Source organism: Microcoleus sp. PH2017_09_SFU_O_A (assembly GCF_020738625.1).
Taxonomy (GTDB): Bacteria; Cyanobacteriota; Cyanobacteriia; order Cyanobacteriales; family Microcoleaceae; genus Microcoleus.
The window spans coordinates 1-41233 of record NZ_JAEQCF010000078.1; the positions used below are offsets into that span (position 1 = coordinate 1).

The 41233-nt window shown below is 44.7% G+C and carries 27 protein-coding genes; 5 read left to right on the forward strand and 22 right to left on the reverse strand.

The features are described from left to right. Positions 1-421: 421 nt before the first annotated feature. Positions 422-1909 carry a serine/threonine-protein kinase gene (locus JGK16_RS24930; protein ID WP_293179797.1) on the reverse strand — a complete coding sequence of 496 codons (1488 nt, stop codon included), beginning with the start codon at positions 1907-1909 and terminating at the stop codon, positions 422-424. A gap of 337 nt (positions 1910-2246) precedes the next feature. Between JGK16_RS24930 and JGK16_RS24935 the strand changes: the two genes are divergently transcribed. Continuing rightward, entirely contained in the window at positions 2247-4640 is a 2394-nt protein-coding gene (locus JGK16_RS24935; protein WP_293193055.1) for an ATP-binding cassette domain-containing protein, read from the forward strand. Positions 4641-4751: 111 nt separating this feature from the next. Here the strand turns inward: JGK16_RS24935 and JGK16_RS24940 are convergent, their stop codons facing one another. The 11 genes from JGK16_RS24940 to JGK16_RS24990 all read right to left on the reverse strand — a co-directional run bounded on the left by JGK16_RS24940 (position 4752) and on the right by JGK16_RS24990 (position 19172). Continuing rightward, positions 4752-6632, reverse strand: a complete 1881-nt coding sequence (locus tag JGK16_RS24940; protein ID WP_293179791.1) for an SUMF1/EgtB/PvdO family nonheme iron enzyme — start codon at positions 6630-6632, stop codon at positions 4752-4754. 4 nt (positions 6633-6636) lie between these two features. Beyond that, entirely contained in the window at positions 6637-7119 is a 483-nt protein-coding gene (locus JGK16_RS24945) for a hypothetical protein (protein ID WP_293179788.1), read from the reverse strand. Positions 7120-7484: 365 nt separating this feature from the next. Continuing rightward, positions 7485-9551 (reverse strand): ribonucleoside-triphosphate reductase, adenosylcobalamin-dependent, encoded by a 2067-nt coding sequence (nrdJ, locus tag JGK16_RS24950; protein WP_366517179.1) that lies wholly within the window; start codon positions 9549-9551, stop codon positions 7485-7487. Between the two features lie 235 nt (positions 9552-9786). Continuing rightward, positions 9787-11031: a ribonucleoside-triphosphate reductase, adenosylcobalamin-dependent gene (nrdJ, locus tag JGK16_RS24955; RefSeq protein WP_293193053.1), complete on the reverse strand. Its 1245-nt coding sequence runs from the start codon at positions 11029-11031 to the stop codon at positions 9787-9789. Positions 11032-11239: 208 nt separating this feature from the next. Further along, the gene (locus JGK16_RS24960; protein WP_293179815.1) at positions 11240-11527 is read right to left on the reverse strand and encodes a hypothetical protein; all 288 of its coding nucleotides are present in this window, start codon (positions 11525-11527) and stop codon (positions 11240-11242) included. A 232-nt stretch (positions 11528-11759) separates the two neighbouring features. Beyond that, a complete protein-coding gene (locus tag JGK16_RS24965; RefSeq protein WP_293193051.1) occupies positions 11760-13949 on the reverse strand; it encodes a DUF4394 domain-containing protein in 2190 nt (729 codons plus the stop codon). A gap of 451 nt (positions 13950-14400) precedes the next feature. Next, entirely contained in the window at positions 14401-16176 is a 1776-nt protein-coding gene (locus tag JGK16_RS24970) for a leucine-rich repeat domain-containing protein (protein ID WP_293193049.1), read from the reverse strand. A 114-nt stretch (positions 16177-16290) separates the two neighbouring features. After that, entirely contained in the window at positions 16291-16863 is a 573-nt protein-coding gene (locus JGK16_RS24975) for a hypothetical protein (RefSeq protein ID WP_293179776.1), read from the reverse strand. A gap of 7 nt (positions 16864-16870) precedes the next feature. Then, the gene (locus JGK16_RS24980) at positions 16871-17305 is read right to left on the reverse strand and encodes a hypothetical protein (protein ID WP_293193047.1); all 435 of its coding nucleotides are present in this window, start codon (positions 17303-17305) and stop codon (positions 16871-16873) included. A gap of 45 nt (positions 17306-17350) precedes the next feature. Further along, on the reverse strand, positions 17351-18391 hold the full coding sequence (locus JGK16_RS24985) for an ABC transporter permease (RefSeq protein ID WP_293193045.1): 1041 nt from the start codon (positions 18389-18391) through the stop codon (positions 17351-17353). A gap of 268 nt (positions 18392-18659) precedes the next feature. After that, positions 18660-19172 carry an adenine phosphoribosyltransferase gene (locus JGK16_RS24990; protein ID WP_293179770.1) on the reverse strand — a complete coding sequence of 171 codons (513 nt, stop codon included), beginning with the start codon at positions 19170-19172 and terminating at the stop codon, positions 18660-18662. Positions 19173-19368: 196 nt separating this feature from the next. Between JGK16_RS24990 and JGK16_RS24995 the strand changes: the two genes are divergently transcribed. Further along, a complete protein-coding gene (locus JGK16_RS24995) occupies positions 19369-20535 on the forward strand; it encodes a pyridoxal phosphate-dependent aminotransferase (protein ID WP_293179767.1) in 1167 nt (388 codons plus the stop codon). A 171-nt stretch (positions 20536-20706) separates the two neighbouring features. Here JGK16_RS24995 and JGK16_RS25000 read toward each other — a convergent pair whose 3' ends face one another. After that, a complete protein-coding gene (locus JGK16_RS25000) occupies positions 20707-21480 on the reverse strand; it encodes an RNA polymerase sigma factor SigF (RefSeq protein WP_293179764.1) in 774 nt (257 codons plus the stop codon). Between the two features lie 725 nt (positions 21481-22205). After that, positions 22206-23051 (reverse strand): photosystem II manganese-stabilizing polypeptide, encoded by an 846-nt coding sequence (locus tag JGK16_RS25005; protein ID WP_293179762.1) that lies wholly within the window; start codon positions 23049-23051, stop codon positions 22206-22208. Positions 23052-23450: 399 nt separating this feature from the next. On the opposite strand from JGK16_RS25005, the gene JGK16_RS25010 reads away from it, so the two are divergent. After that, entirely contained in the window at positions 23451-23813 is a 363-nt protein-coding gene (locus JGK16_RS25010; protein WP_293179759.1) for a hypothetical protein, read from the forward strand. Between the two features lie 44 nt (positions 23814-23857). Here JGK16_RS25010 and JGK16_RS25015 read toward each other — a convergent pair whose 3' ends face one another. The 4 genes from JGK16_RS25015 to JGK16_RS25030 are packed head-to-tail and all read right to left on the reverse strand — an operon-like array spanning position 23858 to position 29926. Next, positions 23858-25513 (reverse strand): calcium-binding protein, encoded by a 1656-nt coding sequence (locus JGK16_RS25015; RefSeq protein ID WP_293203464.1) that lies wholly within the window; start codon positions 25511-25513, stop codon positions 23858-23860. 34 nt (positions 25514-25547) lie between these two features. After that, a complete protein-coding gene (locus tag JGK16_RS25020; protein WP_293179753.1) occupies positions 25548-25772 on the reverse strand; it encodes a hypothetical protein in 225 nt (74 codons plus the stop codon). Between the two features lie 20 nt (positions 25773-25792). Further along, positions 25793-27154, reverse strand: a complete 1362-nt coding sequence (locus JGK16_RS25025) for a response regulator (protein ID WP_293179750.1) — start codon at positions 27152-27154, stop codon at positions 25793-25795. 12 nt (positions 27155-27166) lie between these two features. After that, positions 27167-29926 (reverse strand): hybrid sensor histidine kinase/response regulator, encoded by a 2760-nt coding sequence (locus JGK16_RS25030; protein WP_293179747.1) that lies wholly within the window; start codon positions 29924-29926, stop codon positions 27167-27169. A gap of 412 nt (positions 29927-30338) precedes the next feature. On the opposite strand from JGK16_RS25030, the gene JGK16_RS25035 reads away from it, so the two are divergent. Further along, positions 30339-30557 (forward strand): hypothetical protein, encoded by a 219-nt coding sequence (locus JGK16_RS25035; RefSeq protein ID WP_293179744.1) that lies wholly within the window; start codon positions 30339-30341, stop codon positions 30555-30557. Positions 30558-30737: 180 nt separating this feature from the next. On the opposite strand, the gene JGK16_RS25040 is transcribed toward JGK16_RS25035, so the two are convergent. The 4 genes from JGK16_RS25040 to JGK16_RS25055 form a co-directional block, all read right to left on the reverse strand. After that, complete coding sequence (locus JGK16_RS25040) at positions 30738-36182, reverse strand: ATP-binding sensor histidine kinase (protein ID WP_293179741.1); 5445 nt, start codon at positions 36180-36182, stop codon at positions 30738-30740. A gap of 165 nt (positions 36183-36347) precedes the next feature. Then, positions 36348-36743 (reverse strand): AEC family transporter, encoded by a 396-nt coding sequence (locus JGK16_RS25045; protein ID WP_293193454.1) that lies wholly within the window; start codon positions 36741-36743, stop codon positions 36348-36350. A gap of 301 nt (positions 36744-37044) precedes the next feature. Then, a complete protein-coding gene (locus tag JGK16_RS25050) occupies positions 37045-37644 on the reverse strand; it encodes a hypothetical protein (RefSeq protein ID WP_293193455.1) in 600 nt (199 codons plus the stop codon). Between the two features lie 66 nt (positions 37645-37710). Beyond that, positions 37711-38169: a MarR family winged helix-turn-helix transcriptional regulator gene (locus tag JGK16_RS25055; RefSeq protein ID WP_293203465.1), complete on the reverse strand. Its 459-nt coding sequence runs from the start codon at positions 38167-38169 to the stop codon at positions 37711-37713. Between the two features lie 403 nt (positions 38170-38572). On the opposite strand from JGK16_RS25055, the gene JGK16_RS25060 reads away from it, so the two are divergent. Then, positions 38573-41116 carry a VWA domain-containing protein gene (locus JGK16_RS25060; RefSeq protein ID WP_293203466.1) on the forward strand — a complete coding sequence of 848 codons (2544 nt, stop codon included), beginning with the start codon at positions 38573-38575 and terminating at the stop codon, positions 41114-41116. Positions 41117-41233: the final 117 nt, after the last annotated feature.

The following is a 41233-nucleotide window of genomic DNA, read 5'->3' on the forward strand; positions in this document are numbered from 1 at the left end:
TCGGATTCGACCTGTTCTGTCAGCCATGACGGAATTGCGATCGTTACATCTCCAGCATTGCACAGCTATGTTGAGAAATGTTCAGCGTAAAAGAATCAGTATTTCATATTAATTCTGGTTTTACCGGAATGATTAAACCGCAGAGGCCGCAGAGGACACAGAGGGAGAGGATAGAGAGATGAATCATTCTGATGAAGAGTGGATTTGATATGAAGGAGTGCAAAAAGTATTTTTTTTAACAGTGCGATCGTCTCCGGTCGCGATTGTTATACCATTTATCTGAAGTTGTACAATACTCGAAGACCCCCCCTAGCCCCCCCTTGTTAAAGGGGGGAACAAGAATATTGTTATTTCGTTGAAAATTGGTATTAGACTCGCGATCCTAGAATCAGGACTAAAGTCCTTACTACAAACAACTGAATTAGTTAATCTCAAAGGAATTCATCATATTTTCAGCCGTTTTCAAATAGTCCGAATACTCTGATTTCTCCGCAGTGTAAGTAATCACGTAAGCTTTATTATTCATCAACGTCCAAGTTTGCATTTTTTTGGTATTGGTTTGTCCGTCTTTATCATCAAAAACAACTGTATAACCTCGATGATTAGCAATCGTTTTAGGATTTTCTTCTAAAATTTTAACATCAGTAAAATTTGTTTTAATTTGCTTGAGAGACGATTGATTGTATTCATCGAGAGACATCGGTTTTGGCAAATCTTCTATGCTGACAGTAATTTGTTCTTGATAAGCATCAGCGGTGTTCTTTTTGGGGGCTATGAATACAACCACATCGTTAATTACTGGATTTTGTAACTCTTGTTTTTCCCACTTTTCAGGGTATTTGATTTTAAACTGATGGGTCGAACTTTGATAACTTAATAAATTTTCAACTTGAGTTTTAGAGAAATGTTGGATTGCGAAGGCGGAAATGGCGATCGCCCCAGCAACTCCGAGTCCCATTAAAGCCGGCTTCCATCCCAAAGCAAATCTACGAGTTCTGCGATCGGGAGATGGCGATGGCGGGCGATCGCTCAGTTTACCAAGTCGCTGCAAAAGAACTTGAGTATCTTTTGGCCTGTCTTTCGGAAAATAAGCCATCAAATCATCAATCAAATCTGCTAGCGGCTTCGATGTTTGAGTCGCCACATTCCGCCAAATCAATTTACCCGATCGCGGATCTTCCTGCAAATTTCTCGGTTCTTGAGCCGTCAGCAAATACACAAAATTCCGGCCCAAAGCAAAAAAATCAGAACGTGGCTCAGCCTTGCCCTTTTTTTGTTCTTCGGGAGTGTAACCCATCGAAGAAATGCGAGTTACTTCTCCAGTTGCTCTCTGAATAGTTTCTGTAACTTCCCGCACCGCCCCAAAATCAATTAATACTAATTTTCCGTTCGACCGGCACATGACATTTTGCGGCTTAATATCTCGGTGAAAATAATTTTGATTGTGAACGAGATTCAATATTTCCGTCAGTTGTGTCAACCAGTCAATAGCTAGTTCCGAAGAAATAGGTTGGTAATTATGAGCTTCCAACCACTGCTGCAAATTTTTACCTTCAATTTTCTCCATCACCAGACAGTGCAAAGATTTATCAGTACCCTTAACTCTGAAAGTAAAATAGCCTTCAGATTCAACTGTCGGGAGTCCCGGATGCTTCAGCCGCTGCAAAACGTGAGCTTCTCTCTGAAAAAGTTCCACACCTAGAGTATCGTTGTTCATCAGAACTTTCAACACTTTCTGAGTACCGTCTCTGTCTCTGACTGCAAAAGTTTTACCAAATCCTCCTTGTCCCAAAACAGCAATTACCCGATAGCGTGCGTTGATTAGCAACTCAGATCCGCAAGTTTGGCAAAAATTGATAGTGTCAAGATTTTCTGGATGGCGGCAGTTGGGATTAATGCAGTAGCTCATGGTATGGAGGAATTAGCTTGGTAGAAATAGTATCTCGTGCCAAAGCAGCTTCCTGAAAGCTATCCGAATTGGGGATAGCTTGGAATTAGTGCGGTGCTTGTCAGCATTGATTATTAAACATGATATAACATTACTCATGTTTTGAATACTGAATGAGAGAATCTCATTTTTGTAAAAAGCATTTTTTTGTTGGAGTGCGAGCTGGGACGCTCGGGAGTCTTATATCACCTGTGCGATCGGGGACGATCGCACTAAAAAAGCTGGCACGCTGGATGCTGGGTACTAAATTCTCGCACAATCTAAAATCTAAAATCTAAAATCTAAAATCTAAAATCATATGACAGGTCAAACCCATAAGAAAACAAACTTAATCGCCAGCCCCTATTTAGAAATCGACTATCAAGGCGAAGTGGTACGCTTGGAACTGACCAAGACTGAACACGTACTGGGACGAAATCCCCAACAAGCTGACTTGCTGGTTCCCAAAGATTGGGAGAAGCTGTCGAGATGTCAAGCGATTTTGCGCCAAGAAGGGGACGACTATCGCATCTATGACGGCGACGGCCTCAAACCCAGCAGTAGCGGGTTATTTGTGCTTCCGACTGAAACTCCTGTAACTCCGACTCAAGGCTGCGTTTTGCGACACGGAATCGAGTTGCGGATTGGTACGGATTTGAGAAATCCGGTGCGGGTGAGTTATTTCAATCCCGGAAGTCCGGCGCTGGCCGTTTTGGGTTCGCGGGAGTCTGTGTCTCTGCGAAATCGATCGGTCGTCTTGGGGCGCGATCGCACTTCTACGCTAGAGTTAAATTCGCCGATCGTCTCCCGCAGCCATTGTGCGATCGACGCCAACAAACGCGGAGAATACATTCTCACAGACACCAGCGCTAACGGCGTATTTATTAACGGCCAACGCATCCAAAAAACAGCCGTTTTAACCGAAGGCGCCAAAATTCGCATCGGCCCTTTTCTGCTAATTTATCAAAATGAAGAATTAACAGTTATCGATCCGGGAAACGCGATCGGCTTAGAAGCAATTAACTTAAACCGACCTTTTGTCAACGATATTTCCCTAGTAATTGAACCCGGACAGTTAGTGGCGTTAGTCGGAGGAAGCGGCGCGGGGAAATCCACATTAATGCGAACCTTGCTGGGAATTGAAACCACAAATCGTGGCGCCGTTTACGTCAACGGCGACGAATTGCGGAAAAACTTTGAATGCTACAGTTCTTTAATCGGTTACGTGCCTCAGGATGATATAGTCCACGGCGAATTAACAGTTACAGAAGCCCTAACTTACGCAATTAAATTGCGCTTGCCGCCGGATGTCGATGTCGAGCAAGTTTTGACAAAAACTCTGACCGATATTGAGATGTTGGACAAGCGAAAAACCCTTGTAAAAGACCTTAGTGGCGGACAGAGAAAGCGGGTTAGCATCGGCGTCGAATTGCTTGCAGATCCGAAGTTGTTTTTCTTGGACGAACCAACTTCTGGACTAGATCCGGGGCTGGATAAAAAGATGATGGAACTGCTGCGGAATTTGGCAGATAAAGGTCGGACGGTGGTTTTGGTGACGCACGCTACGGCAAATGTCAATTTGTGCGATCGCCTAGTTTTTCTCGGCCGCAACGGCTACCTTTGCTACTTCGGCCCGCCCGCAGATGCTGCAAATTTCTTTGGAGTTCATCAAGCAGACTTTGCCAATATTTATAACGAGTTAGAAATCGGCGAAAAGGTCATCAAAGAATGGGCGAATACCTATCGGAATTCCGCCTATTACCAGCGGTACATAACCGCGCCCTTAAGTCCAAAAGCACCGCAAAAACAAGCACCTCCAGTCAAACTTCCCCAACCCGCCAAAGTTTCCCCAATCAAACAACTGTTTATCCTCGCCGATCGCTATTTCAAGCTAACTTTACGCGACCCAGTTAACGTTGGTTTAGGACTGTTAACTGCTGCTGTTTGCCCGATTTTGCTAGCCGGAATCAAAGATATAGAACCGCTAGTTACCGGAACAGCAGACGATCCAGCGCTGGCTTTTTTAGCTTTGCGAATTTTGTTTGTATTTACATCGGCAGCTATTTGGGTAGGTTTGTCCAGTTCTCTGCAAGAAATTGTCAAAGAATCAGCCGTTTACCAGCGAGAAAGATTGGTGAATTTAGGTTTACTGCCCTATGTCGGTTCCAAGTTTCTGGTGCTGGGAGGATTGGCCTTGTTGCAAACAGTGCTAATGACCGCAGTAATTTTAATTGGTTTTAAACAGCCGTCACCGGATATAATCGCTTGGCCGCTGGGTTTGGGAATTACAGTATTTTTAACGCTGTTGGCTAGCATGAGTTTGGGATTGATGGTATCGGCATTTGTGAAGAATGGCAGTCAGGCCAACAGTGCTTTGCCTTTGCTGTTAGTGCCGCAAATTATTTTTTCGGGAGTCTTGTTCAGTCTGGGAAGTTTGTTTAAAATCGAGAAAATCGGTCAGTATATCTCGTGGTTGACGGTAAGCCGCTGGTCTGTGGGTGCTTACGGTAGCTTGGTTAACGTGAACGCGATGGTGCCAAAGCCGATCGAATTACCCGATCGAACAATCCTACCGCAGTTATTCGAGAAAAGCGCCGTCTACGAACCAACTTGGCAAAACTTAGCCTTGAATTGGGGAATTTTAGGATTGCACGCCGCCGTTTATTTGACCGTAACTTTGCTGTTGCAGAAGCGGAAAGATATTTTCAAATAACGCAGAATATGGTTATATTTTCTTAGTCCCTCTCTGCTGGGACTTTCTTTGAGGTGAAGCGATTTCTAATCGCCAAGGGCAAAAGGGCAAAAGTGTAAAAAGCTAGAAAGTCTACGCAGCCACACACGCAACTCGAAAACCGCGGGCCCAGTAGACATCGTTCGGCGCACTGTGGTCACGAGTAGCCGATTGACAGTTAAAATCACTGTAAAACGAACCACCGCGCATCAGCCGATGATTGTTTGTTCCCGTTTCCCAAGAACTTCCGTCAGTCCGTGCAGCATCATAATTATCATGCCATTTATCGCTGCACCATTCCCAAACATTCCCGTGCATATCGTACAACCCAAAAGCATTGGGGGGAAAACTTCCCACATCTGTGGAGTAGTTTGTGTCATAGTTGACTACTTCTGGAGATATACAGTGACAGGTTTCCCCAAAATGGAATGCGGTTGTTGTACCCGCACGACAGGCGTATTCCCATTCGGCTTCACTCAGTAAGCGATATGTTTTCCTAGTTGTTTGCGACAGTTTCTCACAAAATTTGACAGCATCATACCAGGATACATTTTCTACAGGACGTTTTTCACCTTTAAAGCACGATGGGTTGTTTCTCATAACTGCTTCCCACTGTTCTTGGGTGATGGCGTATTTACCTGCATAAAATGTCGGTACTGTGACTCGATACTGCGGAATTCGATCGCCACTAACTGTGTAGATGTCAGGGGGGCCCATCGTAAATGTGCCGCCGGGAATCTTTACCATTTCTAAGCTGACACCGCGCCCTAGGTTTTCACTAAAGTATTCGGCTTGTCGCTGTTCTGTTTTGACGATCCTTCCCCATTGGTAGAGTGTGATGACTTCAAATTGAAAGGTCTCTGCTGGACTTAGTTTTTCGTCAGCTATGATTTTATTTGGTGTTGGTGGTTGTGCAGCAACACACGCAACCCGAAAACCGTTGAATCTCTCGCCATAGATCGGCTGTTCGCAGCTACGAACAGCCGATCGGCAATTGCTCGGATCGTTGGCCCACGAACCACCGCGCAACATCCGACAATTGTTTCCTGATTCCCAAGAACTTCCGTCAGTCGGTGCACCATCATAATTGTCAAGCCATTTATCGCTGCACCATTCCTCAACATTCCCGTGCATATCGTACAACCCAAAAGCATTGGGGGGAAAACTCCCCACATCTGTGGGTTCGTTTGATTCGGTTATGTAGTTGACTAATTCCGGGGTAATCGTTTCGCCAAAATGAAATGGGGTTGTTGTACCCGCACGACAGGCGTATTCCCATTCCGCTTCACTCAGTAAGCGATATGTTTTCCCAGTTGTTTCCGACAGTTTCTCACAAAATTCGACAGCATCATACCAGGATACACATTCAACAGGAAGTTTTTCACCTTTCAAGTACGATGGGTTGTTTCCCATGACGGCTTCCCACTGTGCTTGAGTGATGGGGTATTTCCCTGCATAAAAAGCTGGTACTGTGACTTGATGCTGCGGGCTTTCGTCATCCTCTCGTCCTGCTTCGTCGTTGGGGGAACCCATCATAAATGTGCCACCGGGAATGTAAACCATTTCCAGTACAATACCATTACCTAAATCTTCTGGAAAAAATCGAGCAAATGACTTACGACGACTGTTTTTTTGTCCATCCGCATCGACTGTGATAACATAAAACCCAAAGAGAGGAAAATGGTTTTGTAAACATTGTTTTATATTCTCCTCATCCCGATCTTTCAGCAGTAAAAAAGCAGCAGATTTCACCTGCATTGACTCATCCTGCAATGCTCCAAGTATCAAATCTAAGCCTGCTTCCCCATATTTGGGCGCTTCGGAGAGTGCGGCGATTCTAACTTCGATCGCGGACGAGGCTAAGCGGCGTTTAACGCCGGCGATGCCTCCGAGTACAGCAGCATTGACCGGAATTGAATTTTGACCGCCCTTGACGGCATCGTATTCTCTAGGTTTATTTTGATTGTCAGACATAATTTCAACCAGGTACTTTTGCGAGTTTGTCGGGTTGCAAGGTCGGCATCGCGAGCAATTCCTCAACGGAGAAAGGTTGCGGTTGAGGAATTGCAGCTTCAGCATCCATGAGCTCTTTGATTTTCTCAAAAATCAAAACAGTTTCTGTTTCTCCGTCAGTTAGTTGATCGTAAAAATTAGGTATGGAGAACCAATGTTCAAAAGCAATCTCTAACAAACCGTTAGTTGCTAATTGCACTTGCCAGTACCGAGAATATCTGGCATCAACTATCTCAAATAACGGGGCTGGATTCTCTAGAGGATAATAAGTATAGCGCTCATCGCAAATATAGTACGATAAATTCCCTTGCCATTCAGAGATAGCGTAGACAATATACTCTTTACCTACTATCAGTTTAAATTCTGTTTCTTTGGTAATGTCTAGCGGTGGATTTAGATAATTTTCCGGCAGGTCAGCTCCTTTGTTGGCAATACAGCGAATTTTCATATTCTAAAAAACAGGCTAGTTTTAATTGTACGATCGGGCTGTTATATCATTTCCGTTTAATTCAGAATTGTAAATGAGTTCTTTCTTTTCTAGTGATATCATGTCCGATCGATTGACCACGATCTTGTAGGGGCGGGTTCACCAACAATATTTGCCAAAAACCGACAATTTCAAAAACCCGCCCCGGCTTATATATTATGCGCGATTTATCGGACACGATCTGACAATTATTCGTTGGGTGGGGGCGGGTTTACGAGATTGTTACTTTTAGGCAATTATGGTTGGTGAACCCGCCCCTACGATTTTGTCAACCTGAAATTAAACATAAAAAATCCCCCATTTTTGGGGGATTTAATAAAAGGCGATTACATAGTCTTAGTCTCAGGCATCAAACACTTATCGGAATCGCAGCCCGCAGGCCCTGAATCCATCATTTCACCCAAGTCATAACGACTCAGTGCCACCTGAAAAATATCAATTTGACGGCGCACTAAAACGTCTTTCAACATCGTCTCGTAAGTTGCTTTTGCGATCGGTTCAAAAGGCAAACGTGGGAAAGTTTCTAGGGCATCAAAGCGAGACAAAAGTGCAGCCGAAATGTAGCCTTCGTCGTCGCGAATAGCTTCATAAATCCGCGTACCCAAACTTTCAACTTCATTTTCTCGCAACTCAATCGTCGCGCTGGTGTTGTGCCGCACGTAGAACTTTTGCACTTGCATATAAAAGTCCATTTGTGCCGCCGCTGAGAATTTGTTGATCTCAATTTCATCAGCACCGGGTAAATCCGCCCAACTGACAGCCACGGGTATTTCTACTAGCCATTCTGTACAGCGTTCGTCAAAGGGATTGTTCAGCAAATTACCGTTTTCATCTTTGTCAGATTGGGACGGAATTACGTTGTATCCGTAGTCGATGCAGGCGAGGGCTACAGGGTCGTTTTTGCCGAAAGTGATTCGGCGAATGAAACGCTGGGATTTGGGGGGATGCCAGCCGGGAGAAGCACCTGTCAGTAGAGATTTTGTACCCGATGGTTGGACGGTTGTGCAGCGATTGGGGCGTTTCAATGAATGCCGATCGCAATAATCCCATACTACGCGATCGACAATTTCCCGCCAACCAGTCAAATACTCTTCTTCCCGCTGTTTAAACGCAATTCCCTGTGCAGTTTGCGGGCGACCTTCCACCCACCAGCGCAGCCACTCAACGCCAAAAGCATGAACGAAGAAATCGAATAATCCCGTGAAAGATACGCCGACAATCGGGTCTAATTCGCGGCTATATTGATAGCGAGGTTCGCTAAATTTGTGATTGAGAAGTACCGCGACAGATAAACCTGCGGCGGTGAAAGCTTCTTCTTGTTCTTTGAAGTTGTAAGGGTCGATTTGATTGAGGTGAACCTCAGAAAGATTACAGTTTCCAGTTAGGGTATTGCCGAAAACTCCCTTATGAAACTCTGGTTCATTGAAACAGTAAGTATCATGCAATCCTGGTAATTCTTCGACACTTCTGACAACTTGCCATTTACCTTTACCTTTAGCCTTCGTCCCTTTGCTCACATCTAACCGCTGACAAGGAATTTCACCACAGTCAGTAATTTGCAAGTAGTACAAATCCCGGCTTCGGACACCGTAATTAGTGACTGATCCTTGATGAGCACAAAGATTTAGCGATGAGCTAATGCCACACTTGGTCAAAAGTAACTGAACTCTGAAAGCCCGATCGCGATCGGAAAGATAAATTCTGATACCATTACTATTGGTATTCGATCCGTCCGTATCGGCTAATCCAGCAATAAAATGTAAAATTGCTTGCCGATTCCAACTCGCAATTACATTTAGTGCTTCCGGGTTAACTTTCAAACTTTTCAGAAATTCTCCAGAAAAGCTCAAGTTAGTTACATCTGTGAAAACAGGTAAATAGTCATAGTTTCTTTCAGGCGACTTATTTCCTGCTACTGACAATGCCATTTTGCCTTCGTAAAGTCGAACTTTTGCATTGTCATTTTGGTCTGTAGTTCCATCTCCTACAGCCACACCCAAAGTGTAAGCATAACCTGAATCGATATTCATGCCATCTTCGTACTGAATTGTAAAAGGTTCAGTATGAATGCTATATCGACTTGTATCCATCAAGTCTTTGGTTTGAACTTCTTGGTAAACTTTACCAAAGCGATCCTTGACAAAGAAACGATGATATTCTGTGGCATCCAGATAAGTACCATCAGCAAACTTTACACGGTAAAGTTTGCGTCGTCCAACCTTGGTATTACTCGCTGTCTGAAATGGTGTGACGGAGCTCCATCTTTGACCATTCCAAATTTCGATTTCACTTCCAACAACATCCTTTATTTGATGTAGTCCGTCTTTAGTAATTAGCAAAGTGTCGCCACTGACACAGTGGAAGTTAGAGCCAATAATTTCCAGTTTTGTTATCCTAAAGGCTTTTTATCCTCTAGTTCTACAGATTCCATTTTATCTGTAGCTCGGCGTACTTTTTCATTTACTTTAGTTGTAAATGCCCCGCACTCTTGCCAGGATTATGTTCTTCAATTAAGAAGGTTCACCTGGTACGCTCTACGGTGGTAAAGGACTTTTAATTCCCTTACTTACCTCGGAATTAACATCTCAGTCTTCTCCGATTTTGCGAGGTTTTTAACGTGAGGCAAAATTACTTACCACACGGGTTTAAGCCCAAACGGACTGACCGATGCTCTAATTCTTCCGCAGTCATGTCAGGATAGCGTTCCTGCAACCACTGTTTAGCTTTTCCTTCGTCGTAAGCTTTCAAGAACTCAATTTTAAGACTAGGTGTTGAAAGTAAATCAACGTTAGCTCTAGCTACAGCTTCACCAGCCCATTGAATTGCACCTTCACCAGAATAATACTGTTTGCGAACAGCATCAATACATTCTTCTAATGTCGGTTTGGCATGGAAAACACGGGTATGGTTGGCCATTCTCAAAGCATCGCGTTCTGGATCTATTTTCCAGTTGCCTTGATCGTCTTGTTGCCACAAGTTGTTTTTAGCATTTGCTCCCAGTTCGTCATCAAAAGTAAACTGACGAATTCCGGCGGATCTCCGAATATTACCAGCCACAATTGTGACCGCAGCTTCATCTATCAATACGCAGCATTCAACTGAATTCAACTGCCGTCCGAAAGCTTTATTCAAAATTGCTGAGCAACGTTGATAAAGGTCAGGCAATTTGACTGGATTTGCGACTCCACCAAAACCTTTTAAAGGCTCTCCCACGGGGCGGACATCGCTCAAATCGATGTAAACTTGAACTTCTCCGGCAAATCTTTCATCTGTGGACAATTCCAACAAAGCTTGATAGGATTTCACCCAACCTTGACGGGAATCTCCGACATAAATAGTTGCGGTTTTTTCAGCTATTTTTACTTCGGTTTCTTGACGGCGCAATTCAGCGGGTGTAGAGCCGATTTCACCTTGCATTGTCACGGTTAAGCGGTTGCTAATCGGTGGCAATTGGTTGATGTATTTGGGTTCCAAAACTGCACCGGTGCCGCAGCCCATCATTGCCAAATCCATCAACAAGCCAAAGGCCCGCCAGTCGATAATATTTGTTGAGGAGCAATTATATGCGCCGGAAAAATTCTCTGGTTGCTCAATCCAGTTGCTACCGCCCACCCACAGCCAGCGGCCGGAAGCGAGGGTTTTGAGCTCGTTTTGCATCCGGTGTAGGAGCTGTGTTTCTTCGGAGGTGAGGTTTCCGAGCGATGCCAAGCCCTTGACGGTTCGATCGCACACATCGGCCCAAGTCTCCCTTCCCGTGTCGGTACGACGGCTGTACGTCCTGAAAAATACTGGATTGGCTGCGGGTGCTGTTTCGGGGAAATCGGACAGGTGACGTTTCTCGCGGGCACTCGATCGCTCTAATTCTCGAACCATAGGTTGTGTACTGACGTGTCGGAATATATCAACAGACTATGAATATACAACAGGATTCAGATTTAGGGTAAAACCTTGACAAATTTGACAATTTGCACTAAATATGGGGCTTCGGACTCGGGAAGGTCGATCGGGCGATCGCCTCAAAACTTCAGCAAAAAACCCGATTTCTGCTAGAAAACGGGTGAAGCGCAAATCTTGTCAATTGTCAATTCTTTGTCAATAAAAACTCAATATTCGGTAACAGCGGGTCTTGAACAACCCCCACACCGTTGAATCCCCAACGCTGAAGCAGCGTTTTCACCTGAGAACCGGAAATCGATTCTACCCCAAATCGATCGGCAACATCAGCAGCGTGAGCGTTGAGATAGCTCAAAGCATCATAGTCTTCGCGAAACATCAGCAGGTAACTCACCGCCGAATCAGGGTTGGGACAAGCGCTGATATATTTGCCGTCAGCACGAGAACGCAGTAAGTAAAAAACTTGAGATAACATTTTATCTTTATTGTCAAAATAATATGTTACATCAAATTGGGAATTGGGAATTGGGAATTGGGAATTGCCCAAACGATTAGACTTGCATTGCATAAATCTTTGAACGATCGCGAAACCGGAGATTCTAGGTAGATCGACGCAGATGTTTTCCAGATATGAGAGCGAATAAATGCAATACAAGTCGATTTTAGATTGCCCTAAAGTCAATCTAAAATCGCTTTTAATCTAGCATTTAAATTAAGGTCAGTGCCAAACCTTTAATCGATCGCCCGTCGCCAATTTGACCGACAATGGAAGCTTGACCGGTTGTCAGATTAATATTGTACAAACTCGAAACTCCGCCAACATCGATCGCAGCCAAAGCTGTCTCGTTACCGCCGACACTCCTGAGATCAAAGCCGAGAACGCTAGAAGCATCAATCCCTAAAGATCCGATCGTATTTAATACTCCATTATTCGGCGGATCTTGTCTCACCAAAACATCCAAATTGCTGTCAATTACAAACAGAGTTGTCGAAGTCGCCCCGGCAAAGTTATTCACATAGGCAGCCCCGGCGCCTACGGGAGGATTGTTAAAATTACGATCGCCCGTCGCATAAGTCAAATTGCGATCGAGTTGAATTCCTCCGGTTAACGTGTCAAAATCGACAATTGCCCCCGTATCTGGGTTAATCCGACCGTTTTCTCCCGCTTGATTGACAAACCGAATTCGATCGACTGTGGGATTGAAATCTAAACCGGCAGCCCCCGGAGTCAGCGGTACGGCGAATTGTCCGCTACCGAGTTGACTTGCAGCCCCAGTCACCGGATCGATCGCGTACAATCGATTGCTACTACCTAAACCGTAAAGCAAACCGTTAGCAGGACGAAAATCAATTCCCAGCAAACTTTCTCCCGGCTGCAATCCCGTTACTGCTGTGTCGCTGAGTAAAGTCCGCGGTGCCGCTTCGTTAAAACCGACGATTCTTTCGGCGCCATTTCTGACAGTTAAGGCGTAAGCTGTAGGCAAAGGCAATGCCAAACCGTTAATCTGTCTTCCGTCGGCAATTCTACCAGTAAAAGAAGCTTGACCGGTACTTAAATTAATGTTGTACAAGCCCGAAATTCCCCCGACTTCTAGCGCGGCCACTGCGACATCGCGGCCGCCAATACTTCTGATATCAAAGCCGAGAATGCTAGTTGCATCAACTCCCAAAGATCCGATCGTATTTAACACTCCATTATTCGGCGGATCTTGTCTCACCAAAACATCTGAATTGCTGTCAATTACGAATAGCGTCGTTGAAGTTGCACCCGCAAAGTTATTCACATAGGCAGCCGCAGCCGCCCCCGGAGTTGTGCCAAAATTGCGATCGCCCGTGGCATACACTAAATTGCGATCGAGTTGAATTCCCCCAGTTAATGTGTCAGAATCTACTATTGCCCCGGTATCTGGATTGAGGCGACCGTTTTGACCCGCTTGATTGACAAACCGAATGCGATCGACTGTCGGATTGAAATCAAAACCCACAGCGCCTTGAGTTAGGGGAACCGCAAACTGCCCGCTACCGACTGAATTTGCTTCCCCCGTTTTCGGATTGACAGTATACAAGCGATTGCTAGAACCCACACCGTAAAGCACGCCATTAGCGGGCCGGTAATCAATTCCCAGCAAACTTTCTCCCGCTTGCAATCCAGTCACAGGCAAATCTGAGATGACACTTCCCGGATTAGCAAGGCTAAAACCGACAATCCGATTATCGGGAGTTAAAGCATAAGCCGTTGTCAGCGCTGGAGGCGGGGGATTGGGAAGAATGCTGCTAATATTAGTAGTGAAATCTGTTTGGTCGATCGCACTTCGATTCACACCTCTGAGAGTAGCGAGAAATTCTCCTGTTACCCGGTCTTGAATCACAGTATCATTTCCGGCTTCCAGAATATTCAAGTCGCCAAAAGAGAGTCCGCCCGCCAAACCGATTAAATCTGTACCGTTTGCAAAATCGGCGATCGCATCAGCATTTCCTAAATTAACACCACCGCTGGTAAGGAAAGGATCGGCAGCAGCATAGCGACTCAAAACAAATACATCACCACCATCTCCGCCGATCAGGATATCAGTATCTCTATCTCCCGACAAAACATCATTGCCAGAGTTGCCAAAAATCAAATCATTATTCTTGCCACCAAATACAAAATCGTTATCTTCACCGCCGTTAACACTGTCGCTGCCTAAATCTCCAAACAGAGAATCTCTTCCAGAACTCCCATCAATCGAATCGCCATCTTTTCCACCAAAAATGCTATCATTTCCAGAATTGCCAGCAATTACGTCATTGCCCGTAAAACCAAAAATAACATCATCTTCAGCAGTGCCTGGGAGCGAGTCTGCTTGTATAGTACCTCTAATGTCTGCCATGATATATTGCACATCTAAATTTGACATTCCCAGTGCCTAAAAGCAGCGGGATTTTCAGTACAAAAAATCGCTAATTCGCAGTACGCGCTAATATTACCGAATTTTTTTAGGCTATAAAAGCGCGTTATTTGATAGTTTGCAGTATAGTCATGACAAGTACAACGCAACTGTAAGCTGCCAAGCTTAAGTTTTTAGCGCTGTGAACTTATGAAATCTTGTACTGCGTTCATTAGTGATATACGCTGAATCTCTAATTTTGGATCTGTACAGTCAGAAATTATTTTTCAATTTTAATCTTAAAGCCTCTGAAGGTGAATTTTATTTGTGTAGCAGCGACAACTATCGATCGGTATAAAGTGGATTATATATGGGGATTTGGCATAATAAAAGGCAGGGGCAATCCCCCAGTTGTCCAGTTGGGGTAGGCACGGGGCACTACCCCTACAAATCTGCATGAATGATTTAGACTTGTTATAGATTAAGTCTGCACGGAAAATTCCTCTGGATCGATACCCCCATTTACCCAGCGAATTGCCTCCCTAGCAGATGTCACATTTGGCGGTACTCTCAAAGCATGAATGAATTCCGTGCTCGGACAAGTCATTTTTAACAAATAAATCGGCTCGACATCCGCATTATCTATTTTTAATAGTGCATATTCTTGCCAAGTATCTATTTGTTCTGCTGCCAACTCTTGACAAATGCGATCGTAACCAATTGCTTCAATTAACACTCGCCGAACTTCGGCATTGTCTTCAGATAAAAGCCATTCTGCTTTCCACAAATTGGGATGCACTTGACCGTATTGTTCCGGCAATCTGACACCGTGATAATAGTAAAAATTCCATCCATCCGCAAACTCGATCGCAGGTTCTGCTTCAGCGTGCAAGCGGTTTTCACTGTCAAAGCGCAGGTGGCGGGGGCGATCGCACACCGCGCAAATCTTTTCAAAGGGAAATATAAAACCGCAATGCTCGAAAAGCAGCTTTTGGCAGCGAAGTATTTCTTGTGCCTTTTGGGAAATATTGACGCCTGAAGATATATACAATTCAGTCAAATAGATTTCTTTAAACAAAGTCGTGGGGGTTTCAGGGCAATTAAAACCGAACAAATTATTGGAAAAAACATTCCATATCGTTTGTTTCGATCGCACATAGCTGTCAACCAATTTGTACATTACCGAACTCAGTGTGCTGTCGGCTTCGGGCTCGATTACCATGTGATCGAGCTCATACTCCCATAGATCCGAACTTGCAAATTCTCCCACAGCGGGTATCCATTTCAGGTCTAGATTTTTCCCCAATCTATTGCTGTATTCGTCTGAGCATTTTTGTGAATGGTCGGGTTTGAGCCTGTTGAAGATTTGGGGACAAACGTCGCGGAGACTGCTGCAAATAATAACTTCGGGTTCTTCTAGACCAATAGCGGCATAAGCAACTTTGATGGCTGCTGTGGCTTTTTGAGCATCAATTGGCGTAGTTGAGAGAGTAAGACGTTTCTGTGCGAGTTCGCCTAGCACGCACAGAACGGTAATTTCATTGTTGTCCAGATTAAGTGTTGTCTGATTGGTGAGCGATCGCAAGGCGCTGATGTCGGTAATTTGATTGTTTTCAAGATTCAGTGCTGTCAGATTGGTAAGCGAGCCGAGTAAGCTGATGTCGGTAATTCGATTGCTGTCGAGATCGAGTGTTGTCAGATTGGTGAGCGAGCCGAGGAAGCTGATGTCGCTAATTTTATTGTCGCCGAGATCGAGTGTTGTCAGATTGGTGAGCGAGCCGAGGAAGCTGATGTCGCGAATTTTATTGCCCTTGAGATCGAGTGCTGTCAGATTGGTGAGCGAGCCGAGGAAGCTGATGTCGGTAATTTGATTGCTGTCGAGATCGAGTGTTGTCAGATTGGTGAGCGAGCCGAGGAAGCTGATGTCGGTAATTTGATTGTTGTCGAGATACAGTGTTGTCAGATTGGTGAGCGAGCCGAGGAAGCTGATGTCGGTAATTTGATTGTCGCCGAGATACAGTGTTGTCAGATTGGTGAGCGAGCCGAGGAAGCTGATGTCGGTAATTCTATTGCTGCTGAGATTCAGTGTTGTCATGCTTGAAAGTATCTGCTCCGCTGCTTCAGCGTCATCAGTGCCAGCCTTTTCTAACAACACTTCAACTGTGTGCTTTGCTCCTTCTGAAAGACTGTCAATATGCCTGCACCAGTCGGCAAAGCGACTAAAACTAATTGGCTCGTTTGGTTGTTTTTCTGACATAAAAAACTCCGATATGGGGAATGGGGCATCGGGAATGGGGCATGGAATACCATTAACTGTTCGTATTATGGCTGGTGCAATGAGAAGTTGTTCGGTGATGGTGCGATCGCACTTTTATGGTAATTTATCGCGCAGGAAAAGCCAAGTGTTGAGTTTTTCATCTAAAACATATTTATCACTCTCAGAAAGTGCTGCAATAACTTTCAATCGATTTTTAAGTTTTCTTAACTCGCGAATTTCTGCAATAGGTAGCGTTTTCCAATTAGCAACCTTTTTTTCGACATCTTCCTGCGACTCTTTGATGTTATCCCAAAACCATTCTAAAATTAAGTTAACATCGAGAACAGAATCATCGGAAATTACTTCCTGTTTTTCGATCGCCGCAGCCCGCAACATCATTGAGGAAATCGTAAAAGACTCGCCACTACCTGGTTTTTTGCGATCGGCATCATCGGCTAGAAGATCGTAAATTGCGATCGCGACTTCTGCCCATTTGCGATCGCACAAACCAGAACCATTTTCACCTTTTCGAGCCTTAGCGGAGGAAACATCGGCTAATAATAGCCAGTTAAACCCTTGTGGTTGGGTGGTTTGACCTGAAAATATGTTTTTCACCCAAATCAGTACAGATTCGGCATTTTGTTCGAGAATGCGATCGAGGGATATTGTCGTAGGAGATTGAGTCATAATTTATCTACTCCACATATTCGATATCAGCATTACTTGTATCAACTCCTTGCTGCCTAAAGGCTGTAATTCCTACTTCTAAGCTCTCTGAATTGGGTCTAAAATGCCCGCTGTGATTGCTGATTGTTAGCAAAATATATAAACCGTTGCTGCCGACTATCTCGGCTTCTCCCGCAGCCAAAACAGGCTGACCGCGAGTTATAACCGTATGGTAAATTTCATTGTTAACATCTAAAAATTTCGGAATTACAAGGAGTTCTGGGTTTGTTGTCACTGCCCATTTGACAGTCCCTTCATTAATTATATCGTCAAATCCTGCTTCCCCCACTTTAATGGGCCTGATGCCTAACTCATCTGCCGATCGAAGTTCATCATTTAGCGTCGCGGGGGACTGATTGGAAAAGCGAGGGCTAGGAACATTATTTGAAAATGATTGTGTCACAACAGAATTTAACGAGAATCAAATTTATAGTCAAATATGATTCTATCACTTCAAATCTTCCAATTTAATCCTCGGATCGATCGCCTTCAGCAACAAATCCGCAAACAAATTACCAACAATCAACATCGTAGCGCCCATCATCAAACTCGCCATTACCAAATACAAGTCTTGATTGTTCACCGCTTCCAAAGTCAGCTTACCCAAACCAGGCCAATTAAAGAAAAATTCCGCAATAAACGCACCGCTCAACAAACTAGCAAACTCAAAACCTAATAACGTCACCAACGGATTAATCGCATTCCGCAGAGCGTGAATGTAAATTACTCGATTGTCCGGCAAACCTTTAGCCCGTGCAGTTCGGATATAATCTTGACGCAGCACGTCTAACAATTGTCCGCGCATCAATCTTTGTAAGCCAGCAAAACCTGTGACGCTGAGGGCGACTGTTGGCAAAATTAAGTGCCAGCAATAATCGAGGATTTGACCCCACCACGGTAAGTCTGCATGATCGATGCTTGTCATTCCTCCGACTGGGAAAAGGGGCGAAGTATTTTGAGCAAAAAATAGCAGCAGCAAAGCTGTGATAAAGCTGGGAAAACCCTGGCCCGTGTAGCTGACTACTTGCAAAACCCGATCGACAGTTTTATTCTGATTAACGGCCGCGACAATTCCCAAAGGCAGTGCGATCGCCCAAGTTACAATCAAAGATGCGATCGCCATCAACAACGTCGCCGGTACTCTTTCCCACAGCAGCGACGCTACGGATCGCTGATATACAAAACTGGTGCCAAAATTCCCCTGTGTCAGAATTTGTTTCAGCCACAGCCCATACTGCACAATCGCTGGTTTATCCAAGCCGAATTGCTGTTCGAGTTGCTTGAGTGTTTCCGGCGAAATCTTCGGATTTTGACTCAAAGTATCTAAGTAATTTCCTGGTGCGAGCTCAATAATTGCAAAACACAGAGCCGATGCTAAGAATAGGGTTAAAAGTGCCTGCAACAGTCGTTTGACAACATAAGTAAATGTCTCGCTGCCAAATAAAGAATTCAACATTCGCCAGTTTCGATTAGATTTAATAGAAGTCATACCATTTTAGATTTTAGATTTTAGATTTTAGATTTTAGATTGAGAATTTGGGATTTTTGATTGATTAATTGTTTGTGAAGCATCGATCGCAGCTCATACGATCCCTATATGTTTGCAGTAATGACAGAAGTCGTGGCTTGCGGGTTTAAGAATGCGGACTAAAGTCCTCACTACAAACCTCTTTTATTACGGTCAATTGATCGGACAATTGACAATTGACAACTGACAACTGACAACTGTCAACTGTCAACTGTCAACTGACTACTGACTAATATTCGACTAGCGAGACGATCGGCACATCCGGCAATTTCTGCCTCCCGCCCAAAGCCAGCAATTCAATCACAAAAGCAAAACCGACAAGCTCGCAGCCCGCTTGCTGCAACAAATTAGCCGTCGCGGCTGCTGTTCCGCCAGTGGCGATTAAATCGTCCACAACCAGCACCCGGCTGCCGGGTTTCATGGCATCTCGGTGCATCTCCAGTCGATCGACACCGTACTCCAACTCGTACTCAGCAAAAAGAACTTCTCCAGGCAGTTTTCCCGGTTTGCGGACAGGAATAAAGCCCACTCCCATTTTATAAGCCAAAGGCGTGCCAAAGATAAAGCCCCGCGATTCCATGCCCACCACATAGTCAGCAGACATTTCAGAGCATTTTTCAGCTAAACTGTCAATAGTGTAGCTCAGTCCTTGCGGGTTGCAGAGCAAAGTTGTAATGTCTCGAAACATAATTCCCGGCTTGGGGAAATCAGGAATGTCGCGAATCAGAGATTTGAGATCCATAAGCTTGCAGATCGGCGTTGAGGGTAACGAGGCATCAAAAATGCTACAATCATAACGTCAATCGATTTTAAATTTTAGATTTTAGATTTTAGATTCACTATATGTAAACAAATGTCATAATTTCCTAACGACAGGGTTGAATATCAAGATTTGTCAACCTATGATCTAAAGTCAAAAATATAATATCTAAAATCCAATGATCAAGTTGGCAGCACGAGTGGGTGAGGTTCCTCCTTCCATAACCTTGGCGATCGCAGCTAAGGCAAAAGCTATGAGGGCCGAAGGGATTGATGTATGTAGTTTGAGCACCGGAGAACCCGACTTTGATACCCCCGAACACATTAAAGCGGCGGCAAAGCAAGCTTTGGATGCGGGGAAGACTAAGTACGGCCCGGTGGCTGGGGAAGCGCAGTTGAAAGCTGCGATCGCCCGCAAACTCCGCAACGACAACAATCTCCACTATCAACCGGAAAATATCATTGTCACCAACGGCGGCAAGCACTCCCTCTACAATCTGATGATGGCTCTGATCGAGCCTGGAGATGAAGTAATTATTCCGGCTCCCTACTGGCTCAGCTATCCAGAAATGGTCAAACTCGCCAGCGGTAAGCCCGTAATTGTACGGACAGATGCTTCTACAGGATATAAAATTACACCGGAACAACTGAGTGCAGCGATTACTCCCAAAACCAAGTTATTCGTGCTGAATACGCCTTCTAACCCGACGGGAATGGTGTACACTCCAGCGGAAATTAAAGCGCTGGCCCAGGTGATAGTCGATCGAGATATTTTAGTCGTTTCTGACGAGATTTACGAAAAAATTATATATGACGGCGCCAAACACGTCAGCATCGGTTCCCTGGGTAAAGAAATATTCGATCGCACCATCATTAGCAGCGGTTTTGCAAAAGGTTACTCAATGACAGGCTGGCGGATTGGCTATTTGGCCGGGCCGATCGAATTAATTAAAGCCACCAGCACCATTCAAGGACACAGTACCTCAAACGTGTGTACTTTTGCACAGTACGGCGCGATCGCAGCTTTGGAAAGCAGCCAAGAGTCTGTGGAAAAAATGCGTCTCGCTTTTGCCGATCGGCGTGAAGTAATATTTGAATTGCTTGAGGCGATCCCTGGAATTAGCTGCATCAAACCAGACGGCGCTTTCTATATGTTTGTCAATATCAGCAAAACTGGAATGACTTCTCTGCAATTTTGTGATGCTTTCTTAGAACAGCATCAAGTAGCAGTTATTCCAGGGATTGCGTTTGGTGCAGACGACCACATTCGCTTGTCTTATGCCACCGATTTAGGCACAATTAAAAAAGCTGTAGAAAGGCTCGATAAATTTGTCCGAAGCATCTAAAAATTAGTCAGTTGTCATTTGTTAGTTGGCAGTAGTCAGTTGGCTGTTGGCGGTTGTCAGCAGTCATTAGTGCGAGCGTCCCCGCTCGCGAACCTTATCATTAGTCAGTAGTCATTAGTAGTAACTGCTTTCCTCTCAACTGTCAACTGTCAACTGTCAACTGTCAACTGTCTAAAGCTGTTTGGTCATAATTTCCTTTAGCAAATCCAGTCCCTTCTTGACTCGCCGAGAAACAGTCACCGCGCTGATACCCAAGCGTTCGGCCGTTTCCTTCTGCGTCAAATCGTACAGAAAAACAAACTCCAATATCTCCCGAGTCCGTTGTTCCAACATCGCCAAAGCTTGCTGTACGCGAATTTGATCCTCTTGCGCCAACTGAAAACTCCGATATTTGCTATCGGGTACCAATTCTCCCAGACAAGTCGCGCCCTCATCTTCATCTTGCACTGGTGCGTCTAAACTTAAAGGCGATCGGTTGAGATGCGCTAACTTAATTTCTTGCCATTCTGCCACAGAAACCTCAAGCACTGCTGCTACTTCAGCATCCGTAGGTTTGCGGTTGAACTGTACCTGCAAATCCTTGATCGCTGCGACAGACTTGCGTTCCAGGGCCAACCAGTGGCGGGGAACTCGCACAGAAGGGCTTTTGTCCCGCAAGTAGTGTTGAATTTCGCCGCGAATGTAGGGAATTGCAAAGGAACTAAAAGCGTGTCCCTTCGAGATATCAAATCGCTCGATCGCCCTAATCAACCCAATACACCCAACTTGCTGCAAATCATCGTAGCTTTCACCGCACTGATTGATCCAGTGGTAAACTTCTTTTCGCACCAGTCCAATATTCAGTTGAACTAACTGATTGCGGACTTCATTCGAGCCAGAATGTTGGTACTCGCGCAACAATTGCAAATTTTCGCTTTTTAGCTCGTTGGGGATTGTGGTAGACATGGTTGCATAAAGGTTGGTAGAGCAGGGGACTGATGTTGCTTTAGACCTAGTTTTTAATCTAGTCTAAAAAAATTAATCTTGCTGTGGTGTAATCCTAGCACTTATATATCTGTGACAGCAGACACACCAGTCAAAATTTGGGACTGTGCATGGATTTGAGGGAATTAGTCAATTTTAAATTTTAGATTTTAAATTTACTCCACAGATTAATTTAGGAGCTTCTATTTGGGTCTAAAATTTGGCGATCGACTTTAAGCGATCGTCAGGGCTTCCGTTTTTGGTCGGGGTCATCCCAGAAGTGTTCAGCAAAATCCGTATTTTACCAGAAAGAATTGGTTGAAAGCCCGCCCGCCTAATCGGGAGAAATTAAAATCAGACTATTCATTACTCCAATCCTCTTACTTCTAGGTAGAGGTCGCTCTTAAACTGTCAACTGTCAACTGTCAACTGTCAACTGTCAACTGTCAATTGAATGATGTTTATTTTTCACACCATATTGTAGTGGCAAATTTGTTTAAACGCAATACTTCAATTAATCAAAAATCCTAATTTAATAACTGGCAACTCAATAACACTTTAAGCATAGATTTAGTCATTAGTCAACAGTCTTCAGTTATCTTTCTAAAGACTGTTGACTAATGAAAGGCGAGCAGTAGCTTTAGGACAAAAAACTGCTCAAGTTCGTTGGCGAAGCCCTCGCAGAGGATCGATCCAGAAAGACAATTTTACGAAACAGAAGGCTCAATCCGAGCGTAAAACAAACCACGAATTTTCACGTCCAGAGCAGGTCTAGCTCCCAAATCAGTATCAGAAGGCTGCACGCTTTCAAAAATCCCCCCAATTTCGCCAGTAGCGCTGTTGACCTTAGCAATTTGGAGAGAAATTTTGCCAGCCTTGGTACGGGTGTCAGCTAACTTAACATTAGAGCGTTTCAGCTTGGAATTGTCAGTAGCCGGCAACGCGACAGCATTGTCGTAGCCCGTCGATACACCGCGACCTTTAGGATCTAAAAAGCCTGCGCTGCGGTAAGAAGGAACGTTAAATTCCCCTTGAAAATCGGTAGAAGTATTGAGCGCAACGACTCCCGGATCGGAAGTAGCCACTAACTCTTTAATGGTGAACAAGAAAGGTACTTGCTCTCCACCCGGTAACTGAACTGTAATTGCTTGAAAGTCCAAGCCGTCCTCTTCTGTAAAAGTCAGAGTACCGTCATTACCAACCTTGAGCGTACCTTGAACTTGGTCAATGCTCGACGTGAACCGTGTCAACAATTTACCAGGCACAAATTCTGCCTCTTGGCGTTTGTTGGCTGCTTCTTCCTTCACAAAGTAAGTTGTGGGCTGCAAACACATACCAGCCAGTTTATAGGTGCCACCCGCTTCAATGGGGATCGATCCCCGAGAAGTTTCTGCCAAGCTAGGGCAGTTATTGGCCAATCCTGTACCTCTAATCTCGTCGTAGGTGAGCAACTCGGTAGTCGCCACCGTCGTATCAGTAGGAGCAGAAGAACAAGCAACCAGCGCACTCATGCAAAATGCTAAAAGTGCAACAATTAAAGCACGATATTTCATTTCCAACCTCAATATCCAACATCGGATTATATTAAGAAAAAGCCCTAGTTCGAGCAAAATATAATTGCCCGCCGGCAGGCTAGGCCAGCGCCATAGCAGCATTTAGATCCAGATCGCTTGCTTCACCGACACTGGCTTTCACTCAAAAAATCGAGCTAGTGCGGTGAAAATAAGCAAGAACTTATGATTTCTCAATCATGTTCGGATCGCAGCCCAATACACATGGTACGACGGGTTGTGCTCTTTTCCTGACTTGGATTGGAAATAAATCTTGCGATCGTCAACCCACTTAAGTTACGTTGCTTATTGGCCCCGAATGGCGATCGCCACTAGCTCGATTAGTCGGCTCACCAAAAGGCTGGGGACAAACGCCTTGTAGATTTCAAAGGAAGCAGCGGTATGGACAACGGCAAAAATTTAGAGTCAGAAAAGTTGCAGTCTCAACTGCAATCGCTGACAGAGGCGATTCGGACTTTAGCCGAAAGTTGTCAGGGAGACAGTGTGCTGCTTTTGACCCTGCTGCGGGCCCTGGAAGCTTCGCACCAGGAAATTCGGGACGGTTTGTTCCAAGCATCTTTTCCCGACAACCGCCAAGCAGTTTACAAACTGCTCAGGAATATTGAAGCCAATGGCGGCTGGCCTTACATCCAGCGTATGAAACTTCGATCGATCTTGGGGTACGCCCAACAATTATCTCCACTAGAAGATGATCCGGCCAAGTCTGAAAATGACTCGGCCGGGACTGAGGAAGACCTTAAATAGTGATGAGTTTTGAGTTTGTGACGTTGACATTAACTCAAAACTCATCACAGAAGGGCGCTGTTGCACCTAGAACCCGAAAGGTGTAGGAGGTACGGGTATCGGACTCGGCAGCATCGCAGGAAATACCGGCATCTGGCCGGGCATCGGCAAAAGTCCTGGAGTAGGCGTCGGGGCGATCGACTTAATAGACACCATTGAATCAGGTACGGTAACAGTCGGCGCAGTCGGAATCCTCGAAACCGTCGGAGTTGGAGTCGTAGTCGTCGGAGTTGGAGTCGTAGTCGTCGGAGTTGGAGTCGTAGTCGTCGGAGTTGGAGTCGTAGTCGTCGGAGTTGGAGTGGAGTTGGAGTCGTAGTCGTCGGCGTTGGAGTCGTAGTCGTCGGAGTTGGAGTCGTAGTCGTCGGAGTTGGAGTCGTAGTCGTCGGAGTTGGAGTCGTAATCGTCGGAGTTGGAGTCGTAATCGTCGGAGTTGGAGTCGTAATCGTCGGCGTTGGAGTCGTTTCCGTTCCCGTAGTAGTCGTAGTAGTCGTAGTCGTAGTCGTCGTAGTCGTCGGCCTGGGGGAAAACGTCCCACTCACACTGATAAAATCAGTGGCATCGATCAGCGCCGACGGAGTGTTGACCAAAATTGCTAACAGCTTCCCGTCGATCGTAATTACCGTATCTCTGAGATTGGCACCATTACCTTGGCGAACTTGCAATTGACTGAAAGATAAACTGCTCGGCAGCCCAAAGAAATCCTCAGCCTCATTGTAATCAGTAATTAAAACCAAACTTCCCGGGCCGGCTCCCAATCCAAAAATATCACTGCCGCTACCGCCAGTTAGAGTATCGGAACCCTCACCTCCAACCAGAGAATCATTACCCTCTGCCCCAAATAAATTGTCATTGCCAAAACTACCCAAAATTGTATCGTCGCCCAGACCTCCGGCCAAAGAATCATCGCCAAAACCGCCGTCGAGAACATCATTACCTTTGCCACCAAATAGGAAATCATTACCTTCATCTCCCATGAGGCAGTCGTCACCTTGATCGCCGCGAATGGTATCCAAACCGCTGCCACCAGAAAGTGTATCGTCAGCCTTGCCGCCGAATAGTTGGTCGTTGCCGGATTCTCCCAAGAGCGAATCTCTGCCAGCATTGCCATACAAAGTATCGTCACCGTCACTGCCGGCCAAATAGTCGTTGCCATCAAGGCCAAACAGTTGATCTCGCCCGCTACCGCCGTTGAGAGAATCGTTCCCAAAATCCCCGTAGAGATAGTCATCATCACTATTTCCGAACACGGAATCGTCGCCGTCATTCCCTCTGAGGGTATCGTTGCCAGTACCCCCGGCAATCACATCATTGCCTCCGTTACCACGAACCAAGTCGTCCCCTGCATCTCCCAACAAGCTGTCTAACCCGTCGTTGCCATCGAGAGTATCGTTACCCAAACCGCCGCGAACCGAGTCGTCCCCATTGCCACCGGAAAGAAAATCGCGGCCTTGGTTGCCAATGAGCTCGTCATTTCCTTCACCCCCAAGCAGCGAATCTGCTCCATCGCCTCCGAGAAGCTGATCCTTGCCTGCGTCGCCCTCTACGGTATCATCTCCATTCGCGCCCAGCAGTGTGTCATCGCCATCTAAGCCGCGAATTCGATCGCCCTGCGGAGTACCTAGAATAAAGTCGTTGCTGTCCATGCCGATCAGGTTTGCCATAGGGGATACACCGCTCCTCAATAAAATAAATTGTTTAAAGTATGTCAATCGCCTTCGTGACAAGGGATTGCTGCTCGCCTACGTTAGCATAGTTGAGATTTTGGCAATCTGGCGCAGGAGTGCCGGAAATTTTGCCAGTGTCTGGAGTGGTGGCAAATAGGTTCGATCGTTCGCACTTAAAGTCCAATCGCAAAGCAGAAGAGCTTAAAATCGCGATCGTCAAGAATGACGAATGTTCGCTCGGGGGGGACGATCGCACTTCTGACCAATGACCAATGACTAATGACTTTCTTGGCTAACAGGTAACACGATCGCAAATTCAGTCCCCTTTCCCAGATAGGAATTCACCTCAATTGTACCGCCGTGGGTCTCGACCACGATTTGACGGGCGATCGCCAATCCCAACCCCGTCCCTTTACCCACTCCCTTAGTGGTAAACAGGTGGTCGAAGATGCGATTTTTTACCTCGGACGACATTCCCTTGCCGTTATCGGCGATCGTAATTTTGACGCTCTTATCTTCTAAAGAGGTAGTAATGACAATTCGATTGGGAGCCAGTTGAATATCGGCATAACTGCGTCCGAAATTTGATTCATCCAGAGCCTCGATCGCATTTGCCAAAATATTCATAAATACCTGGTTTAACTGTCCGGCATAGCATTCTACCATAGGAATTTTACCGTATTTTTTAACAACTGCTATTTCCGGGCGATTTTCCGACGCTTTGAGGCGATGTTTTAAAATTAAAATAGTGCTATCAATACCTTCATGAAGGTTGAAAGGAATGGGGAGCTCGCTATCGGCACGAGAAAATGTCCGCAAGCTCGTGCTAATGTCTTTAATCCGGTGCGCTCCTTCTCGCATTGAATCAATTAACTTCGGTAAATCTTCGCGGATGTATTCAAGATCGATCGCTGCTATTTCTTCTTGAATTGCCTCGCTGAAACTACCAGATTCTTGCTTGACTAAATCGAGCAAGCCAAACAAATCTTTGATGTAGTCTAAAGCGTGTTGAATGTTGCCGCTAATAAAGCCAACCGGATTGTTAATTTCGTGGGCAACCCCAGCCACCAAGTTACCCAAAGCTGACATTTTTTCGCTTTGTACCAATTGTAATTGAGCAGAGTGAAGTCGATCGTATTGTTGTTTCAATTCTTGATTAGCTTGCTCTAATGCCTGATTCATCGACTGGAGTTGGCGATTCTGTTCGGCTAGTTGTTGAGCTTGTAGAGAATTTTCCTGTTTCAATAGTTTTTGTAAGCGACTGAGTTCTAAATGAGTAGAAATCCGAGCTAAAACTTCCTCTGCTTGAAATGGTTTCGTGATGTAGTCCACTCCACCTACACTAAAAGCTTTCACCTTATCCATCATTTCATCCAAAGCACTGATGAAAATCACCGGAATATCGGCAGTTGATTCGTTAGCTTTGAGATGTTGACAAACTTCGTAGCCATCCATTTGTGGCATTTGAATATCCAGCAAAATCAAACTAGGAGATGATTGTTCAATAACTGCTAAAGCTAACTTGCCGCTGGGAAATGCTCGCGTCAGGTAGCCCTTTTCCTTGAGAAGATTGACAAGCAGATGTAAATTGGCGGGTGTATCATCAATAATAAAAATTTGACCTTTACTCTCGTTCATATTTTACTCCTTTTAGGATATAGCAGCCGCAATTAAGTTCAAAATCTTCTCATATTCAAAGTTATGCAAACTCTTCCCGAGTTCCTCAGCTAAAAACCGATCGCGATTAGCTATTTGTTGCACCAACTCAGCCATCAACTCCTCATCTGAAAACATCACTGCCTCTTGTAGTTGAGCTAATATATCCCTGGGAATTTCTGCCAGCGTCTCTACATTTAAAATTACTTTGGGAGTTTTTATTTTCTCATTTTCATGACTTAAATCTTCATAAACATATTTCACTCCTATCTGCTTATTCATGGCAATAAATATTTCTTGCTCTCGAAACGGTTTTCTCAAGAAATCATCGCAACCCGCCGCTAGTACCACGGCTCTCTCTTCTTCTAATACGCTAGCAGTTAAAGCAATAATTGCCGTTGCTTGACCTTTAGTGTAAGATTTAATTGTTTTAGTCGCCGTGTAACCATCGATCACAGGCATCCGCATATCCATCCAAATTAAATGTGGCTCCCACTCCTGCCAAATAGCCACTGCTTCTTGTCCGTTACAGGCTTCCTGAAGTTCAAATCCCAAGGGAGATAGCAGTTTAATTAATAACTGACGGTTTGTCGGTTTGTCGTCCACAATCAGAATCCGATATCGCGGTTGATTTGGCTCTAGAGCTATGATGCGCCGAGTCGGTTGCTGGGCGACAATATCGCTGGCTTCTACCTCAGTAAGTTGAATATCAAACAGGAAATTCGTGCCTTGTTCTACTACACTTTTTACTGTAATATCTCCCCCCATGAGACGCACGAATTGGCTGCTGATAGGCAAGCCCAAACCCGTACCTTCTTGAGCTTGTTTTCCGGTTTCTGTTTGCGTGAAAGCTTCAAACAAATTCCCAATTTCTTCAGGCCCAATCCCGGCTCCTGAATCTTCGATTTCAAAATGTATGGTGTGGGTTTTGTCGGCAGTTTCTTTAACGGTTACTCTGACGGAAATACCTCCTTCTTGAGTAAATTTGATGGCGTTGTTAATGATGTTAATCAGCACTTGACGCAATTTCACGTCATCGGTACGGACGTAGCGAGGTAGATGGGGTGCTGATTCCATGAGTAACTGCAAACCTTTCTCTTCTGCCTTCATTTCAAACATATCGTGTATGTCCTCAAGTAGCCGATGCAAGTCGAAGTTTTTTTGGTTGAGAGTGGTTTTGCCTGCTTCGATTTTAGACAGATCGAGGACGTTGTTAATTAGGGTGAGCAGGTGTTCGCCACTGCGAGAGATGATGCCGACACTTTCTTGATGTTCGGGAGGCAGAGTTTGAGAGCGAGTCATGATTTGAGAAAAGCCTAGAATGGCGTTGAGGGGAGAGCGCAATTCGTGGCTCATGTTGGCAATAAATGTGCTTTTTGCCTGATTGGCTACGTCGGCTTTTTCTTTAGCTATTACTAATTCTGCTGTTCTTTCTTCTACTCGGTGTTCGAGTTCATTGAAAGAGGTTTTGAGTTGTCCTGCCATCTGATTGAATGAGATAGCTAATTCTCCTAATTCATCAGCGCGATCTAAATCTACAGCCTGACTTAAATCTCCTCGGGCAATAGCTTTAGATGCTTGATTGAGGCGGCGAATTGGTTGTGTCACCCATCGAGCAGTGACAAAACAGACCCCAGTTGCTACTATTAATGCTGCCATGCACAACAGTATAGTTGTCTGAGTATTGGAGTTAATTTGCTCCATGAAATCTGCTTCTGGAACTACTACAATTACTAACCAATCAAGTCCAAAATCATCTTGGAAGGGCATAACTTGAATAAATTGTAGCTGACCAGAGATGGTGAATTCTAGTTGTTGTTCCTGTTTTATATTACTCAAATTGTCAAATTTTTTGGTTAAACTTTGAGCAGTTGCGCTAATTAACTTATCCTTACTGTCTAATGCTTTAAGGCGTTGGGGTTTTGCATCCTTTTGATTTTCTAATGTAAATAGCTGCTGTTTGGTTGAACTTGCTACTAAAAATCCAGATTTTTCGATAATAAAAACCTGCCCTGACCGACCGATTTTGAGATTATTTAGAAATTGACTAATAGCTTTTAACGAAAAAGTAGTACCAATAAAATATTGAATTTTTCTGCTATCATTATAAACAGGCGATATAGCAGTTATCTGCGGTTGGAGGCTAATAAATTCAGGATAAATTTCACTCCAAGCCTGCTTTCTTTTCCGTTCGTCATTAATGAACCAAGGTCGGATATAAGGATTAAATTTTGTGGTACTTTTTTCTAGATTTTCCGTGCGATTTCCCCGAGCATCTATTTTGGAAAAATAAGGGTAAAAGCCTGTATTACTGTTACTCATATAAAATTGCAGTGAATTATCTTTAGCCCTCCGCTCAATTCCAAATAAATCTCCTTGCGCCGAACACAAAGAAATCCAGCTTACATAATCAAAAAACTGCATTTGTTGCCAAAGTAATCGATCGGCTTTTGGATTCTGTTTCTTCAAATCGAAACTCAATTCCCTGCGAGCAATCGCATCTGCATTCAGCCTGTTAATCAGAAAAGGTTTCTCTAGATAATTGTCCAGATACATTTTGACTCGATCGCTAACTTCGCTTCGCAGTTGAGCCGCTACATCATTAACAGCTTTCTGCCCGTTACGCAAGGACAGATAGCTAACCAATCCTACAGCAGCAAATATTTGCAGTACAAAAGGCACAATTAAGACTGTTCGCAGGGAAACTTGCCTGGAAGTTTGAGAAAAAATGTAATTTAACTTTTTGAGTGTCACGATCGCTTACAAGTTGCTAGGATTACTAATTTGATTTTTTTCAAGGATACTCTAAAATTTGGTATTTCGTTCTTGATAGCCAGCAGTTTTCAAAGCACCAGAAAACACAGACAAGTTAGTAGCGTTGTCATCCACGATCGAGATAAACGGTTGGGTTTGGCATGGCATGGGTTTCGGCTTCTATTAAGCGAGGTAGTTTTGGATAAATGTTCGCAGTTGTGGCTCTTCATTACCTTTTATGCTAATTTATTAATTAAACATCATAAATTGCCTGTAAAATCAACGATTCTAGTGGATGGTCGCGAAAGTCAGCACCTCAAATGATAGCCATAACGAATAGACTTATTGACCAGAAAGGGTTTCAGCCAACTTCACGGACACTTTTAGCATAACAAGTAATGAAGAGCCGCAGTTGTTTGAGTTCGCAAGCTTCAGCAAGGCGGATAACTTCTCGGCTAAAAGCCGTCGCATTTGCATCCTGAAGTTCCCCGGCGACTTCGATATCTTCGATCGCCTCGCCCGAACAATTTATATAGATCCCAACTCGATCGATATTTTAACTTGCGGTTGCTGGTATTGTAAACGATCGGGAATTACGCAGACGCGATGGAAAACTGGGTTTTTGACTTGACATTTCAGGACGCATTTCGATCCGCGATCTGCAGTAGATTGCTGGTTTCTGAAGTACATTCAATAGCCTGTAGGGACACGGCATTGCCGTGTCCCTACCTCTGGTATGTCCCGAACATACCTGAAAAATGCTGTAATTTACTTGATGTTTAACATTCTAGGCATCAACTTGTCAAAAATATTATCCCGCATAAATGGGAAGGGTAATGATAAATTCTGTACTTTGTCCTGGAGTAGAATTAACTGTGATATTACCGCCATGTTTTTCGACAATAATTTGACGGGCGATCGCCAATCCCAATCCCGTGCCTTGCCCCACAGCTTTTGTGGTAAATAAATGGTCGAAAATCCGCTCTTTTACCTCGGACGACATTCCCTTGCCGTTATCGGCGATCGCAATTTTCACAGATTCACCTTCTACCATTGTGCGAATAGTAATCCGATTTGGATTGTTTTCAATTGCCGCAAAACTTCGTCCATAATTTGATTCATCTAGGGCATCGATCGCATTGCTGAGCAAATTCATAAAAACTTGGTTCAGTTGACCGGGAAAACATTCGATTTGAGGCAGATTTCCGTAATCGGTGACAACTTCGATCGCCGGACGGTGTTCGTTAGCTTTCAGCCGGTGTTTGAGAATTAAGAGCGTACTGTCAATGCCATCATGAATATTAAAGGGAACTTTGTAGTCTTTGTCAGCCCTGGAGAAGGTGCGGAGGCTGGTGCTGATGCCGCGAATGCGATCGCACCCTACTTTCATTGATGACAGCATCTTGGGCAAATCTGATAAGGCATACTCCAAATCAATATCCTCAGCATCTTGTTCGATTTCTTTGCCGGGATTTGGCAGCTTTTCTTGATATAATCTCAAGTGGTTAATCACATCTTTGATGGTAGTCGTTGCTTCGTCAATATTGCCGTTAATAAAGCCGACAGGATTGTTGATTTCGTGGGCGACTCCGGCGACGAGATTGCCCAAGGCGGACATTTTTTCGCTCTGTACGAGCTGTAACTGGGCTTGTTGCAAGTCAAAGAGCGATCGTTCTAATTTTTGGGCATAAGCTTGAGATTGTTGGTACAAGCGGGCATTTTCGAGCGAAATCGCTGCTTGGGCGCACAACATTTGGATGACTTGAGTGCGATCGCCAGTAAATGCCCCAATAGTCAAGTTATTTTCTAGATACAGCAACCCAATTAATTTACCTTGATGCAAAATCGGCCCGCAAAGAAGACTTTTGGGTTTTTGCTCCATCAAATACGGCTCTGCCATAAAATCGTTTTGTGCTGCTGCATTATCCAAAACAACAGTTTTCAAAGTGCGCTTGACGTAGTTAACCGCAGCAGCAGGAACCTCTGCACTAGCTGACAGCGGCACAGACATTGAGATGACATTTTCCTTGATAGAGGCGACAGCTTCGACTGCGAGATTCCCCTGCTTAACCAACAGCAGAACTGCTTTTGTAGCCCCGGCATTTTCGAGCAACACAGACATTAGTGCCGCCTGCAATTTTTCTAATTCAATTTCACTCGATAGAGCTTGGGAGGCTTTAAAAATAGTGTCTAAATCTAGGGCTTCGGAAATACTACTGCTGCTAGATTGAGTTGTTTGGAAGGTTTGATGTAAAACTGAGGATTGATTGATGGTTTGTAGCCGAATTTCGCTGATTGCAGAACGGTTTTGTTTGGTCTGAAATATGGGAGCAAGAAGTTCGGGATAGCGTTGTTCTAAGTCATCAATTTTGGCTTTTGCACCCCAGCGTGCATAACCGTAGTAGGCATTTGCCAAATAATCCTGGGCAATTTTTTCTTTACCCCAGTCTAGATAAAACTTGGCAGCAAGTTCGTTGGCGAGGGCTGCTTCATAGCCATACTCGTGAGTCTGAGCTTGGGCAATAGATTGGTCATACAAATCGATTGCTTCTGATTTTTGCCCGTTGAGCCGGGCTTTTTCTGCTTGGATCAAAAGGCACTTATGCTCAATATTTTCTGGACAATCTTGCTGCCAACGGGTTAACCGTTCTTCCAGAGGTAAGATGGCTTGCCAATGGGACTGACGCTCAGCAGCATCGTCAGCAATCTCAATCAGTGCCAAGTGCATGAGTATGACATAAAAGACACTGGACGGCACTTTGGCATGGCTGGGAACAGTTTCCTCAATGATGTGGAGTTGAGGAATTAATTTTGGATAGGTAGCTTGTTGATTGAACAGGAAAGCATGACGAATTTTGACCGAATAAAACCATGCCAAATGATAGGGCGCGTCGTGATATTTTTGCAAATACTCTGCTTCACTGAACCCTTCATCATCAAAGCTCAAGGGGGTGGTTGTTAACCCCAGAAGATGACGAATGGGTTGCAGCACACCAACGGTGAGGGCATCGAGATTCTCTAAACTTTTAATCTGACGAAGAAACTCTGTATGGGTTTGGGCGATCGCATACAGGTCATTCAAGTTTTTGCCATAGGTCAACCGATCGGAGCCACTTTGGATGATCGTGAAGCCTACGGTCAGCCAGTTCCCAGCATCCATCCCACACTTAAAAGCATTGTCATAGTAGGTATCGGCTGCTTGCAGGGGACGACTCCAACTATGCACATCGGCAGCAAACAGGAAATTGGTCATCCCCCGCACATCAGTATTATCAAATTGTTCACAAAGTCGTATCACTACATTACCAAATTGATAAGCTTGGGCAGCATCTTTGAGTAAGGCATTAGCGATTAGACCGTAACCCACATAGCCAAAGGGAGACATATCGCTGTTGCCGTGCTGTAACGACAAAGTTGTCATCTTAGCTAGTGCAAGTAGCGCCAACGTAGATTGACCATCCAGCCATGCTGCATAGAACAGAATTTGTAATATCCTCAACATTTCTGCAATGGTGTCATTCGTCATCTTTGGCAAACCAAGAATCGATTCAATTGCTTGCTGTTCTAAGAATTGATTGACCGCAGCAATTTGTTCATCGAGGCTGGCTTGGATGCTTTCTGGTTCTATGGGCATTCCCCAGCCCAGCAGTTGGAGGCTTTGGCGTTGAATGGCGATCGCTTCTTTATTGCGACCCTGAAGTTGGTATTGAGTCATCTGCACCCGATAAATCACCGCTTTGTCTAGGGGTGTTTGGGCTTGGGTCAGGGTGACCGCATAGAGTGTTTCTGCTTGGTCGAAATTACCACAGAGATAAGCGGCTTCTGAGGCATCTCGATGTAGGGCGTAGGCTAATTCATAGTCTACCTGCCAAGACTCAGCGGCTAATAAATCAATGCCAATTTCACAATAATTCTGAGCCGCTTGATAGGCGGCTGAAACTTTTGCCTTTTGTCCAGCTTGCAGATTTAACTTAGCCAGTTGGTATTTCTGGACTGGATTGGAGATCGTCGTTCTCCCTAAATTCAGTTGATTAACGATCTCAAAAATCTGTTCAACTTGTTCCTGCGGAGACAGATTCTTTAACAGTAAGTGACCAATTTTCCAGTGTGTCTGTTGTTTTTGGTCATCGGGAATCAGAGAATAGGCGGCTTGTTGGATGCGATCGTGCAAAAATCGATACGTTGGATTGACAGACTCCGGATAAGCTGACTGTTCTGTACCTTGAAAGAACTTATAGACTTGGCTCGTCGGTAGAATTAAGCCCTCTTGCAATGCTTTCCACAATGCAGTTGCGGCATCGGTTTGAGACTGCTCAGAGACGATCGCCAACGTCCCCAAATCAAACTGATTACCCACACAAGCCGCTAATTTGAGTACCTGTTGTGTCTCCAAGGGCAATTTCTGCAATTGCACTGCCATAAACTCAACAACATCATCAGTAAGCGCCAGCGCATTCACTTGGGCAATATCACATTCCCAATAACGGTGATCGCGATCGAACATGATGCAGCCCTCTTCATACAGAGCTTTAAGAAACTGTGTCGCAAAAAAGGGATTACCTTTCGTTTTGCGATCGATTAACTCCGTCAGCGGTTGAGCCAGTTCCCTCGAACAATTCAATGTATCGGCAACCAGATGATTGGTGTCATTAAACGCCAACGGTGCCAGAGTAATTGTGTTAACGATCGCGTTCGCTTTTCTGATTTCTTCTACGGTCAATATAAATGGGTGGATGGGTGAAACTTCATTGTCTCGATAGGCTCCCAACATCAGTAAATAGCTATTGTCACTCATCAATAGTTTGATCAACTGAAGTGAAGCCGAATCTGACCACTGCAAATCATCCAAAAACACCACCAGCGGATGCTCTGCGGTGGTAAAAACTCCAATAAATTTTTGGAATAATAAGTTAAATCGATTTTGTGCTGCACTGCCTGATAGTTCTGTTGCTGCGGGTTGCTCACCAATAATCAGTTCCAGTTCGGGAATTACCTCAATTAAAACTTGTCCGTTGTCTCCAACTTCTGAGAGAATTTTAGCTGTCCACGTTTGCAATTGAGCGTCTGATTCTGATAGCAATTGTCCCATTAAATCTCGCAAGGCTTGGACAAATGCTGAAAATGGAATATTGCGGTTAAATTGGTCGAATTTCCCTTTGATGAAATAACCCCGCTGCCGCACAATTGGTTTGTGGACTTCGTTAACTACAACTGTTTTCCCAATCCCGGAAAAACCAGCTACTAACATCATTTCGACCCCCCTCTGTCCCCCCGAGGTTCGGGGGGATGCAACCCGATCAAAGGCTTCGAGTAGGGTTTTTACTTCGGTTTCTCTCCCGTAGAGCTTCTCTGGTATGATAAAGCGATCGCACAAATCCCTCTGGGCTATGGCAAAACTTCCAATTTGACCACTTTCTTCTAGTTGACTCAAGCACAATTCTAAATCAAATTTTAGTCCTAAGGCGCTCTGATAGCGGTTTTCAGCATTTTTGGCCATCAATTTGCTGACAATCTCCGAGAGTACCTGCGGGATTTCCGGCTTAATTTCATGCAGCGATGGCGGTTGCTTGGCAATATGACAGTGCACCAATTCCATCACATCGTGGGATTGAAACGGCAATTCTCCCGCCAGCAATTCATAGAAAGTCACGCCCAAAGAGTAAAAATCAGTGCGGTAGTCAATGCCGCGATTCATCCTTCCAGTTTGTTCGGGAGACAAATAGCCGAGTGTCCCTTCCAGCACGTTAGGATTCATCAGGGTTTGAGTTTCCCTGGGCAGCAAAGATGCGATGCTAAAGTCAATTAGTTTGAGTTGTTTTGTTTCTGGATTAATTAAAATATTGGCGGGTTTAATGTCTTTGTGAATGATGCGGTGGCGGCAGAGTATATCTAATGTACTGCTGATGTCGATCGCCATTTGCAGAAAATCCCTCAAATTCGGCGCAGTTTCCGCTTGTTCCCTCCATTCCTTCAGAGAGATTCCTCCGAAGTCTTCCATTACCAGCGCATAGCTGTTTTGGTAAGCTTTTAAGCTGTAGGTTTCGATGATTCCGGGTAAATTGAGGTTTTTGGCGATCGTATACTGATTGCGAAATTGCACGAGTTCGCTAAAGCTGGGATACTTGCTGCACAAGACTTTGATGGCGACTGGCTGTTTGTCGCTAGTACGGAAACCTCGATAAACTAGGGTGCGAGTGCCTGAGTAAATGCGATCGACAATTTCATAACCTGTGAATGTAAAATTTTCAGTTGTCATACTTTGATTATCTGCCTCATCCGTAGGCTATTTGTAGCTTAACAGAAGGGAATAGAGTTCCAACTTCCATGATTGTTAAGTAAAATGAACATGACATAGATCGCTCAATTGTTGTGATTCATATCACTAAAACAACGCGCTGCTTAAACTAATCAGATTCTATTTTCATGAAAAACTAAATAGCAGCATCCAGATTGGAATAGTGAATAATAACGTAACGCAGCCAATGCCGATCGCAGTTACGGTCAATTCGCGATCGAGATTAAAAACTTCAGCCAGCAAAGTAGTACCAAAAGCCGGAGGCATTGCCATTTGCAGCACCAGCGAAAGCCGCGGCGCGCCCGTAATGCCAACAAACGTTAAACCCGCGCCAAATACCAAGGGAATTAACAGCATTTTAATTGACAGACAACTCAAAACTTGTTTGAGATTGTGCAAAGAATTCAACTTGCTCAACTGCATCCCGATCGTAATCAAAGATAAACTAATTACAGCCCAAGCACCTGTTGTTAACAAATCTTCGATTGGTGCCGGCAGCGGCCAACTGCGATCGCTCTGCATCCACAACCCGCGTCAACCCAATCTCTCGGACGCTCTCACGCATCACCCCAGACTCAGCATATCGTCACCACAGTAGATGATGGCGGTGATAGAAACACATCGCATAAGACTTAAAATATTCTTCACTTTTCGCGTAGATTTCGGCGTTTCCCAAAAGGCTGAAACCACCGCCATAGCCCCAGATTCGCGGACGCATAACGGCAAAAGCGAGCGGCAACAGATACGACAAAAACGCAGCGAGAAGACTTAATTTGTCCGCTCCACTGCGTTGTTATACTACGGTATTTACATTTGCCAATTACTAGGAAATATTTGCTTTGCGACTAGCTAGCATATCTAACGCCATGATGTGAGATGCTCCCGAAATACCAACACCAAATAGTGGAATTAGAGCGACAGGATAAGTCGCTACGGCATTCATCATCGGAACTTGGAGCAACGCAAAAGTCAAGCCTGTACCTACTGCAATGAGAAAATCTGTCATACCAAACAGGTGAAACACCCAATATTTCCAACGATGGCTCGGCAATATGAGAACTGGCAAAACTAACAAACCTGCAAACAAATCTCCCCAACCCGCATTACGAACGAAGGTTTCAGGTAGGAGATGTTGATTGCCATAGTAGAAAAAGACTAGAGCGGCTGGAATGCGCCACAGATGAAATACCGTCAAGTAGTTCAAGTGCAGCCCTTGAATATAGGCCCGGAATGTGGAATTGCTGTAGTAAAAAACTACGGGAACCATAATTCCGATCGCTACAAGCAAAGCAAACCAAGGCAAAGGAAATGTGCTGAAGAGTCCAACATAACTACCAGCCCCAACAGCCATCCCCCAAATGCCAATCGTGAAAATCAACCTTCGAGCGATTTGATTGCGTTGATTCAAAGATAGAGAGACCATAGAATCCTCCGGTTTCAGGACTTGAGTAAATAAGTGTATATACACGTTTTAGAGAAAATTTTAGACTCAACGAACTAATGCAGTTGCTTCCACCAGGTGTGCAAGCAGATCGCTCAATCGTTGCTGTCCAAGGGTTTCCTCCACACTGGTTTGAGCTTGTCTCCACAGCGGTAAAGCTTTCGTCAAAGCCGCTTCTCCATCTGTTGTAAGGCTAACCAGACGAGTTCGCTGGTCTTGCCCAGGCTCGGATCTTAACCATCCCTGGCGTTCAAGGGGTTTGAGATTCCGGGTGAGCGTCGTGCGATCCATCCTTAAGACCTCCGCTAACTCATTGATGGTTCCTGACTTTGCCATTGTGACAGCCACCAAAATGGTGAACTGAGTAATCAGCAATCCGCTCGGCTTTAGGATTTCATCAAAGTGTTGTGTGATGACACGAGAAGCCTTTCGGAGATTGAAGCAGGCACAAGTTGAGACCACTTGACCTAATTCAACTGGATTGATCGGGTTGCTGTGTTTTTCCATGAATTAAGTGTATATGCACTTATCTTGAATGTCAAGAGGTTGAATGAAACTTGCTAGTCCCAACGATTTCAAAACTTTGCCCGACCAACCGACCCCAAACAACCTAGCCCTAAATGCTAGCAGATTCGTTTCAAGCCACCGTCACCACCCGAATTTTGAGCAGTATAACGTTCCGGTTGAGCGGCTTCTAGGAATCTTCGCAATATATCAATCACCTGTGTTAGCTAAATTTGTAGGGTGCGTCAGGGGCAGAATATTTTGACTACCTACTCAAAAATTTCGTCCCTGACGCACCCTACAATAATTGAGTATTAATGCTTATTCACCCTAGCAGATAATTTTCCAGACAGGCCTTGACACCGACAAAAGGGCGTGTCAAGATAGTGTTGAGGAATAAATCAACATGGTGAAAAGTATGGCACGGCAAGCAAAACAATCATCTCAGGTCAAAAGTTCCAGCAGCCAAGCAGCCTCGAATAATCGCACCAAATTTACCCTCTACAATTTTGCCGGAAATGAAAAGGCATTCTATTTAGTCGATCGCCTCAATCTCGAAAGAACACCAGGCGATATCCCCGAAAAATCCGTCGCCCACAGCATCATCATTATCGATCGCTCCGGCTCGATGTATTCTGACTTAAAACCGCTGAAAGAAACCCTAGTCAAGCTTTTGACTTTAGACGAATATAACAATTACCAACTAATTGTCAGCCTCATTTCCTACGCTGACAATGGAGACGTAATTTGTCACTTCCAGCGAATTCCCATTCAAGAAGTGACGAAGATTGATTCTCAATACATCAAACAAATTAAAAATATCCAAACCGCTGGCTGTACCTGCATATCGCAGTCGATGCAGCTTGCTAAATCTCTCGTAAAAGCAGGAGAAGTGACAGCAATTAACTTGCACACAGACGGTTATGCAAATGACCCGAGTCCTAATGCCGAAGCGGCAAAACTAGCGGAAATCTGCAACGAACTTAAGGACATGGATGTGTTTGCCAACACGATATCCTATGCTTCTGCTGACTTCAAACTGCTCTCAAAAATCGCCAACACTTTATCGGGAAATTGCATCCGCGCTGGCGAAGTTAAAATGGTTTATGATGCTCTGTACGACAGCACAAAACTGTTAGGTGATTCGGTGGCGCCACCGCTGGAAGAACCGTTAATCAAGGAATACGATTATCAAGTTTTTGTTTCCAAAACTGGCAAAAAAATCAGCGGTTCATCGAGTACGCTGAAAATCTGCGGGCTGAAAGCAGACGATGCGGGACTGTTTTACAAGTATCAGCAAGTCACCAAAGATGAGTATGACAAATTAGAAGTTCCGGTTGCTCAAACTGATGAGTCGGTGTTTGCTTTTGCGAAAGCTAACCTCGCTGACGGCAATTTGAATACGGCGAAGTATGCGCTGGCGAGTACCTTCGATGCTACTTTGACGGAAAAACACGCGAAAGCTTTGACAAATGCTCAACTAGCCGAGTTTACGGAGGATTTGGAACGGGCTGTGTTTGCGCCTGATGTGTTGCAAAATCATGAAATTGGCGATCGGGTAAAAGTCAGCGATAAAATTTCCCTGCTGGAGTTGATCGAGATATTGGAGGAAAACAGCAACAGCATCATCATCAACTTGAAACACTTGCAAGAAAACTATCAGCGCAAAGGTTTGAAGCGAGTTGAAGGAAAGCGAGATGAAAACGGCAACCTTGTCAAGCCTTGGCTGAAAACAGAATTCTTAGATGGCGGCGAATACGTGCGGATGGGTTCATTTGCGATCAATCAAAATACCGCTACCATCAATATGCTGATTACCAGGAAAGTTAAACTGGTAAAAGTTGAGGATGGAAGTGCGATCGCAGAAGTGGCAGGAATTCTGGTGACAGACCTGAATACTTTCAACAACTATACCATTGTCAGCGACGGCGAAGTTAATATCAAGTCGCTGCGAACCAAAATCAGCAGCAAAGCAGTGTTTGATTTGCTCAAAAAATGCGGTGTCCTCCAACAAGACGGCTCGCCTGCGGGAGATTTTGACTTCCATTCGGAGTACGATATTAACTTAGACAGTTTGCCGGTAGTGCCGTTTGACGGACGTTACGGCAGCCTTGACGGAGTGTTTGAGGAACTCGCAAACATTAAAATTCTCTCCAGCATTCTCTCGGCTCATTTGAAGGAAGCATCCGAGAGTTATACGGCTCAACAGTTGGAAGAGTTGAAACAGCACTATCTGTCGAAAAGCCTTTATCTCAACTTTCCAACGACGACGGAGTACACAGAGTTGAAAAGTGCGATCGCGAATGGTACAGTAGATTCGCGAGTCAGCTACAAAATCGACATCGGCAGCAAAAACATCCTCAACTTCGCCAAACTGCACTCAGCCAACAAATTTCTCGATCGCCTGTACGAAGTTTACCACAAAAACACAGGCGAAAAGCTGGCAAAACCGACATTTCACATCACCTTAGATGAGCCTGTCGTCTTCGCACACAAAACAGTTTCATCCCGCACCAAAATCACCAAAGTTGACGACTTAATGAAACAAATTTTCGATGACTTTTTGGGATTGGAGAATAACGGAATTGTTAGCGCTACCTTAGCCAAAGTTGGTGCAGACAGCTTGCTGCGGCTTCTGCAAGCAAAATGGCAGGAAGAAGATGTCAAGCGAGACGAATTTGTCGCTGCTTTAACCCGTGCAAACGAGCAACTGGAAACCTACGCCGAAAAAGTGTATGCTGAGAAAGTTTCGCCGCTAGTTTTCTACATCGGTTCAACCGGACTTATTCCCGATGAAATGGAAGCGAAGGCGGCGACTGCTGAGGAAATTAATGCTAAATACGGCAACTTGCAATTCTCTAAAGATGAGCAAGAGGGGATGTTTTTTGAAGTCGGCGACTGCATAATTAGCGTGTACGCTAAAAATGAGTATTTCACGGTAGGAAAGTAGGAACAAAGGTTCGCAGTCAGGTACGTAGTTGCGCTTCAGCGCTCTTTCATACATAAGATAAAGAGCGCTGAAGCGCAACAACATACCTTTGCGGGATTATTTTTTAGGTACGTAGTT

Coding starts and splice junctions, on each gene's coding strand:
- JGK16_RS24930 (WP_293179797.1), bottom strand. CDS start 1,909: ATGAGCTACTGCATTAATCCCAACTGCCGCCATCCAGAAAATCTTGAC.
- JGK16_RS25060 (WP_293203466.1), top strand. CDS start 38,573: ATGGTGAAAAGTATGGCACGGCAAGCAAAACAATCATCTCAGGTCAAA.
- JGK16_RS24985 (WP_293193045.1), bottom strand. CDS start 18,391: ATGACTTCTATTAAATCTAATCGAAACTGGCGAATGTTGAATTCTTTA.
- JGK16_RS24970 (WP_293193049.1), bottom strand. CDS start 16,176: ATGTCAGAAAAACAACCAAACGAGCCAATTAGTTTTAGTCGCTTTGCC.
- JGK16_RS24960 (WP_293179815.1), bottom strand. CDS start 11,527: ATGTTATCTCAAGTTTTTTACTTACTGCGTTCTCGTGCTGACGGCAAA.
- JGK16_RS24945 (WP_293179788.1), bottom strand. CDS start 7,119: ATGAAAATTCGCTGTATTGCCAACAAAGGAGCTGACCTGCCGGAAAAT.
- JGK16_RS25050 (WP_293193455.1), bottom strand. CDS start 37,644: ATGGTCTCTCTATCTTTGAATCAACGCAATCAAATCGCTCGAAGGTTG.
- JGK16_RS25015 (WP_293203464.1), bottom strand. CDS start 25,513: ATGGCAAACCTGATCGGCATGGACAGCAACGACTTTATTCTAGGTACT.
- nrdJ (WP_293193053.1), bottom strand. CDS start 11,031: ATGGTTCGAGAATTAGAGCGATCGAGTGCCCGCGAGAAACGTCACCTG.
- JGK16_RS24935 (WP_293193055.1), top strand. CDS start 2,247: ATGACAGGTCAAACCCATAAGAAAACAAACTTAATCGCCAGCCCCTAT.
- JGK16_RS24990 (WP_293179770.1), bottom strand. CDS start 19,172: ATGGATCTCAAATCTCTGATTCGCGACATTCCTGATTTCCCCAAGCCG.
- JGK16_RS24965 (WP_293193051.1), bottom strand. CDS start 13,949: ATGTCAAATTTAGATGTGCAATATATCATGGCAGACATTAGAGGTACT.
- JGK16_RS25000 (WP_293179764.1), bottom strand. CDS start 21,480: ATGTCTACCACAATCCCCAACGAGCTAAAAAGCGAAAATTTGCAATTG.
- JGK16_RS24995 (WP_293179767.1), top strand. CDS start 19,369: ATGATCAAGTTGGCAGCACGAGTGGGTGAGGTTCCTCCTTCCATAACC.
- JGK16_RS25045 (WP_293193454.1), bottom strand. CDS start 36,743: ATGCAGAGCGATCGCAGTTGGCCGCTGCCGGCACCAATCGAAGATTTG.
- JGK16_RS25025 (WP_293179750.1), bottom strand. CDS start 27,154: ATGAACGAGAGTAAAGGTCAAATTTTTATTATTGATGATACACCCGCC.
- JGK16_RS24940 (WP_293179791.1), bottom strand. CDS start 6,632: ATGTCTGACAATCAAAATAAACCTAGAGAATACGATGCCGTCAAGGGC.
- JGK16_RS25005 (WP_293179762.1), bottom strand. CDS start 23,051: ATGAAATATCGTGCTTTAATTGTTGCACTTTTAGCATTTTGCATGAGT.
- JGK16_RS24975 (WP_293179776.1), bottom strand. CDS start 16,863: ATGACTCAATCTCCTACGACAATATCCCTCGATCGCATTCTCGAACAA.
- JGK16_RS25055 (WP_293203465.1), bottom strand. CDS start 38,169: ATGGAAAAACACAGCAACCCGATCAATCCAGTTGAATTAGGTCAAGTG.
- JGK16_RS25040 (WP_293179741.1), bottom strand. CDS start 36,182: ATGACAACTGAAAATTTTACATTCACAGGTTATGAAATTGTCGATCGC.
- JGK16_RS25010 (WP_293179759.1), top strand. CDS start 23,451: ATGGACAACGGCAAAAATTTAGAGTCAGAAAAGTTGCAGTCTCAACTG.